The organism is Nitrospirota bacterium (assembly GCA_037386965.1).
GTDB lineage: Bacteria > Nitrospirota > Thermodesulfovibrionia > Thermodesulfovibrionales > JdFR-86 > JARRLN01.
This window is the reverse complement of sequence record JARRLN010000010.1, coordinates 1-42,385: the sequence shown is the minus strand read 5'-3', so window position 1 is coordinate 42,385 and position 42,385 is coordinate 1. Positions and strand designations below refer to the sequence as shown.

32 protein-coding genes and 1 pseudogene are annotated in these 42,385 nt (G+C 61.6%); 26 read left to right on the top strand and 7 right to left on the bottom strand.

Translation table 11 applies throughout. The features are described from left to right. Window positions 1-520 precede the first annotated feature (520 nt). Window positions 521-937, top strand: a complete 417-nt coding sequence (locus tag P8Y39_02740) for a hypothetical protein (protein ID MEJ2191252.1) — start codon at window positions 521-523, stop codon at window positions 935-937. A 42-nt stretch (window positions 938-979) separates the two neighbouring features. Continuing rightward, window positions 980-1,558 carry a hypothetical protein gene (locus tag P8Y39_02735; GenBank protein MEJ2191251.1) on the top strand — a complete coding sequence of 193 codons (579 nt, stop codon included), beginning with the start codon at window positions 980-982 and terminating at the stop codon, window positions 1,556-1,558. A 476-nt stretch (window positions 1,559-2,034) separates the two neighbouring features. Here the strand turns inward: P8Y39_02735 and P8Y39_02730 are convergent, their stop codons facing one another. Next, window positions 2,035-3,453, bottom strand: coding sequence for an asparagine synthase-related protein (locus tag P8Y39_02730; GenBank protein ID MEJ2191250.1), 1,419 nt, complete (start codon window positions 3,451-3,453; stop codon window positions 2,035-2,037). 2 nt (window positions 3,454-3,455) lie between these two features. On the opposite strand from P8Y39_02730, the pseudogene P8Y39_02725 reads away from it, so the two are divergent. Further along, window positions 3,456-3,638: pseudogene (locus P8Y39_02725) on the top strand (type II toxin-antitoxin system HicA family toxin). A 784-nt stretch (window positions 3,639-4,422) separates the two neighbouring features. On the opposite strand, the gene P8Y39_02720 reads toward P8Y39_02725, so the two are convergent. The 3 genes from P8Y39_02720 to P8Y39_02710 all read right to left on the bottom strand — a co-directional run bounded on the left by P8Y39_02720 (window position 4,423) and on the right by P8Y39_02710 (window position 6,483). Continuing rightward, window positions 4,423-5,430, bottom strand: a complete 1,008-nt coding sequence (locus P8Y39_02720; protein ID MEJ2191249.1) for an ATP-binding protein — start codon at window positions 5,428-5,430, stop codon at window positions 4,423-4,425. Window positions 5,431-5,610: 180 nt separating this feature from the next. After that, window positions 5,611-6,018: a YHS domain-containing protein gene (locus tag P8Y39_02715; protein MEJ2191248.1), complete on the bottom strand. Its 408-nt coding sequence runs from the start codon at window positions 6,016-6,018 to the stop codon at window positions 5,611-5,613. An 18-nt stretch (window positions 6,019-6,036) separates the two neighbouring features. Further along, a complete protein-coding gene (locus P8Y39_02710) occupies window positions 6,037-6,483 on the bottom strand; it encodes a hypothetical protein (GenBank protein MEJ2191247.1) in 447 nt (148 codons plus the stop codon). 232 nt (window positions 6,484-6,715) lie between these two features. On the opposite strand from P8Y39_02710, the gene P8Y39_02705 reads away from it, so the two are divergent. Beyond that, window positions 6,716-7,339 (top strand): phosphoribosyltransferase, encoded by a 624-nt coding sequence (locus P8Y39_02705; GenBank protein ID MEJ2191246.1) that lies wholly within the window; start codon window positions 6,716-6,718, stop codon window positions 7,337-7,339. Between the two features lie 15 nt (window positions 7,340-7,354). Here P8Y39_02705 and P8Y39_02700 read toward each other — a convergent pair whose 3' ends face one another. Further along, window positions 7,355-8,590: an ATP-binding protein gene (locus P8Y39_02700; protein ID MEJ2191245.1), complete on the bottom strand. Its 1,236-nt coding sequence runs from the start codon at window positions 8,588-8,590 to the stop codon at window positions 7,355-7,357. A gap of 234 nt (window positions 8,591-8,824) precedes the next feature. Between P8Y39_02700 and P8Y39_02695 the strand changes: the two genes are divergently transcribed. The 3 genes from P8Y39_02695 (at window position 8,825) to P8Y39_02685 (ending at window position 10,823) form a co-directional block, all read left to right on the top strand. After that, entirely contained in the window at window positions 8,825-9,100 is a 276-nt protein-coding gene (locus tag P8Y39_02695; protein MEJ2191244.1) for a helix-turn-helix domain-containing protein, read from the top strand. 260 nt (window positions 9,101-9,360) lie between these two features. Then, a complete protein-coding gene (locus P8Y39_02690) occupies window positions 9,361-10,053 on the top strand; it encodes a metal ABC transporter ATP-binding protein (GenBank protein MEJ2191243.1) in 693 nt (230 codons plus the stop codon). 5 nt (window positions 10,054-10,058) lie between these two features. Beyond that, window positions 10,059-10,823, top strand: coding sequence for an iron chelate uptake ABC transporter family permease subunit (locus P8Y39_02685; protein ID MEJ2191242.1), 765 nt, complete (start codon window positions 10,059-10,061; stop codon window positions 10,821-10,823). A 259-nt stretch (window positions 10,824-11,082) separates the two neighbouring features. On the opposite strand, the gene P8Y39_02680 is transcribed toward P8Y39_02685, so the two are convergent. Both P8Y39_02680 and P8Y39_02675 read right to left on the bottom strand, forming a co-directional pair. After that, window positions 11,083-11,682 (bottom strand): DUF6448 family protein, encoded by a 600-nt coding sequence (locus P8Y39_02680; protein ID MEJ2191241.1) that lies wholly within the window; start codon window positions 11,680-11,682, stop codon window positions 11,083-11,085. 330 nt (window positions 11,683-12,012) lie between these two features. Continuing rightward, the gene (locus P8Y39_02675) at window positions 12,013-12,210 is read right to left on the bottom strand and encodes a hypothetical protein (protein ID MEJ2191240.1); all 198 of its coding nucleotides are present in this window, start codon (window positions 12,208-12,210) and stop codon (window positions 12,013-12,015) included. A gap of 289 nt (window positions 12,211-12,499) precedes the next feature. Between P8Y39_02675 and P8Y39_02670 the strand changes: the two genes are divergently transcribed. The 19 genes from P8Y39_02670 to P8Y39_02580 all read left to right on the top strand — a co-directional run bounded on the left by P8Y39_02670 (window position 12,500) and on the right by P8Y39_02580 (window position 41,761). Further along, window positions 12,500-15,559, top strand: coding sequence for a ChaN family lipoprotein (locus P8Y39_02670; GenBank protein MEJ2191239.1), 3,060 nt, complete (start codon window positions 12,500-12,502; stop codon window positions 15,557-15,559). 108 nt (window positions 15,560-15,667) lie between these two features. After that, complete coding sequence (locus P8Y39_02665) at window positions 15,668-18,226, top strand: cytochrome c3 family protein (protein ID MEJ2191238.1); 2,559 nt, start codon at window positions 15,668-15,670, stop codon at window positions 18,224-18,226. Window positions 18,227-18,294: 68 nt separating this feature from the next. Beyond that, entirely contained in the window at window positions 18,295-19,314 is a 1,020-nt protein-coding gene (locus tag P8Y39_02660; GenBank protein MEJ2191237.1) for a cytochrome c3 family protein, read from the top strand. Next, entirely contained in the window at window positions 19,311-20,366 is a 1,056-nt protein-coding gene (locus P8Y39_02655) for a cytochrome c3 family protein (protein MEJ2191236.1), read from the top strand. The genes P8Y39_02660 and P8Y39_02655 overlap by 4 nt, the downstream gene beginning before the upstream one ends. An 11-nt stretch (window positions 20,367-20,377) precedes the next feature. Beyond that, on the top strand, window positions 20,378-21,535 hold the full coding sequence (locus tag P8Y39_02650; protein MEJ2191235.1) for a cytochrome c3 family protein: 1,158 nt from the start codon (window positions 20,378-20,380) through the stop codon (window positions 21,533-21,535). Window positions 21,536-21,836: 301 nt separating this feature from the next. Next, complete coding sequence (locus P8Y39_02645) at window positions 21,837-22,994, top strand: cytochrome c3 family protein (GenBank protein ID MEJ2191234.1); 1,158 nt, start codon at window positions 21,837-21,839, stop codon at window positions 22,992-22,994. A gap of 118 nt (window positions 22,995-23,112) precedes the next feature. After that, window positions 23,113-24,297, top strand: coding sequence for a cytochrome c3 family protein (locus P8Y39_02640; GenBank protein ID MEJ2191233.1), 1,185 nt, complete (start codon window positions 23,113-23,115; stop codon window positions 24,295-24,297). A gap of 168 nt (window positions 24,298-24,465) precedes the next feature. Next, the gene (locus P8Y39_02635; GenBank protein ID MEJ2191232.1) at window positions 24,466-25,401 is read left to right on the top strand and encodes an NHL repeat-containing protein; all 936 of its coding nucleotides are present in this window, start codon (window positions 24,466-24,468) and stop codon (window positions 25,399-25,401) included. Between the two features lie 8 nt (window positions 25,402-25,409). Beyond that, window positions 25,410-26,978, top strand: a complete 1,569-nt coding sequence (locus P8Y39_02630) for a YncE family protein (GenBank protein MEJ2191231.1) — start codon at window positions 25,410-25,412, stop codon at window positions 26,976-26,978. A 34-nt stretch (window positions 26,979-27,012) separates the two neighbouring features. Beyond that, window positions 27,013-29,325, top strand: a complete 2,313-nt coding sequence (locus P8Y39_02625; protein MEJ2191230.1) for a hypothetical protein — start codon at window positions 27,013-27,015, stop codon at window positions 29,323-29,325. Window positions 29,326-29,353: 28 nt separating this feature from the next. Then, complete coding sequence (locus P8Y39_02620; GenBank protein ID MEJ2191229.1) at window positions 29,354-29,962, top strand: hypothetical protein; 609 nt, start codon at window positions 29,354-29,356, stop codon at window positions 29,960-29,962. 33 nt (window positions 29,963-29,995) lie between these two features. After that, window positions 29,996-30,541, top strand: coding sequence for a hypothetical protein (locus tag P8Y39_02615; protein ID MEJ2191228.1), 546 nt, complete (start codon window positions 29,996-29,998; stop codon window positions 30,539-30,541). Between the two features lie 45 nt (window positions 30,542-30,586). After that, on the top strand, window positions 30,587-31,684 hold the full coding sequence (locus P8Y39_02610) for a hypothetical protein (protein ID MEJ2191227.1): 1,098 nt from the start codon (window positions 30,587-30,589) through the stop codon (window positions 31,682-31,684). 87 nt (window positions 31,685-31,771) lie between these two features. Further along, on the top strand, window positions 31,772-33,376 hold the full coding sequence (locus P8Y39_02605) for a peptidyl-prolyl cis-trans isomerase (protein MEJ2191226.1): 1,605 nt from the start codon (window positions 31,772-31,774) through the stop codon (window positions 33,374-33,376). 152 nt (window positions 33,377-33,528) lie between these two features. Beyond that, entirely contained in the window at window positions 33,529-35,262 is a 1,734-nt protein-coding gene (locus P8Y39_02600) for a cytochrome c3 family protein (GenBank protein ID MEJ2191225.1), read from the top strand. A 71-nt stretch (window positions 35,263-35,333) separates the two neighbouring features. Further along, on the top strand, window positions 35,334-36,560 hold the full coding sequence (locus P8Y39_02595) for a cytochrome c3 family protein (GenBank protein MEJ2191224.1): 1,227 nt from the start codon (window positions 35,334-35,336) through the stop codon (window positions 36,558-36,560). Window positions 36,561-36,741: 181 nt separating this feature from the next. Next, window positions 36,742-39,126 (top strand): cytochrome c3 family protein, encoded by a 2,385-nt coding sequence (locus P8Y39_02590; protein ID MEJ2191223.1) that lies wholly within the window; start codon window positions 36,742-36,744, stop codon window positions 39,124-39,126. 178 nt (window positions 39,127-39,304) lie between these two features. Beyond that, the gene (locus tag P8Y39_02585; GenBank protein ID MEJ2191222.1) at window positions 39,305-39,793 is read left to right on the top strand and encodes a cytochrome c3 family protein; all 489 of its coding nucleotides are present in this window, start codon (window positions 39,305-39,307) and stop codon (window positions 39,791-39,793) included. A gap of 135 nt (window positions 39,794-39,928) precedes the next feature. Continuing rightward, a complete protein-coding gene (locus tag P8Y39_02580; GenBank protein ID MEJ2191221.1) occupies window positions 39,929-41,761 on the top strand; it encodes a hypothetical protein in 1,833 nt (610 codons plus the stop codon). Window positions 41,762-42,385 lie beyond the last annotated feature (624 nt).

The following is a 42,385-nucleotide window of genomic DNA, read 5'->3' as shown; positions in this document are numbered from 1 at the left end:
ATAGAGTACAAGAAAAACGTTGATTTTCCAAGGCATGAGGAAGGCCCGGACAATGGCCGGGCAATGAGCGCACCTAAGGTATTGATTTTTAAATAGGCGTGGTGTTTTCGAATCCCACCTCTCCGCCACCTTTTTCTTTATTCAACGTGTTGCCTCCCTTTTTGTGCACGAAAAACCGTCACCAAATCGTCACCAACGGTTTTAAATAATTTCAACTCTGCTATTTGTCTTCCTTCCTGTAACAAACGGTTGACATTAGTCATCAGGAAATATAGATTACATCCAGGACCCTGCACCCGCGGAGATTATGAAAGTCCCGAGGATTCCTTCTCGTATCCTGCAACAATTCTTTCCTAGCCTTCTGTGAATATCTCGACTAATCAAAGCACGGCCGCAATAGATGGTAAAAAAGACTTGACTTTTACAACTATAGTTAGTAGAACACGCGGAACCAGGTAGCAGGCCGTCACGCCAGAGGAACTTTGCTTTTAGGAAGATAAGATAACAAGGATAGTTGATCATGACCGAATTAAATCCTTTTCAGGAAAAATGCGAGGGAGAACTGGCAAGACGACTTGCTCTCCACGGTGTTCACATTACGGACAGAAAAATTGTAGAAGGAGCGCCTACATCATTTTCGGAAGCCGAAACCTTCATTGAAGCAATTATTGGCGATATTTCCATATGGATCTATGATGACTCCGCTGACGTCAAATCTGATACTGGGACACAGTGCTTTGAAGCTCCGGATTATAGGACAGAAGATGAACTCATAAAGGCTTTTGTAGATAAAGTTGTGTCTCTTCTGAGGGAGGGCGAAAGAGGACAATTAGGTTATTGGGCAAAGGGACTTGGAAAGGCGGATCAGGGTGGCATTTTCATCTTGCTCCTGCAATTGTTCAAAAAATCGACCTATGACTCGAAGGCTAGAAATTAGAGGATTTTATTTCAAGAACATTGAGGTATGTGGTCTAGTGAAATGATGCTGCAGCCCGATGAGCGGATATATTTTCTGGAATGTACTTCATATTCAGAAAATAATCCTCAAGGATACGATGATCTGCCTGTTTTCCACCGAGATGTCTGGCCCTTGATTGAGAATAATATTGATTCCATAGAGACGATTTATATATTTCCACCACATGAGGAAGAACCAGAGGTCATCGAGAAGGAAATCATCAAGAATCTCTATCGCGAACAGTTGAGATGGCGAAATGTTAAGCACAGAAGCTATTACGGAGGTCATCTCGACGTTTACTTCAGGACCAGCGACTTATCCTTCATATCACGCTTGATCAGCCTTTGGCGACAGCCGTGTCCGTTGATGAATACAGTAGAAGACTTAAAGATCGAAGATTATAAAATTATCTTCCTTAGGAACATAACGAAAGAAATGGACGAGTCTTACGTTCTGTTCGGATTCGGGCACGATGGAGATCCTTTATATCTTTTTGGTCAAGTGAATACTCTGGCCACTATTGCAGACGAGAAGAGAAGAGGCTCTCAGGTAGATGGCCTGGACAATCCGACAGCGAAAGGCGGTGATTTTTTCGAGTGAAGAAGCAAAGCCCCGCGTTAATGTGGCTCGCCCTGTGTATTTCTTTTCGAATGGTACGATAGATAGTATGCTGAATAATTGCGAAGTAGCCTATGTACACCGCGCTCCATTGCATCATTTGATTTCGCACACTTGGAGGGGGGAAGTCGTAGTTATCAAAAATCGAAGCCGGCGCGGACTTCAGAAAGAAAGGTATGACCTTGCGCTCGCCGTGCTTCAGGGCCTCCGCCGCCTTGTGGGTGCCGGCGAGCTCGAAAGGGCCCACCTGCCTGAGGAAGTGGAGGCGCAGACGGCAGTCCCCGGAAGCCGCCGCCCAGCTTTCCCCTCCTTCTCCTCCCTGAGACCGAAGTGCTCCACGAGCTTCCCCTAGGCCTCCCTGAGCAGATCCTCGTCTGAGAGGAAGATGTAGAAAATATGGGAACATATTAGCAGCGTGCTGTTTCCTTTGTCTTCCCCTATATCCGGAAGAGCCCCCGCTATGCCGCCTGGGAGAAGCACCCCCAGTAGGGGGCCAGGTGCTTCTTGACCGTCTCTATGACCTTCCTGGTTTCCTCCAGGCTGCGCCCCCTGCCGAGCCCTGGCGGGGCGGGATAGGGCTCCTCAAGCTCCAGCTCTACGCCGGTGAGCCCGCAGATGGATGCCAGCCACCCCCGGGGCAGGAGCAGGCCCTCACGGTCGTAGCCCGAGCCCACAAAGCTCACCACCTTGCCCCCGCACACCCTGTGCGCGGTCTTCCGCACCCGGCCTGCGATGTCCCGGAGCCCTTTGAGGGTAAGCCCCATCTGCGTTATGCCATCGCTATAATGCGTGTCGCTCCCGTCCACCATGAGGATGACCTCGGGCCCGTACTCCTCGGCCACCGGGGTGAAGACCTCCTCCAGGGCCATGCCGTAGGCCTCGTCGCCCGTATGGGGCGGGAGGGGAACGTTGATGGAGTATCCCTCCCCTTCGGCCTCCCCGGTCTGCTCCACCCTGCCCCAGGCGGGTCCTGGGTATAGGGTGCCGGTGTCCTGGTGGAGGGAAAGCAGGAGGACCTGGGGGTCCCTCGAGAAAATCTGGTACAGGCCTTCGCTGGCGTGGGCATCGGTGTCGATGATCATCACCCGCTCCACCCCATGGTTTCGTATCAGGTTCCTGGCACAGATGCCGGTGTCACTGAAAACCCCGAACCCCCGCTCCTGCTCCCGGGAGGCGTGCTGCACGCCCCCGCCGATGGAGGCCGCCTTCTCGAACTCCCCGGTCTGCACCAGCTCCCCAGCCAGCTTTCCCGCACCGGCCATGAGCCTGGCCGCCCTTACCAGAGGAGGGGAAAGGGGGGTGTCCATGGGGTCCCGGCTTTCGCACCTCTTCGTCGGTGGCATAGGGCGGCTCCACCACCTGGAAAAGAGGGTTGTCACCCAGCTTCTCCTCGAACAGGCGCATGAAGTTCCGGTATCTTTCTGCGGTGAGGACGTGACCGAGGTCGTATTCCCGTATCTTCTCGCTGTAGAGGATTGCCGTGGCCATCGCTCACCCCAAATGAGAACGCTCTTCCCATTTTCCCGCGCTTTGCCCCGTTCGTTAACCCTTCTTTTTTGAAACAGCGGCTCCGGTCTTCTCTCAGAGGCAGCCCACTGCCCCTCGGTGCGCACCGCATGGTCGGAGCCGGAGTGCTCGGTGAAGACACGGAAATAGTACTGCTCCTCCTTGCTCCTGATTACCGGGTGCTCCGCCTTCCACTGCTCGAACTCCGCGTCGCTCATCTTCTCCTCGAAATACTGCGGGAGCACCTGGGCGGAGCCCGAGCTCTGGGAGAACTCCTGCTTCACCCTCCAGACCACGGAGCAGGGAAGCATGTCCTCGAAGGCCTTCCGGAACATCCACTTCTCCACCGTCTGGTCCCCCTCGCTCCTCATCAGGTAAGCTCCGAACGCTTTCGGGCGAGGAAGTTTGCCGAGTCCTTTCGAGACACGGCTTTCTAAAAGTCCGGCGCCGAGGCAGCCATATTGCCATATAGAAAAGACTTCAAGTCAGTACGATCACCGTTCCGGTCTCGGCACATGGCAACCTGCGCATTGGTACATTGCTGTCCATCATATGACAATCAGCCCTCCCGCGAAGCGAATTCGAAGCGTGAGTCGCGCTGCCGCTGCCCTCAACCGTAAACCCCAAGCAGAAGTTCTCCCTGTGACAGAGCCATTTGGCTTTTGACGAGTTGCGCTCTTCTTCCTGGAAGCCGCAAGGGTCTCAATTTCGAATAACTACGACTTCCCCCTCCAAGTGTGCAAGAAGCACGAGGTGATTAATGTTGCGGCATATACCACCCACAAAGCCGTGGCTTCAAGACGGGATAATTCGTTGATTAGTCTTGAACTCCTCAGTTAGTACGCCGCATCGAGCACCTGGCGCATCTTCTGCAGGAGTTCTACAGGCGCGGTTGCGAACAGATACCATCCTTTGCCACGTTCGTGTAAATGGACCTGTTGACGAGGCCAGAGAAATAGTGTCCAAGCAACCGAAAATGAGACATTGGCAAAAAAACTGTTAACGCGACCACAAGAAGAGAAATCGCCGCTTCCCGAAATTTCGAGAAGGATGGCCGGACAAAAAGCCAAATAACAAGGCCTAGCAGTGACACGCAGACAAACACAAGACCCAGTATAAACGGTATTAGGAATGTGACGTCGCGAATGTATAACCTGAAGGCGAGATATATAAGCAGAACCAGGCAGCCGGTATAAATCCCAACTTTAAACAATCGCGGCATTATCAGCATCCTTCTTCATGTTGCCAACAACTTGATTTACCTTTTTGGTCATCTTAACACAAACAGGAAGATCCCGAAACGGGGATAAATGTCTTTGATCTCTATCCGGGCCGGGTTTTCAGGGGCTCTCCTCCTTGCGGGGCAGCTCTACCGTCACTTCCGTTCCCTTCCCGGGCTCGCTCTGGATGCGGATGTTTCCTCCGTGCTCGTCGACGACCTTCTTGGCTATCGCCATGCCCAGGCCCGTCCCGGCGCTCTTTGTCGTATAGAAGGGCGTGAAGATTTTTTGGAGGGCTTCCCTGTCGATACCCGGCCCGCTGTCTTTTATTCTGGCCAGGACGTTGCCCTTTTCCATGCGTGCCGAGACCGACACGGTCTGGCCCTGCGCCGATGCGTCCACGGCGTTGTCGATGAGGTTTGTGAACACGCGCTCGAGGCGGTAGTGGTCCGCCATGGCGGTTAACGGCTCGGCGGGAAGGTCAAGCGAGAGGCCCACGGCGCGTTTCTCGGCCTTGGCCCTGCAGAAATCGCACGCCCGGCGCACCGCTTCCGAAACGTCGTTTTCCTCAAGCGAGAGCGTGGCAGGCCTGGCAAAGTCCAGTACGTCGCTCACTATCTTCTGCATCGTCCGGGCCGATTCCGATATCACCCGTGCGGATTCCCGGGCGTTCCCCTTGCCCTTTTCAATCCGTCCGGCAAAGCCGAGAATGGTAATCAGAGGGTTCTTGAGCTCGTGCACGATGGTCGTGGCCGCCTGCCCCAGGCCGGCGAGGTATTCGGCCCTCTCGGCCTGCCTGCTCGATTTCCTTTCCCGGTCCACCAGGAGGCCGGCGAGGACCGAGAATATCCCGAAGAGCACGAGATGCAGCAGCTGGTCGGTGAGGGTGAGGACCGTCTCGACCCGGGAGAAGAAAATATACGGAAGGTAAAGCGCGCAGACCAGCACGAACGTCAGTATCGCACCCCGCGACCCGAATGCGATAGCCGCGATAAGGACCGGTATGTAGTAAAGCTCGGTATATATCCTGTGGAGCTCGCGGATGCCGGGGGCCTCGGAGTAGTGCAGATAGGTAATAAACGCCGTAATGACGACAATGACGATTATGGGGAGTCTTTTTCTCTGCATCGGGCCTCGATGTGTTTTCGAGCCTCATGCGGACTCGTTTAAAGGTCCCTCCTCCAGGGCTTTACGCTTCGGCCTTCTCCGCCTTCAAAAACCGCGCATGTACGGCCGCGATGACGGTGCTCGGCGGCACGGGCACCGCTTCCGTTGCCCCGGAGGCATCGTGATTTTCGCCAAAGAGGGTTATTCTTTCACGTATTTTTCCGGTGCGAGGTCGAAGGCCTTCTTGCAGTCGGCGGAGCAGAAGGAATACGTCTTGCCCTTGTACGTTGAGACGTGTTCCGCCCTGGCCGCGTCCACCTTCATGCCGCACACGGGGTCCCGGGCCGTTCCGGCGCCTTCCCCCGCAGCCTCCGATACCGCGGGGCGCCCGCCGAGGTCCTCTTTCGCATGGAGGAGCTTCTCTTTGCGCGCCTCCAGGCCCCGGCGGTAGGCCGAGAGGTCCTCGGCTATTTCGGCAAACAGGGCCTTGGCCACCTCGTTGGAGGAGGCCTCGGCGGAGCGCCGGAAGAACTCCTCCTCCGCCTCCTGCCTGGCGATTGCCAGGTTGAGAATTTCAATCATGTCCTCGATGTCACGGAATTGCGCCACTGCGCCCTCCTCACGGGCTTAACGATGGTTCAGCCGGCCGCCGTAGTACCCCTCGGCCCCGGCCCCCAGAAGAAGAAGCAACATGCCGAACGAATAGAGCCATAACCACCCGGTATGAAGCGCGTCGGGGAAGACGGAGCGGATGAAGACCAGAAGAAAGCTCAAGGCAATCATGGCAAAGGCTATTCTCATCTTGTATATGAATACCTTGCCCTTCATTCCTCTGTACCGGCCTTTCCATGTAAGCCAGCCGCTCAGTGCCGTGGGCAGCATCGCAGCCGCGCCGGCGAGAAGGCTGACGTATGCCGACAGCTCGAAGCACGCCCGTGCGGTCGCATGGTGCAGGGCCATGAACCCGAACGAGAGCATGAAGAAGGATATCGGAAAATGGGTGAACACCACGTGCCAGTGTATCTTGTATTTAAGAAGTACCGCCCGCCGGCCCTGTGCAGGTGAGGTGCTCATTTCACTCCCCCCGGCCCCGCCCCGGATTTACACATAGATGGTATCACCGGGGAGACCGTTGTCAAGCGCGGTTCACAATCTTTTCATAATTATTTAAAGGGTTCTTTTCATGCACGGATGCCGCGCCCGCGCATCGAGGCTCTCTCGAAGGGGGAAGCGTGCTCCCCTCCGGGGATTGCCTGGCCGCCCGTGACGGGGTATATTTCTTCAGAGAAAGGAGAGCGTCACGGCAATGCCGCCCCCGCCGCCCAAGCCGGTCCGCTGCGAGGTCCTCACCTGGAGGAGGGTGGCCCGGGACTGCAAGGCCCTGGCCGGCAAGATAAGGGCCTCGGGCTTCAGCCCGGACATGGTCGTGGCCATAGGGAGGGGAGGCCTCGTACCGGCACGGGTCCTCTGCGACTACCTGCACATAAAGGACCTCACGACGGTGAAGGTGGAGCACTGGGGGATAACGGCCGCGCCCGGCGAGAAGGCGGTTTTGAGGTTCCCCCTCTGCGTGGACATAAAGGGCAGGAGGGTGCTCGTCGTGGACGACATTACCGACACCGGCGACACCCTGGACGTGACCCTTGATTACCTGGGCCGGTTCCGCCCCGCCCAGCTCAGGTCCGCGACCGTCCTGCACAAGGCGGTCTCTAGGACGGTGCCGGACTATTATGTCCGCAAGCTCGTGAAGTGGCGGTGGGTGATATTCCCCTGGCACTTCTGGGAGGATGCCACCGCCTTCATCCGGGGACTGAGAGAGGCCGGCTTTAGGGACCCCGGGACCATCCGGCTGCAACTGCGGAGCCGCTACCGCCTGGAAGTCCCGGAGGAGACGGTCAGGGAGATACTGAAGGAAATCGGCGGCGGCTAAGAGGCGGCAAGGCTTTCAGGATTCCGGCGCCAGGAGATAGAGACTGAAAGTGGAACCCGCCCCCGGCGCGCTCTGCACCTTGACGAACCCGCCGTGTTCCTCCGCTATCTTCTTTGTAATGGAGAGCCCCAGCCCGGCCCCTCTCGCCCCGGCCTTCCGGGTGAAGAAAGGCTCGAAAATATATTTCTGGTCCTCCGGCTCTATCCCCCGGCCCGTATCTCCCACTTTCACCGTCACATAGGACCTCTCCTTGGCGGCTTTCATGCCCGCTGCGACGGTGAGTGTGCCGCCGCCGGGCATCGCGTCTATCGCGTTGGATATGAGGTTTTCCACGGCCTCCAGGAGGAGTTCTCCGTCCGCATCTATCTGCGGGAGCTCCTGGTAGGACCTCTTTATGGTTATGGACTGTTCGCTGCAGATTTCCTCGAAAGTCCTGAGGGCCCTCTCGCTTATGTCACGGACGTCGCACTTTCTCACGCGAGGCTTGGCGACGCCCGAAAAAGTGAGGACGTTGCGCAGGATGTTCTCCAGCCTCGCAACCTCGAAAATGATGACCCCGGTGTACTCCTTCTCCGCGGTGCCTTCCTCGAATCTCTTGTCAAGCCTTCTGGCGAATCCCCCGATGGCGGTCAGGGGGTTTCGGATCTCGTGTGCGACACTGGCGGTCAGTCTCCCGAGCGCCGCGAGTTTTTCGGATTCGGCGCACTGCTCCAGAATCCTCCGTTTATCCGTTTCCGAGCGGTGCCGCCCGATGATGCCGGCCAGGGCGTCGGCAACCGCCGAAAGAAACTCCTCTTCCTCCTTGGTCCTCCGGTGCCCTTCCTCCACTACCAGGTTGATAAGGCCGAGCACCTCCTCGCCCGAAACCACCGGCTGACAGTAATGCCCGTGGGAGAATTCCTCCGGGCAGCGGATCTCGTGGCGGTTGTCGACATGGTCCGCAAATACCATCGTCCGGGCGGCTGCCGCCCGTCCGCACAGGCATTTCCCGAAGGGAACTTTCTCGCAGAAGACGTGCCGGGAACCCGGCAGCGTGCGGGAGGCCTTTAGAACGAGCACGTCGGGCTCCTCTCCCACCAGGTAGATGGCGCCCACGGGCTCCGGTGAGAGGCCCGGCACCCCGAGGACCAGGTCAAGAATGCGCTCAATCTGTTCCTCTATCGGGACCGGCTCGAGCGCGACCTTCAAGACGGAGCTGATGGTCTTTTGAATGACGTAGTTCTGCTCGACCCTGAACCGGTAATTCTTCATCGTTACACCACCTTTGCCTCGACCGGAACCTGGTCTCTTAAATAATAATGTAGCACAAATTACGTTTCCTCCATAGGGCCCGCTCCTCCTTGGATTTTAAAGATAATGTGCCCCTTGGGGAGGCCTCCGCCGCCACCGGGCGGCCACCGTGAAGCCCCCGAGCTGCAACCTGCGGGTGGTTGCTCTCTTTCCCGGTTGTACTATACTTGAATTTAGTCCGTGCAGCCTTTTCCGATGCACCGCGGTTTTCTGGCCATGCATGCTCAGACACTGAAGAAGTGGCGCGAGAGGAATCACTTCAGCCTGGAGGACCTGGCCTCCGTCCTCGGCGTCCGTCCCGAGGTTCTCCTGGAATGGGAGAACGGGAAAAGACGCCAGCCCTATTCCCTCGGCCTGGTGCTGGAGGAAATAGAGTCGAAAGGACGCCGGTGGGCTTCGGAGAAGCTGAAGGATAAAGTCGGCTTCCTTGACAACCTGATTGCGGAAGTGGAAGACGGCTCTCGCCCCTAGGGCGGGATTTCCGATTCCCCTTCATCGCGACGCACTTTTCCCGCTCGCCCCGGCCGACACGCACGTTTCCCTCCAGGGGGCCGCTCTCGCGGACGCCGTTGACATCCCTTTCCGCAGTGCTAGCATGTGGATAAATCTGTTATTATCAACGCGATACGCGCCCGGGTGAAGGGGAACAACGGCGCCCGGTCCTCCCGGGGGGCGCCCGCAGCCATGAGAGGGAGGATGAAAGAGGAGACATCCAGCGTCAGGGAAGACAGATGGAAAACGATTTGATCTTGAAAGTGCAGGACCTCAACGTGGAGCTGGACCACCGGCGCGTTATCGAGCACCTTTCCTTTACCGTGAAAAGAGGGGACATCGTTACCATTTTGGGCCCCAACGGGGCGGGAAAGACGGTCCTGCTGAAATGCCTGCTGGGGCTCTTGCCTTACGCCGGAGAGATAAGCTGGGAAAAGGGCATCAAGACCGGCTATGTCCCCCAGAGGCTGCCGTTCATAAGGGACATCCCGCTGAGCGTCATGGATTTCTTCGCCCTCAAAAAGGTTTCCGAAGAGGAGGTGCGGGATATCGTCAGCGCGGTGGGGTTCAGCGAGGAGTTTATCGGGCGCAAGATAGGCGACCTTTCCTCGGGACAGTTTCAGAGGATACTGATAGCCTGGGGCCTGGTCGGCAATCCCCAGGTGTTGCTCTTCGACGAGCCGACCACCGGCATCGACATCAGCGGCGAGGAGACCATCTACAACCTCCTGGCGAAACTCAGGGAAGAGCGGCATCTCACCGTTCTGCTGGTTACGCATGACCTGAGCGTGGTGTATCAGTTTTCAAACCAGGTCATCTGCCTGAGCAGGAAGGCGACGTGCCACGGCCCGCCCCGCAAGGTGCTCACCCCCGAGAGCCTCCAGGACCTTTACGGCGGCGAAGTGAAATACTATCAGCACGGGCACGAATGACGGCCATGCCGGGTCAACTGTGGTTAAGCCTGACGGCGGGCATTTTTATCGGCGGCGTGGCCGGATACCTGGGGTCTCTGATGCTGAGCAAGAGGATGGCCCTCGTCGCCGGCCCCCTGGGGCATTTGGCCCTGCCGGGGGTGGCCCTGGCCCTGATATACGGCTTCGACGTATCGCTGGGCGCTTTCCCCTTCGTCATTCTGGGTATCGTTTTCATCTGGCTGTTCGAACTGGGAACACACCTGCCCATGGAAGCGCTGACCGCCGTCGTCTTTGCCTCGGGCGTGGCCGTCGCTTTCCTGTTCTTGCCCATGGAACAGGCGGAGGCGGCCCTGGTGGGCGACATCTCCAGGATAGGCCTCTGGGAAACGGTCGTCTCCGTGCTTGTCGCCCTTGTCCTTTTCGTTGTCATAAGGAAAATCTACCCGGACATGGTCCTGGTCAACATTTCCGACGACCTGGCGCGGTCCAAGGGCATAAACGTCAAGAAACACAATCTCGTCTATTTGCTCCTGATTGCCGTCATCGTCGCCCTGGGAGTCAAGATGGTCGGCGGCCTCCTGACGGCGGCGCTGGTCGCCATTCCGGCCGCCGCCGCGCGGAACCTGAGCAGAAATCTGTCCCAGTATGCCTTCGGGGCGATGGTTATCGGCGCGGTGTCTTCATCCGCGGGGATAGTGCTTTTCAAGCTGACCGGGTTTCCCGCCGGCCCCCTGATCATCCTGGTAAGCACGGCAATCTTTTTCGCGTCGATATTTTTCAGGAGATGAAGGACTTTCAAAAGCACGCCGGAACCTTCCCCGGAACCGGGAGCTTCCGCATCCGCCGGCGGCGGACGCCCGGAACTCCGTCCGCCCCACCCGTACGGGGAACATAACCCTACCGGCCGAAGGGCCTCGCTTCGACCGCGCCGCGCCGCCTGAATGTATCCCGTTCTTTTGGCCCGGCCACGCCCGGGGGGCGGCAGCGTCCTGCACAACCACCCGGCCCTTCGGCCTGCCTTGCCTTGTATTTCCGGTCGCCCCTGCGTCACTGGTGATGCTCGTGCGTTTCCGCCCCGCCGTGCGCCGTCGCATCCATGTGGAGCCGCTCAACGTAGTGCGTGAACTCCACGTAGGCCCGGACAAAGGCGCGGCCTGCCGCAACGCTGTCCTGGGCGTGCTCACTGCGCGTGTACGCGCGCTGGAAACGCTCGCGGATTCCCTCCCGGACGGCCTCGGTGACCAGCCGGACGAGCCCGTCGACCTTCCCGCTAGCAAGCGCCCGGTCGGCCTGCTCTACCGCCGGCTCCACGGCTCCGGCAGGCTTGAGCCCGGTGTAGGGCGCCCCTTCGCCGGCCCTGTGGATGCGCACCAGCGTCTCGAAGAAGTACATGTCGGCAAGCTCCCGCGCCTCCGGCCCCTTCTTTCTGACGGCGAGGGCCTTCTCGAACATCTCCCTTATTTCTGCTTCGTCCTCCTTCCTCACCCACTTCAGCACGGGCGTGATGTCGCCCGTCTCCAGGGCCGTCTTGGCCGCGGCCACCACCGGCCCGCCCAGCGTGTCGCAGTGCGCGGCGGCCCCGCCGGGCAAAGCAAACAGAGAGGCAAGGAAAACCCCCGCCGTCAAAAGGACTGTTCTGGGTTTCATGGAACACCTCCCGATTCTCCGTGGGCTTTGATGCGTCCACAGGCGGCCCGAACCACGTGCTCGGGCCGCCTTCTTTATTTGAGCTTGGCGTGCGCTGCCCGGAAGACCTCCGGAAGGAGCGCCGTTTCAAGCCACCGAAAGCTCAAGGTGCCGAGGAACATCCCCCTCTGATTGTAGCAAGAAAGGAGCGGAAGTAAATGTGCGGGAGGCGCGTGCCCGAAAGGCCATGGGCCGCTCCGGGCGCCTCGGCCCACGGCAAGGGATGCTGAAAAGATAGGGGTGAAAAGCGGGGTCGCGAATACGGCCTCTTTCAGCTTCCCCTTCTAGGCCTTACGCCCTGGGTGCGTTTCTGCGGATGAGCTCCCGCTCGAGCTCTTTCACGGACGTTCCCCCGTCCTCAAAGAAAAGCTCATCGTCTATCTCCATGGCGGGGAATTTCGGAAGGGAAGGGCGGCCGAGCCTGCCGGCCTCGGGCTTTCTGATTATCTCGACATCGAAGGCGTAGGATTTTCCAAGCTCCGCGACCACGGAGCCGATGGTTTTTCACCGCCGTCCCTGCGGGTCATTCAGAAAAAGCCTTATCAGCATGACGGCACCTCCTTGCTCCGTGCGCATCCCCCTTGCCGGGGGCTTCGAATGCTACTGTAGGCGTGCCGGGGCGATTTGTCAAGGCGCTCCGTGCAGAGCGTGTCCCGGGGCACGGTCGTCCCGGCTCCCCTCCGGAGGCCGCCTCGCGCGGTCCTTTGAGCGCCCTTCGGGACGGCGCTACCACTGTTCGACCCTTCTTCTTTATAATAGGATGCTGAGGAGGAGCCTTATGCGTAACGTCGTGGTCCCGCTCGTCGTTTTTATCCTTGTGGCCGCCGCCGTGCCGGCCGCTGCGGTGCAGCTCATCGAAGGGCCGCTTCTGCCGGAGCATGAAATAAATGTGACCGTGGAGCCGTCCAAGCATCTGCTGACGGGCAGGGTGCGGGTGATTCTGCCCGTGGAGAAACAGTACACGGTGGACCTGGGAAAGCTCCGCTTGACGGGGGTCGCCCTGAACGGCGAGATGCTGGACGTTACGCCCACTGACGGGGTCTTCACGGTCGGCCCCACGGCCGGCGTCCTCGTCGTGGGCTTCGAGGGCGTTTTCCCCGGGAACGAGATCGTGAAGGACGAAGAGCTTCCCGTCGTCAGGGAGGGCATCATCGACAAGGAGGGGCTTTTCCTTACCGGCCACTGGTACCCCATTGTGCAGACCGAGGACCACCTGGCCTACTACCGGCTGACCGTTACCCTGCCCGACGGCTTCGTCCCCGTGTCGGAGAACGACGAGATACGGCCGGAGGGCCTCCCCGGGAACCAGACCCGGTATTCCTTCCGTTTCAAAAACCCCCTTCCCGCCCTGACCCTCACGGCGGGCCCGTACAGCAGGAACGCCGGCTACGTGGGCAACACGGTCATCTACACATATCTGTTCCCCCGGGACGCGAAACTGTCGGACATTTACATCGAGCAGGCCAAGAAGTACATCCGCTTCTATGAAGAGGTGCTCGGGGATTACCCTTACAGGCACTTGTTCATCGTCGAGAACGTCCTGCCCGAGAGCCATTCCATGCCCACCTACGCCCTTTTGGGATGGGACATCGCCCGCCGGCCGTTCCTGGCCGAGCCCATCGTGGCCAGGGACGTTTTGAGCCAGTGGGTGGGCAATTCCCTCTATGTGGACGTCCATCAGGGAGACTGGGGGGACGGGCTGACGGCCTTCCTTTCGGAGCACCTCTTTGCCGAGCGGAAGGAAAGGGACGCCGCCTTCCGCAAGAAGGCCCTCGTTACCTATAACAACTACGCCCAGGGCGGCGGCGGCACGAGCCTGGCCGACTACAAGGGCCCCGAGGACGCCGCGGGCCGGGCCATGATGCAGGGCAAGGGGGTGGTCTTTTTCCACATGCTCGACAGGAAAGTGGGAAGGGACGCGCTCTTTCAGGCCCTACAGCACCTGGTGAAGATACGCCGTTTCAAGATGGCCTCCTGGACGGACGTGAGGGAGTCCTTCGAGGTGGCCTCGGGGAAGGACCTCAAGGAGTTCTTCGCCCAGTGGGTCGAGCGGCCGGGGGTGCCCTCCTTTACGGTGAGCGAGCCCCGCGCCCTGCTTCTTGACGGGAGCTACAGGGTGACCTTTACCCTGAGGCAGCAGGGCAAGCCCTACCGCTTCAGTCTCCCCGTGGTCGTCGACACGGAGGCAGGCGCCCACGAGACGGACGTGGAGGTAACCGAGCCGGTCCAGTACGTGTCGCTCAAGACCCCGGGGCAGCCCACGGAGCTCGTCGTCGACCCCGGGTACGACGTTCTGCGGGTGCTTGACGAGGACGAGACCCCCCCGGTGTTGTCGGCTTTTCTGGGCAGTCCCGAGCGCATCGTTGCCTTGCCCGGGGACGACGCGGAACGGAAGAAGTACGCCGCACTTCTCGAAACATTGAGAGAACGGGGATTTACCCTGAAGGACGAAACGGAGGTGACTGACGAGGAGATCCGCAAGGCGTCGTTCATGGTGCTGGGGCACGGAAGCCCCGTGCTTGGGCGCCTTTACGCCGGAGACGCGCCGTTCCGCGAGGCCCTCGATAAAGCGGGCCAGCCCCGCGGGGGGGAAGCGGCCCTGGAGCTGGCCGTCCGGAAGAACCCCCTGAACGGGAGGCGGGTGGTTGCCTCGGTAGAGGCGGCGGAGGCCTTCCAGGTGCTGAGTTCCTCACACGCCTTTTTCAGGGACGACGCTTCCTCCGTGCTCGGATTCAGGGACGGCGAGAGGGTTCTTTCCTACACTCTGCCCAGCCAGGAGGGTATGCGCTTCGACCTTTCCATGCGCGCCTCGGCCATGGTGCCCGGAAGCGGCGTATCCCTGGACGAGGCGATACGAAAGGTCATCGACAAGCCCGTCATCTATGTGGGAGAGGGGCACGCGCGCTACCAGGACCATCGGGTGCAGCTGGCCCTGCTCAAGGCCCTCCAGGAGGAAGGGCGCCCCTTCGGCATCGGCATGGAGATGTTCGAGCGCCCCTTCCAGGATGCCCTTGACGAGTATGTCGCGGGAAACATCGACGAGCAGGAGCTCCTGAAGAAGACGCAGTACTACGAGCGCTGGCGGTACAACTATCACCTGTACCGGGAAATCCTCAGCTTCGCCCGCACGCATAAGATTCCGGTGGTGGCCCTCAACCAGAAGGCCGAGGTCGTCAAGAAGGTCGCCGAGGGCGGGCTGGACGCCCTCGGCAAGGAGGAGAGGAGCCAGGTCCCCGAAGACATGGACTTCTCCGATGCGGGGTACAAAGAAAGGCTCCGTGCCGCTTTCACGGTGCACGACAACGGCTCTTTTACGAACTTCTACCAGGCGCAAATCCTCTGGGACGAGACGATGGCCCACGCGGTGGCGGACTTTTTCCGGACCTATCCGGGCTACCAGATGGTCGTTCTGGCCGGCTCCTCCCACGTGGCCTTCGGCTCGGGGATTCCCCGGCGGGCGTACCGCCTCACGGGAAAGGACTACGCCATTCTCCTCGGCTCTCCGGAGGGCGAGCACCTGGTCCCGGGGATGGCCGACTATGTGGTTTTTGCCCAGCCCCTCGCGGCCCCTGAGCCGGAGAAGCTGGGCGTGGTCCTGGAGAAGGGCGAAGAGGGCGTTCGCATCAAGGAAATGGCCGCGGACAGCCCCGCGGCAAAGGCGGGCCTTCAGCCCGGCGACGTCCTGGTCAGCGCGGGCGGCCTGGACATAAAGGAAATCTCCGACCTCCGCATCGCCCTGTTCGACAAGCACCCGGGAGAGACCCTGTCCCTGAAGGTGCGCAGAGAGGGCTCCTGGGGGCGGGGCTCGGAGGCCGAGTTCACCGTTACTTTCCCCTAGATTTCCCCCCTGCGCGAGCCGGAAGTTCGCCCCTCTCGAAGAGGGCGGAGCCGATATGCTTTTTTCAGTTGTTTATCTCTTGACGGCTCTTCTTGTATAATGGACGCCATGAAAATCCCGGCCGTGAAGCTGTTTTTTCTGCTCTTTGTGCTCCTGCCCGCCCTGGGCGCGGCTCAGGACATGTCCAAGTGCCGGGACTGCCACGCCAAACTGACGGAAAAGAAAGTGGTCCATCCCGCCGTCTCCATGGGCTGCAAGAGCTGCCACGTCCAGGCGCACCAGCGCAACCCCGACCACCCCAAGGGGCTCTTCGCCGAGGGCGCCGACCTCTGCTTTGCCTGCCATGACAGGAAGTCCTTTTCCTCCAAGGTCGTGCACGGCCCGGTGGCGCAGGGGCAGTGCCTCTTCTGTCATGATGTGCACAGCTCGGACAACCCCAAGCTCCTGGCCGAGCCCCCGCCCGGCCTGTGCTACCGTTGCCACCAGAAGGAGATGTTCTCCCGGAGCGCGCAGCACGCGCCCGTGGCCGCCGGGATGTGCACCAGTTGCCACTCCCCCCATACAAGCGGCGAGAAGTCTCTCCTTTCCGCTCCCATGCCCGCACTCTGTTTCGGCTGCCACGACAAGGAGGCCTTCATGAAGAAGACGACGCACGCCCCGGTGCAGGCGGGGATGTGCGTTTCGTGCCACGACCCCCACAGCGCCGACAGCAAGAAGGCCATCCTCAAGAAGCAGCCGCCGGAGCTCTGCTACGGCTGCCACGACAAGAAGGCGTTCACGCAGCAGTACCAGCATATGCCGGTAGCCTCCGGGGCTTGCGACATGTGCCATCTGCCTCACGCCAGCGATGAGGACAGGTTGCTGAAGGAAGGGCAGTCCAAGCTCTGTTTCCAGTGCCACGACAAGAGCATGGCCAAGGGCAGGTCCGTCCATATGCCCGTAAAAGGCGGGATGTGCACGTCCTGCCACAACCCCCACAGCTCGGCAACGGAAAAAAAGCTTCTCGTGGCCCCGCCCCCGGAGCTCTGCTATAACTGCCACGACCCGAAGACCTTCTACGGCGAGACGGTCCATCAGCCCGTGGCGGGCGGCATGTGCACCACGTGCCATAACCCCCACAGCTCGCGGGTCGCCGGCGACCTGTTGGCCGAGAAAATACCGCAGTTGTGCTATCAGTGCCACGACAAGAAAGTTTTCATGAAGAAATTCCAGCACGTTCCCGTGGCCTCGGGAATGTGCACGAGCTGCCACAAGCCCCACGCGGGAAAGCGCGAGAAACTCCTGGTGGCCGAGAGCCCTGCGCTGTGCTTCCAGTGCCACGACGAGACGGCCTTCCAGGGCAAGAACATGCATCCCCCGGTGGCCGCGGGGCAGTGCGGGAGCTGCCACGAGCCGCACAGCACCGACACCAGCAAAAAGCTCCTGGTGAGCAGCCCCTCGACCCTGTGCTTCACCTGCCACGGGGACCTCGTCACGAAGGATGAGACGTCCGTGCACCTGCCGGTCAGGGCGGGCATGTGCACGTCCTGCCACAGTCCGCACGGCGGAGAGAAGAAGAAGCTTCTCCTGGAGATGCCCCCGGAGCTCTGTTACCGATGCCACGGGAAGAAGGCGTTCTCGCAGAAGGTCGTCCACGCCCCCGTGGCGATGGGCATGTGCACGACGTGCCACGACCCTCACGGCTCCACCGCGAAGGCGAACATGCTGGTCAAGCAGTCCCCCGAGCTCTGCTACATGTGCCACCAGAAAGAGAAGTTCACCCGTTCTTCCACGCATCCCCCGGTGGCCGCGGGCATGTGCCCGACGTGCCATAGCCCCCATTCGACATCCGAGGACAAGCTCCTCTACGTGAAGCCCCCGGAGCTCTGCTACAACTGCCACGGCAAGGAGCAGTTTACGAAGAAGGTGGCCCATACGCCCACCGCCCAGGGGATGTGCACCACGTGCCACGACCCCCACAGCTCCGACGCCGCCGGCAACATGCTCGTGGACAAGCTCCCCGGGCTGTGCTTCTCCTGTCACAACAAGACCCAGTTCACGTCTCAGAAGAGCGTTCATCCGGCCGTCCTGGCCGGGATGTGCGCGGATTGCCATACGCCGCACTCCGGGGACAGGGAGAGTCTCCTCGTCGCCGACCGTACGGAGCTGTGCTTCATCTGCCATAACCGCGCCCGCTTCACGGGGGCCTATACGCACAAGCCCGTGGGAGAGGGGCAGTGCCTGACCTGCCACCAACCCCACCAGGGGACACAGGAGAAGCTCCTCAGGGACAAGGTCCCGGACCTTTGCTTCATGTGCCACGACCGGGCGAAGTTCCAGAGGAAAAACAAGCACGTTCCCGCCGCCTCGGGCCTGTGCTTCGCCTGCCACGACGCCCATGCGTCGCCCAATCCGGCGGTCTCCCGGCTGCCCATAAACGAGGTCTGCCTTTCCTGCCATCCGTCCATCCCCGAGGGCGGCCATGCGGCGGGGACCTTCACGAGCGCGGGGCACCCCCTCACGGGGAAGAAGGACCCGAAATCGAAATACGGTATCCTCACCTGCGCCAGCTGCCACGACCCCCACAGCTCCGCCTACATCGACCTCTTCAAGTACAAGGCCGATAAACCCTTCGATATCTGTGTCCACTGCCATCCCAACGCCTTCCAGGGAGCGGCCCCCCGGTAGGAGGCCCCCGCCTTCGCCCCCCGAGCCCGGCCGTTTGACTCCCGGGCGCTTCGTGATAGTATCTGGCTATGAAGAGGTTCGGTCCCGTCCTTCGCGTGTTTCCGGCGATGGCCGTGGCGCTTGTGTTCTCTTTCCCGGGCCGGGCGGCCATAGTCTCCGATGACTGTGCGGCCTGCCACGCCCTGGTGCCCGGCCTCATGGGTGAAGCCCCCATCGAGGGCGCGAGCAACGCCCAGTGCGTCACCTGCCACAGCAGCGAGGGAGCAAACACCATAAAGATGATGGGCGGGGTTCGCGTGCCCGTCGTCTACAACGTGGACAACCCGCTGGAGCCCCTTGCCGGCGGAAATTTCCACGGCCTGACCGTCCGGTCCCTGGACGGCTCGGAAGAGCGCAGAGGGCACAACGTCAGGGACGTGGTTGGCCCGGACGGCACGTACACCGGCCTTCCGCCGGGCTACATGAGGGAGCACGACCTCTCGGCCGTCGGGTACCAGGGCAGCCGGCGCCTTGCCTGCGCGGGCTCCAACGGGTGCCACGGGGACAGAAACATAGAGGACCCCCTGGAGGCGGTGAGGGGGAGCCACCACGCGCCGGACAGCCCCGTGGACGGAAGCACCACGGCAAGGAGCTACCGGTACCTCAGGAACACGGCGCTGGTCCAGGGTGTGGAGGGCCTGGAGGACAAGGACTGGGAGCGGACCACCTCGACGTCCGACCACAACGAATACTCGACGGACATCAACGCCTTCTGCGCCAACTGCCACGGCGACATCCACTTCGGCCACCGCGCGCGCCGGAGCCCGTGGTTCCGTCATCCCACGGGGATTGCCCTTCCCCGGCGGGGCGAGTACGAAAGCTACAGCATCTATAACACGACGGCGCCGGTGGGCAGGCCCACCATCCCCAACTCTCCGTCGGCCACCGTCCAGCCCGGCACGGACGTCGTCATTTGTCTCTCCTGCCATCGGGCCCACGGGAGCCCTTATGCCGGCGCGCTCAGATGGAACTACGAGGACTTCTTCGTGGGCCGGGGTGAAAGCGGGTGCTTCGTATGCCATACGCGAAAGGCCTCACAGGCAAAATGAAGGCGTGGCGGGCACCGGCCGGGCTCGCGGCCCTTGTCCTCCTGCTCCTTCTGCCGCCCCCCCAGGCCTCCGGGGCGGTGAAGGGCAGATGCAAGGACTGCCATGACATGCACGGCTCCCAGGGCGGAGAGCTCTCAGGCGCGCTCACCGAGGGAGGATGCCTGGGATGCCACGCCATGGAGCCCGCGGGCGACGTCAATATCGTCGTCACGGGGGAGACGAGAACCCCCCAGGTCATCCACCACATGGAGGGCGGGGACCTGGCTGCGGGGAACTTCTATTACGTGTCGGAGGATTTTTCCCCGCACTATGAGAATGGCCACAACGTGCAGGGCATTTCCCTTCAGGAAGACCCGCCCATGGACATCCCGCCGGGCTTCATCAACGGGGTGCAAATCCCCGGCGGGACGGGGCCCACCTTCTGGCCCAAGGAGAAGCAGCTGACCTGCGCGGGCACCTGGGGCTGCCACGGAGACAGGAGGAAAGAGGACCCCTTCGAGGCCATGTACGGCGCGCACCACGAGGACGACAGCGCCATCGACGGCTCCACGGTGGGGAAGAGCTACCGTTTTCTCTTCGGCGTCACCGGGGCGGAGCACCCCGACTGGGAGTACCTCGCCACCCAGAGCAGCCATAACGGCTACAAGGGCGACGGCCAGCACCAGAGCATGGAGACCATAAGCTACTTCTGCGGCCAGTGCCACGGGCTCTTTCATCCCAACCCTTTTCTGGGCGGCACGGCGGCCCTGGGCGGCACCGTCTGGCACCGCCATCCCTCCGACGTATCCTTCGCAGACGTGCACATCGGGTTTGCGGATTCCGAGTACGAGGAGTTCGTCATCTACAGCCTGGAGACCCCCGTCGCCTTTGCCGAGCCCACCGGCGAAGAGACGCGGGTGGACCAGCAAAGCATCATCATGTGCCTGTCGTGCCACCGGGCCCATGCCAGCCCCTTCCCCGACATCATGAGGTGGGCGTACACCGAGAGCCTGGCCACCCCCGGGGGCTCCACCTCCAAGAAAGGCTGTTTCTCATGCCACAGGAGAAAGTGAGGCCGAAGATCATGAGAAAGGCCGAAGGCGGCAAGAAGGAAAGGCGGGCCCTTGCGGGCCCGCTGTCCTGTGCTCTTTTCGTCCTCCTTCTCCTGGGGCTTTCCCCTTCGGCCCCGGCGCGGGTTACGGGACTCTGCCTGGACTGCCATACCATGCATAACAGCCAGGGCGGGGAGCCCGTGGCGCTGACAAACGGCGCCGCCTGGAAGGGGGGCGCCCTCACGGGCGACCCGGAGCCCTCGCCCCAGAGCCACCTGCTGGTGACCGATTGCGTGGGCTGCCACAGCAGCACCGGCAGCGAGACCATCGTCACCCTGCCCGGCGGCGGGAAGGTGCCCATCGTGTATAACCAGTCCCTGCCCCTGGAGCCTCTGGCCGGGGGCAACTTCTTCTGGGTCGTCCGGGACGGCGACGCCTACGGGCACAACGTCTCCGGCGTCGGTGAGCCCGATGGCGTGCTGCACAGCGCTCCGGGGCGGGACAGGCGGACGGGCTTCTGCGCCGACAGTTGCCACGACACCCTGGCCGACCCCCCCAGCGGGAAGAACTACGAGCGCGGCGGCTGCCGGGGGTGCCACGTCTTCACGTACCACCACGAGGATAACGCCGTCTACCGGTTCCTGAAGGGCCACGGTGCGGAGGCCCCGGCGGACGATCTGGCGCCGGAGCGCAGGGACATCCAGAAGCACCCGGACTACGTCGCGGGCAGGGAGCACCCCGCATGGGAGCAGAACGCGACCCGCACGGAGCACAATTATTACAAGGGCACCGACCGGGCGTACAAGAGCACGGGGACGGCCCTGGGACAGTACCACAGCGTGAGCGCCTTCTGCGCCGGGTGCCACTACGCGTTTCACGGCCCCTACGACCCCCTGAACTCCTCCGGTGCGGGAAGCGCCGGCCCCTGGCTTCGGCACCCCACGGACGTCGCCATCGCCACCTCGGGCGAGTACGCAGGCTATGACCCCATCACGGACTACAGCGTGGAGACCCCCGTGGCCTGGCTCGACCCCGAGACGCCGGACCGCTCGGAGGCCGTGGTCATGTGCCTCACCTGCCACCGGGCGCACGGCTCCGACCAGCCGGAGCTTCTGCGGTTCGATTACGACGAGATGATAGCCGGCTCGGGGAGGTCCTCGGGCTGTCTCCGCTGCCACGCCTCCAAGTAGCACTCTTCTCTTTTCGCGAACTTTGATGTGAGTGCTTCCTCTTACTGTTTGGGGAAACCACCACTTCAAAACTGGTGAAATCACCAGACGGCTTCCCCTCCCTTCTGGCAACAGCCTGTAAAAGCGGAATACTTTTTGTGGCACGGGCATTGCTTGATGAACGGCATGCCTGATTTTTTCGGAAGGAGGTGAGTTCGGAAGAGGGAGACCCGAGAAGGGGGAACAACTTCTACAGGGTTGCAAGCTTGAAGCACAAGGGTTAAAGGAAAGACGTACAAACCCGAAATAAGGAGAAGTGAGGATGAAGAAGTCTTTAGTCGTTCTTATGGTGGTTCTTGCCGCCACGCTTCTTGTCAGCGGCCTGGCCATGGCCAAGGTCACCGGCCAGTGCGCCGAGTGCCACACCATGCACAACAGCCAGAACGGCATTGCCGTCGCGAGGACTGGCACGGACGTGGGCTGGACCGGCGGGTCCATCGGGGGCGGCACCATCACCAACACGCCCCATGGCAACCTGCTCGTGAGCACCTGCATCGGCTGCCACACCAGCGCCGACGCCAACACCATCATCGTCAACCCGACCACCGGCAATACGATTCCCATCGTGCGGAACCTTTCGGCCCCGACCGAGGCCGATCTGCTGGCCGGCGGCAACTTCTACTATGTTGAGGCCGATGGCGACGCGTACGGCCACAACATCATCACCAAGGACGTCACTCTGCTTGAGGCCCCCGGCCTTGACGGCACCAACGACGGCACCTGGAGCTCCCACAGCTACTGCAGCGACTCCTGCCACACCAACCTCGTGACCGGCCCGGCCAGGGAAGACGTGGAAACCGGCTGCCAGGGCTGCCACTTCATGACCTTCCACCACAAGGACCCCGGCACCGTGACCGACTGGACTGACCCCATCGCGGCCACCGCCGTTGACCCGACCTACCGGTTCCTCGCCGGCCACCACTACCTCTCCGGCGCCCACAGCAACGGCAACCGGTTCGTTGAGGGCATCGAGGACGCCAACTGGGAGTCCGGCAGCTACAAGACCACCGGCACGGCCGGCTCCTTCAACGTCTACAGGGGCTATAACGGCACCAAGGGCGTTGTCAACGAGGTGAACCACAGCATCAGCTCCTTCTGCGCCGCCTGCCACACCATCTTCCACGAGGAGCAGAGCGAGGGCAGCACCTGGGTGCGGCACCCCGCCGACCAGCTCCTGCCGACTTACGGCGAGTACTCAGCGTACGACTACATCAACAACTACAGCACCGAGGCCCCGGTGGCCTTCGTCGACAACACCGTGGGCGCCGGCAACGGCATGGTCATGTGCCTGAGCTGCCACAGGCCGCACGGCTCGCCGAACCCCGACATGCTGCGCTGGGACTACACCACCCAGATCGCATCGGGCGGCGGCTCCGACACCGGCTGCTTCACCTGCCACACCAGCAAGAACAACCCCTAATGCGGGTTAGCTTGCTCATAAGGGATAAGGGTGCCGCCTTACGGGGCGGCACCCCGTCCCTTTTCACGGGTAAAGACAGCGGCGAGGGGTTTCAGAAAGAGAGAAAGAAGGAGTGGGTATGACGAGCAGCAGGACAATTTCTATCCGAGGCATCGCACTCTGGTCAATCGCCCTGGCCGCGCTGGTGGCGTTTTTGCCCCTCCCCACCGAGGCCAAGGTGAAGGGCCAGTGCGCGGACTGCCACACCATGCACAACAGCCAGGACGGAGCGCCCATGGCCCTCACGGGCAACGTGGTCTGGGACGGCGGAGCCCTGACGGGAGACCCCAAGACGGCCCCCAACGGGAACCTTCTTATCGCCAGCTGCGTGGGGTGCCACTCCAACTCCACGGCCGAGCCCATTGTGTCCCTGAGCGACGGCAATGACGTTCCCATAGTTTATAACCACACGGTCCCCACGACCTATCTGGCCGGGGGGAACTTCTACTGGGTTGCCGACAGCGGCGGCAACGATGATACCAAGGGACATAATGTCTACGGCGTAAGCAGCCAGGACGCGAACATCTCGGCCAGCGAGGGAGCACCCGGGCACGACGGGAGCGGGTGCGCCGGAGCCACCGTGTGCCACCAGACCCTGGCCGCAGCGCCCGGGCCCTATAACTACCAAAGGGGTGGCTGCCAGGCCTGCCACATCTTCACGTACCACCACCAGGACCCGCCCGTCTACAGGTTCCTCAAGGGGCACGGCACAGGCCCACCGTTTGGTCCGCTGGGCGATGACCGGAAGAACTACACCACCTATCCGGACTACGTGAAGGGCATAGAGGACGCCGACTGGGAGTACACCACATCCCTCACGGACCACAACGTCTACCAGGGCACGACGGACGTCTATCTCAGTGACGGCACCAACGGGCTCCAGCTCCAGCACACGATGACGGCCTTCTGCTCCGGGTGCCACTACGGCTTCCATGGTTACCAGAACGGCATCTATGGCGAGTACGGCATGGGCAGCGGAAGCCCCTGGCTTCGGCACCCCACGGACGTTGCGCTTTCCACGTACGGGGAGTACGGCTCCGTGGACCCCAAGAACAACTACAGCACGGAGTCCCCGGTGGCCTGGACGAGCATCACCAACGCCACCGTCTACGACGGCCCGGTGGTCATGTGCCTGACCTGCCACCGGCCTCACGGCTCCCAGTACTCCGACATGCTCCGGTGGGACTACCAGACGCAGATAGCCTCGGGGGGCGGTTCGGACACGGGATGCTTCTACTGCCACACCAGCAAGAACAACCCCTAGCGGGTACGGGAAAGAGGGCATCGCGTAGCGATGCCCTCTTTCTTTTTTATGGCCGCGGTGAAAAGTCCGCAAGGCCTTCGCCCGTTTCGGATGGTCCGGATGTGCGGGGCAGCCGCACGGGGGAGAGCATTGACAGTTTCTCAAACAATGTAATACCATAAGACGCTTATGAAACGCGCACTTTTCGCCTTCGCCCTGGTCATCTGTCTCCTTTTTTCCGTGAAAGCCTTCAGCGGGCGGGAGTTCGTCATTCACATCCAGACGGTCGTCCAGGACGAGGAAGGCAGAAGGCTCTCGGCCCCGTCCTTTGTCTTTGCAGACCCGGTTACGGAAGAGGTCTACGTGACGAGCCGCTCCCGCGTCATTTTATACACCTCGGACTTCTTCCCCCTGCTGGCCCTGGACAAAAACAGGAACCTCCAGTCGCCTTACGGGGCCGCCCTGGACGGGGAGGGCAACCTCTTCGTCGTTCAGGGCCCTCTGGAGAAGGGGATGCCCTTCCGCATATCGGTCTTCAACGCCTCGCTGATGTGGGAGAGGGATATCGAGATAAAGGGCTTCGAAGGAGTGGAGGACTTCAAACCGAGCCGCATCGCGCTGGACGGAGAGGGGCGCATGTATCTGGTGGCTTCCTTCTTCCCCGGTGTTCCCGTCCTGGAGAAGGACGGAAAGGTCCTGGAGGTCATGGCCCCCACGGAAAAGGGGAACAAAGTGGGCATAAACGACGTTGCCGTGGGCGAGGACGGGAGGATATACATCCTGAGCGCCGACAGCGCGAAGGTCTATGTCTATGACGGCGACCATGAGCTCCTGTTCTCGTTCGGGAGAAAGGGCGGCAGCAGCGGGAAGATGAGCCGGCCCGTGGGCGTGGCGGTGGACGACCGGTTCGACCGGATATACGTGGTCGACTACATGCGGCATACCGTGCTGGTTTTCACCAAGGAGGGCAATTACCTCACCGAGTTCGGGGGAATGGGGTGGAGCGACGGATGGTTCCAGTTCCCCAACGACATCGAGGTCGACTCCCTGGGCAGGGTCATCGTGGCCGACACCTTCAACAACCGGGTGCAGGTTTTCGGGCCCGTCGGCTTCCACGAGCAGTGAGGGCGGGCGTGCGCGGCCCGACGGCATGGGGGGCCCTTGCCCTGCTGGCGCTTTGTCTGGGCGTCCTCGGATGCATGACGGCGCCGGAGCGCCGCCCCGAGTTTGGCCCGGACTTCGGACAGTTCACCTTTTACCTGAACGGCCCCGCGAAGACCTCCGTGGACCTCACGTTCATCGTGGAGGACGTCCTTGCGGTGGACAAGGACGGGACGAAGCACGCGGTTTCGTCCAAGACCCACACGGTCAATTCCGTGGCCGTCAAGGCCGGGCAGATGCGGCTCGGGGAAACCGCGCTCCCCAAGGGGGAATACGACGCCCTGGAGCTTCTTGTAACGGATGCATCCGTAACCAAGGGCTCGGAAAAGGAAGTGCATCTGGGCCTGCCGGAGAAGAAGGAGGTCCTCGTACCGATAAAGTTCGAGGTCCGTCCCGGCGAAAACACAACCGTGTTTCTGTCCTGGGACGCCGACGCCTCGCTCGTCAAGGGGTACCGCTTCGAACCCGCACTGATTGCCCGGGGGGAGACCCCGGAGCTCGTCAACCTCCTCGTCTTCGTCAGCAACGAGGAGTCCGCAAACGTTTCGGTTATCAACCGGCAGACCAACAGGGTCGCCGCTACCGTACTGACGGGCCTTCGGCCGCGGGGCGTGGCCGCCGGCCTTCTTCCGGACCGGCTGAGGGTCTACGTGGCCAACCGGGGCTCCAACAGCATTTCGGTCATAGACCCCAGTGACAACAGCGTGGAGAGCGAAGTCCCCATCCGGTTCGGCATGGAGCCCGAGGACGTCGCGGCGGCCAGGACCGGGGCGGACTCCGAGCTTCTCTTCGTGGCCAACTTCGCCTCCGACAACGTCTCGGTCATCGACGCCGTGAGCCTGAACGAGAGGGAGTCGGTGGACGTGGGCGACGGCCCCTTCGCCGTGGCGGCGGACCCGCCCGTGGAGGACTTCGAGGGGTCGCCTTTCCTCTCGACGGAGGATCTTTCGAGCATACGGGAGTTTCTGCGCCTTTTCTTCCACGTATACGTGGCCAACCAGAATTCCCGTGATATCACCGTCCTCAGGGTAGAGCGCGAGACGGGGAATGTGGAGAAGATAGCGACGATAGGGGTCGAGTGGAGTCCCAGCGACCTGACCGTGGACCCCCAGAGGGGAAAGATCTATGTGGCCGACTATGACGCCGATTTTCTGTCCGTCATAGACATCCCCAGCCTGATCCGGGGCAACTTCAACGCGGTGACGAACATCAGCGGGGTGGGCATGTTTTCCGTGGGTGTCCTGGCGGACCCGTCGCTGGACCGCATTTATGTTCTGAAGGACGCGCCGGGGGAAATCCTGATTCTGCGGCCGCCCTCCACCCTCCAGACCGTCCATCTCGACCTGCCTCCCATTGTGGGCACCATACGCGTGGGGCTCTCGCCCGCGTCCTTTATCCTGGACACCGAGGGGCGGCTCTTCTATGTTGTCAACCGGGGGTCCGACTCCGTTACGGTCGTAAACAAGACAAGCGGGTCCGTGGAAAAGGCGATTCCCGTGGGGCGGCGTCCTTACGGTATTGCCATGTTCCGTTCCTTCTGAGCGGCTTTTTTGTCAAAGGACGAGGTGTATCGGTTTGCGATGGTGGATTCTTCTGTGCCTGGGGTTGCTCTGCCTCTCTTCGCCCGCGTGGGCGGTTCTGAGCGGCAGGGGCACCGTTACGTACAGCACCGGGAAGTCCTTTGAGGACGGCCGGGAGACCTCGTCCTTCAGCCGCCTGAACCAGAACTATTTCCTTGACCTCACCAGGCCTGTCACCCCGTACGTTTCTTACAGAGCGGGGCTGCGCGTCAACGTCTCGGACCGGAGTTTGTCGGCCGAAGGGGTAACGAGGGACCGCTCGCTGCGTACCTTTACGCCCTCTCTGGACGTCATGGTGCGGAACCCTTTCTATGACCTGACGACGGGCTACCGCCGGCAGGAAGAATTCAACGGCAAGGAGCTGGAGAACGACACCCGCCTCACCACCCAGTTTTATTACGGGCGTCTCCAGCTTCACGTGGGGAATTTCCCTCCCGTCCTGCTGGAGTACAGCAGACGGGAAACGTTCGACCACCTTCCCGTGCGGCGGACGGACTCGACGGGCACCCGCTATGCGGCGAGCACGAACGACACTTTCCGGGCGGGAGACCTTCGGGCCTCCTATAACCTGAATTACGACCGCTCCGAGACGGAGACCCCGCTTACTCAGGTAAGCGAGACCATCCGGAACCAGTACGGCGGGGCGTACACCATCTCCTACAGGCGGGCCTTCTGGGAGGGTCGCGCGAACGTCCGGGCAAATTACCGCGGCACGTACTCGCGGAGCGTGACGCAGACCTTCATAAGCGGGACCGGCGACGTCCTCCTTGGGCGGGCCCCGCTCGTGGGCCTGTACGCTCTGGGCGTGGAGACGGAACTCTTCGGGAATGCGCCGGTGCTCAGCACAACGGCAGTGACCGGGTTAATCGATGCCGGATTGGATTCGACCAGCCCCCGTCTTGCCGAGCCGGTATCTCCGGAAATCAGCCTCCTGGGCGAACCCGAAAATCGCTTTCACAACATCGGAATCGAGATACAGGACGCCACGCAGACCGTGGACAGGATTTTCGTCTACGTACAGGTGGAAGGCACCATGCCCGATGATGGAGCTTCGCTTACGATTCCCTGGGAGGCGTTCGTCAGTCCCACAAATAACGACGACTGGCAGCACATTGCGTCGCACCTGGACTCCGTCAGCCCCGTATCGGTGCCGGGCTTTGAAAACATCTTCAGGTACGAGATAGTATTCGATTCCCCTCAGACGGGCCCGTTTTTCAAGGTCATCAACCAACAGGCCGTGGACGCCGTGACCGTGCCCCTCGTGACGGACGTCCGCGTGACGGAAATCGAGGCCTACGGCATAGAGGCGGTCCCCACCACCGGAAAGCTTTCCAGCGAGGAGGAGGTGATCATACAGGGGTTCCGGGTATCGGCGAGCGTGGCCCCCTTCCGGAAATGGAGCTTCGACGTCAACGCCTCGGTGGACAGGAGCGACGCGCAGCCCGAGAATATCGCCGGCTCCATGGGGGGCACGTTCGCGAACCTCTTCGTCAAGGACATCGGGGGCGGCGGCAAGCAGGTAAGCTCCGTCCGGCGCAGTTACGGAAGCGGTGTAAACTGGAGGGCGCTGGAGAAATACCTCACTGCTTCACTGCGCGCGCAGAGAAGCGAGTTTTTCGACAACCTCGGCCTTGTGGACAACAGCACCAACACTTACTCCCTGGCTTTGTCATCCGCCCCGCTTCCCACGGTGGACATTCATTTCAACGCCGCCAGGAGCGAGAGGTTCGATTTTTCGCAGAAAAAGAGCACATCCCATTCCTTTGTCCTGAGCGTGGGAACCAAACTGTATCGCGGCGTCAACATGCTGACGGATGCGGTTTACAGCATGTCCAAGGACGAGGAGACGGGCGACGAGTCGACGTCGACGACGCTTAACGGAAACATCGATGCCCGGTTCACCGAGCAGCTGTTCTCGACGTTGAGATACAGCGTGTCGCACAGCGAGAGCGAGACGGCATCCACCACCTCCGTGCAGTCCACGCTCGCCGCCAGCTATCGTCCGGCAAGATTCCTCAATTTTTCAGGCGCTTTCAACTTCCAGGACACGGAGAGCTCCACGCGGACGAGCGAGGCCGTCTCTGCCAACTGGCTGCCCGCGCCCGTCTTCAGGCTGAACGCGAGCTATGCGCACTCCGACACCAACCCCGGGGCCACGAGCGACACGGTGAGCAGCTCCGGCAGATGGGAAATCACGGACTTCCTGAGCCTGCGCCTCACCTACAGCTATTCCCGCAGCAAGAGGGAGAAGACAACGGAGAGCCATGTGTTCACGGGGACCCTGAGTGGAAGGGTCTGCGCGCGGTAGTTTCTAATTCTCGGAAGGGGTTGTTCGCGTGGAAGAGAAAAAGCCAAGGCAAGGGACAAGGGCGGGAACGCCCCGGGCGGGGGTTTTCCTCACCGTCTTTCTTCTGCTGGGGGGGCTTGTTCTTGCCGGGTGCGGTTACCGTCCCAGCGCCCATGTCGCCCCCGGCGTGGACATGAAAGGCATCCGGGAAGTCGGGGTCCTGCCCATGGACAACCTGACCGGGGAGAAGGGCGCCGACGAGAAGGTCAGACAGGCCGTCATGTCGGAGCTCCTTGCCCACGGCATCCGCATCGTGGAGCCGGGAGAGGTCAACAGCGTGCTCATAGACTTGCAGATCAGGTCCCTGAGGACCCTCACGGCCGAGGAGATGCGGCAGATAGGCGGGAGACTGCACGTCGATGCAATCGTAGCCGGAGCGGTCAGCGCTTACGAGATGCACAAGGGCTCCAGGGTCACGTACCCGGAGGTATCCATCCACCTGACCCTCTACGATGCGAATACCGGACACATCATAGCCTCGTCGTGGCACAACGCCGGCGGGGCGAGTTTTTCCGTCCGGCACTTCGGGGCGGAGCCCTTGACGGTCAGCGAGACCGCCCGGAAAGTTGTAAAGGAAGCCGTGGACGTGTTATTTTAGGCCATGCGTTCTGAAAAAATTCATCGGCTCCTCATGGGAATTCTCGCCGCGGCGGCCGTGCTTGCCGGGTGCAGCAGCGGCAATCCCACGTCGTATCACATCCGCGGAGACGTCGATTTCTCCTACATCAAGAAGGTCGCCGTCCTTCCCTTCAAGAACCTCGCACCGCAGAGAAACGCCGGAGAGATAGTCAGGCAAATGGTCATAAACGAGCTCCTGGCTTCGGGGACGGTGGACATCGTTGTCCCCGGAGACGTCGTGGCGGCCATGAACCGCGTCGGGGTGAAGGACGTTTCTTCCCTCAGTGCGGAGGAAATCCGCGGTGTGGGCAAGGCGTTGAAGGTGCAGGCCGTCATCTTCGGCACTGTCGAGAAATTCGGCGCCGTGGGGCTGGCCCCGGAGGTCACCGTAACGATGATGATGGCCGAGACGGATTCCGGCACGGTTATCTGGTCGGTGACCCAGACGTCCGGGGGTGCGGGCTTCGCCACGAAGCACCTGGGAGCCCGAGTACCCACGATGAGTGAGACGGCCATGAAGGTCGTGCGGCAAGCGGTTGGGACGCTCGCCCAGTACTAGAAGACCACAGTGGCTTTCCTTATGCGGAGACTCATGGAGAAAGGAATGAGGGGGTCTGACGTGCGCACAAAGGGGTTTCCCGTCTCCGGCGGCACCGGGGCGGCGCGGCGCTCGGGTTTGCACAAAGCGCTTCTTGTCGCGGCCGTCTTTGCCTCCCTTTCCCTGTCCGGCTGCGGGGGCGTCCTCTTTCGGGGGGAGTTGCCCAACAGGGTCGCCGTCCTGCCCTTCCAGAACCTCAGCGACGTTTACGAAGCGCGGGGCCTGGTGATGGCGTCCGTTAAGGAGCAAATGAGGAAAAAGGGCGTAGACCTCGTGGACGATGATGACCTGAAGAAAGTCCTCCTGGACATGAGGGTCAGGTCCTTCGGCTCCCTTCCCGAAGACGTGGCGGCGGTCCTGGGCGCGCGGCTGGGAGTGCGGTCGGTGCTCGTCGGCTGCATCTTCTATGCCGCCGAAAAGGATGACCCGCAGCTGGGGCTGACGGCCCGGCTCATCGACACGAAGACGGGGCGGGTCGTCTGGGCCGAGCAGAGTGCGGCCTCGGGGGAGGAATTCGCCAAGGCCCTCGGCCTGGGACGCATCGATACTCTGGAGGACCTTGCGCCGAAGGCTGCGGGACGCCTCCTGGAGACGTTCACCGTGCAACCCATGCCTCTGCTGCAACAGGAATCCACCTTCAAGATCGCGGTCATTCCCTTCGAGAACAACACCCAGACCCCCCACGTCGGCATCGTGGCGAGCTACATAGTTGTTGTGGAGCTCTTCAAGAGCCGCCGATTCGACGTCATCGAGTACGGTAACGTACGGGAGGCTCTGATCAAGTTGCGGATGGGGCCCGTGGGCGAGATGCGGCATGAGACTATCCAAGAGCTGTCGGACTCCCTGGGCGCCGACGGCATACTGCTGGGAAGCGTGGACGAATTCCTGGACAAGCGGAGTGCGGCTTTGCCGCCAAAGGTGGAGCTGACCGCACGCCTGCTGGACGCCCGGCGCAACAGGATACTCTGGTACGACAGCGTCCGCACCACGGGCGAGAAGGATATGGTGCTGCTGACCTGGGAGCAGACGAAGTCCCTGATTCAGACGGCCTACGAAGCCGCGGCCGCGGCGACAGTTAAACTCGAAAATGTGAGGTGGTATTAATCGATGCGTGAGACGTTGAAGGACACGATAAAGGGAGCCGTACGGTGTTCGCGTGCGAAAAGGGCAGCATGGGCGACGGTGGCGGTAATGCTCATGGCGGTCGTCGCGGGCTGCGCGTCCTTCCCGGGCAGGAGGAGCGACGACGTGCTGGCCGTGGTAAACGGCGAGCCCATCATGAAGGGGGACTTGGCCTACGCCCTGGAGGTCGCACACCGGAAGGAGGAGCTTTCCAAGGGCGGCGCCCTGGACCTGTCGGATTACGTGCAGAACCTCGTGGAAGACAAGTTGATCGTCCAGGAGGCCCGCCGCATGGGGCTTGAGCGGGACCCCGCCGTGCAGCAGAAGCTGCGGGCCTACGAGGTGCGGGAGGCGGTTGTCCGGCTGCATAAGGAGGAAGTGCTGGACAAGGTCGCGGTCACGGACGAGGAAATCATGGACTACTACAACGAGACCCTTGAAATCTACAACCTCCTCGTCGTCAAGACCGAGACGAGGGAGGCCGCAGAGGAGGCCCTGGAGAAGATCAACGGGGGCGCCGACTTTGTCAAGGTCGTGGAGGAGTACTCGACCCTTTATGATGACGAAGCAGGCGACGTCAAAAGCATGCCTCTGTCGGAGCGCTCGCTGCTTGGGACTCCCAAGGTGGCGCAGGCGGTCTTTCAGCTTGAGGAAGGGCAGGCGACCGGCATCATCGAGGAAGGGGACGGTTCCTTTTACATCGTGAAATACCTGAACAAGCAGGACCCCCCCGAAGCCGACCTCGAGCACATAAAGAAAAGGATGAAGAAGGCCGTCCTCGATGAAAAAACAAGAGAGAGGGAGAGCCAGTACCTGGAGGAGCTCAGGGCGAAGGCCGACATCGAGGTCAACGAGGAGCTCTTCAAAGAGATAAGCGCGGAGCCGGGCAAGTGGGAGAACGACGCCACGGTCCTGGCCCGCGTCTTCGACCAGACGTTTACCGCCGCCGACATGGCGGCGAGGATAAAAAACGCCAAGCCCGGACGGACGAAGAGGGACCTCCTTGAAAACTGGATAAACGTGAAAGTCGTCGACCACGAGGCGCTCAGCAGAAATTATCTCGACGAACCAGACGTAAAGACCGGCATAGAGCGTTACAAAGAGCAGCTCCTGAAGAACGCCTTCTACCAGAAGGCCGTATTTCCCAAAATATCCGTGACCGACGAGGCGGTCCACCGGTACTACGAGGAGCACCCGGAGGAGTTCCTCAAGCCCGCCCGCTACAAGCTCATGCAGATAACCGTCGAGGACGAGGCGAAGGCGGCACAGGTGCTGGAGGACCTTCGGGGAGGTGCGGCTTTCTCCTGGGTGGCGAAGACGCGTTCGGTGGATGCGGCCCGGGAGCGCGGCGGATACCTGGGCTGGCGGACGGAAGCCGAGCTCGCCGGCGAGTTGCGTGCGGTGGTCAGGGAACTGCAGCCGGGCCAGCTCAGCCCGGTGGTCAAGGTAGGCAAGGACTACCGGATAATCCGCCTGCAGGAGAAAGACGAGGGAGAGGTCTGGGAATTCGCCAAGGTGAAGGAAAGCGCCGGCAGGGCCTGTTTCCGCAGCCAGTTCGAGAGCATCCGGAGCGAGTACGTCTCCCAGTTGATGGAGGGGGCCGACATAAAGGTCAACGAAGACGTTGTCCGTTCGATCGAACAATCCCTGAGAGGGCTGAGAGCGCGCCCCTGACGGACTGCCGCTGCCTGCGCCCCGCGGCGCTCCTTGACAGGGTGGAAAGAGTACGAGTAGAATAGCTCTTGCCCTTGCACGTCGGGCTTGAGCCCAACCAGAGGAGCTGACGCCCAATGAATTCCGGCCACAGGAAGGCAAGACTGATTTTCGTGGTGCTCGCCGCTCTCGGGGTGGTCGGCCTTCTGGCTTCGTGTGCACCAAAGGAGCGGAGGCCCTCCGGGGGCTTCGGTTTCAAGCCGAAGCCGTGCCTGGAGTGCCACAGCGAACAGCTCTCGGAGTACAACAAGCAGTTCGTCCATGCGCCCATGGCCGAGAAGGACTGCGAGGCATGCCACGTGCGCCACGGCCGGCTTCCGGTCATGGCGTTTGTGGAAAGGGTTGAGAGCCGCCTCTGTTTCAGGTGCCATACCGAGATGCAGGCGCAGGTCAAGCAGATGCCCCACATACATTCGGCCATACAGAAGGGCAAATGCCTCGCCTGTCACGACCCTCACGCCGCGGAAAACAAGACGCTCCAGAAACAGCCGGGCAACGAGCAGTGCTTCACCTGCCACGACAGGGCTCCTTTCACGCGCAGCACCGTGCATGCGGCGGTCACCAGCGGCTGCCTCACCTGCCACGCGCCCCACGGGTCCGCCCAGAAGGACAACCTGGTACAGCCAGAGGTGGAGCTCTGCCGGAGCTGCCATGACTACGGGGCCGCGTCCTTCAAAGGAGCCCACAAGAACTATCCCGTGGAGCGGGGCACCTGCACGAGCTGCCACACGCCCCACAGCTCGTCCAACGACAAGCTCCTGAGGGAGTCCGTGCATCCGCCGCTTCTGGGGGAGTGCAGCGCCTGCCACAAGCCCTCCTCCGGGGAAGCACCGTTTCAGGTGGCCGCGGAGGGAGAGAACCTCTGCTACGGCTGCCACGCAAAGGAGAAGGAGCAGTTTGCGGTGGGCAAGCAGCACCAGCCCGTGCAGGAGGGGAAGTGCCTCGAATGCCACGACCCCCATGCCAGCGACTACGCCGACGTGACCAGGCGGGACCCGGTGAAGCTGTGCACGTCCTGCCATGAGGGCAAACCCGACATAGGGGTCGCCGCCCTTCACGCGCCCATCAAGACAAGCGGTTGCGTGGTCTGCCACGACCCCCATTCCTCCAAGTACCAGAAGTTCCTGGTCGCCGACGAGAAGGAAATATGCTTCACCTGCCACACGGATATCCGGAAGAGCCTGAAAGAGAAGTACACACACGCCCCTTTCGCCGAGGCCGAGTGCGTCGGCTGCCACGACGCCCACGGGAGCAACAACCCCCGCATGATGAAAACAAAGCTTACCGCGCTTTGCTACACCTGCCATGAGGACAAGAAGGACGAGTTTTTAAAGACCTACGTCCACCGTCCCGTGGAGGAAAAGCAGTGCGGCTCCTGTCAAGAGGCGCATGCGTCCTCGGAGGACAACCTCCTGAAAGCCGCCAAGGCGGACCTCTGCCTGCGGTGCCATGACAACCTCATTCCCAATGTGCAGAAGGACCTCGTGCATCAGCCCTTTGAGGCCCGTGATTGCGGGGCGTGCCACGTCTCCCACGCCAGCGAAAACGAGGCCCTGACGGTCAAGCCGGTCACGTCGCTCTGTTTCGATTGCCACGGCGACGTCAAGAAGAAGGTCATGGCCAGCAAGGACCCTCATACGCCCGTCGAGGAGGGGCAGTGCACGGCGTGCCACAGCCCCCACGGCTCGAGGCTGAAGCACCAGCTCCTGAGCCAGCCCCAGGAACTCTGCCTCTCCTGCCACCAGCAGATCGTCGCTCAGCGAGATAGGCCAGTGCCGGAGCTGCCATGCGCCCCACGTCACGGAAGAGGCGGGGATGCTGAGAGAGGTGCGGCACGCACCCTTTGAGAGGAGGGACTGCATTGCGTGCCATGAATAGAGCAGGATTTCCGTCACCGGCCCCGCGCAGGGCGGCTGCGGTGGTTTTCCTCTGCGTGCTTGCCGCCGCTTTAGCCTTCGCGGTCCCCCCTGCCTCTGCGTCGACGAAGCTGAGGCAGCAGCCCCCCGAGCTTTGCTTTGGGTGCCACCCCGACCTCAAGGAAAACCTGAAGGACCCCTCGGTACATTTCCCGTTCAAGCAGGGCATGTGCCTGTCCTGCCACGCGGTGCACGCCGGGGACAAGAAGGCGCTGGTCAAGGGAGAAATCACCGCCCTCTGCCTGAGCTGCCACAACGACATGAAGGCCCGGTTGGAAAAGGGCGGGGTGCATTCCGCTCTTTTGCAGGGCACCTGCACGGACTGCCATTTCCCCCACAGCGGCAAGCACAAGAAGCTCCTTGTATCCGAGGAGAAGGACCTCTGCTGGAACTGCCACGGCGGGGTGAAGGAGCAGCTCGCAAACCCGGTCGTCCATGCCCCCTTTGCCGCGGGCAGCTGCGCGTCATGCCACGACCCGCATGCCTCTTCGGAGGAGAACCAGCTGGTGGCAAAGCCCAACGCGCTCTGCCAGCGCTGCCATGAACCAGGCTGCAACGTGAACGGGGTCTCCATAACCCACATCACCAAGAAGCTCAACTGCACGCAGTGCCACACGGGGCACAACGGCAAGGTGGCCGGCCTCTTCGGACCCAAGGGGCACGCCCCCTTCATGGCCAAATCCTGTCAGAGTTGTCACAATCCCATCGAGCCCGGCAAGCCCGTCACGACGTGGGCCCAGGGGCAGAAGCTCTGTTTCAGTTGCCATGAGAAGGACCCCACGAATTTCAGGGACGACGACATCCATCTCATGGTCGCCCAGAACCCCTGCACCCTGTGCCATGACTACCACGCCTCCATGCGAGACACCCTGACCAAGAAGGAGTCGTCGGTCTGCTTTACCTGTCACGACACCATCGAGAAGAAGATAGGCATCATGAAAAAGTCGCTGAAAAAGGTGCACAAGGAAAGGGAATGCTTCGACTGCCACAAGCCCATGCACTCCAGCCAGCCCCATTACTTCAAGACGGATGTCATCACCTTGTGCTCGAAGTGCCATGCGGGCCAGCACAGAATCACCCATCCCCTGGGCCAGGGGGTCGTGGACCCGCGTAACGGCCAGGTCCTGACGTGCATATCCTGCCACAGCCTGCACGATGCCCGGGCCGACTACATGCTGCAGTACGACAGAAAGCGGCAGCTCTGCATTCAGTGCCATAAGGAGGATTAGTCCCGCCCTGGCCGAGGTCGGTCGCGGCCGGTCCGCCCTTTTCGGAAAATGCGTCGTCGCTTCCTCCGGGGGCGCGAAATAAGGTTCTCCCCTCTCCTTCCTGTCCCCCGCCGGGGGCCTCTCATGGTATCATAGAACGTTGCTCAGTAATCACGGTCGGTATGCGCTTTAGTGAGGTGCAGTGAAGAAAAGCAGGGTTCTCTCCGTCGCCCTGGGCGCCGCGTTCCTCGCGGCGGGGATGGTCCTGCTCTCCTCTCCAGCCAGGGGGAAGATAATGGGGGGTGTCTGCGGTGACTGCCATACCATGCACAACAGCCAGAATGGCGAGCCCGTGGCAACGGACCTGAGCGGAAATCCCCTGGCCACTCCCTTTTCCCGGCTACTGGTTTCCTCTTGCCTGGGATGCCACAGCAGCTTGTCCTCGGAGACCATCTATGGCCTTCCGGTGACCAACACGCCGGTGGTCAACAACCTGGCGGACCCGGCCCATCCTCTGGCGGGGGGCAATTTCTATTACGTCGGACTCGATGACTCAAACGGCCATAACGTCCTTCCGTCCAATCCCGACGACCTCCTGGGCACCGACCCCCCCGGGGGGGCCTTTCCTTCCGGGGGCTCCTATACGGAGCAGCTTCGATGCGCCGGTACGCGGGGGTGCCACGGTCTGAACGGCGGGCACGGAGAGGCCCCGGTGGACGACCAGCTCATGGCCATGGACGGGGCGCACCATGACAGGGGAGCGCCGCTGGACGGCTCCTCCGTGGGGCGGAGCTACCGCTACCTCAACGGCATCAGCGGCAAGGAGGCCCCCGACTGGGAGTACGACCAGAGCGTCTTCAGTCATAACGAATACGCCGGCGCAAACGGCTATGCCATCACCAACACCATCAGCTATTTCTGCGCCGAATGCCACGGGACTTACCACAGCAGTGCGGACGTGGGTCTGGCTTCGCCGTGGTTCCGGCATCCCACGGATACCGTTCTTCCGGCCGGCCCGACCGAATACAGCATTTATAATTCGTATAGTCTTCTGGCTCCGGTGGCGAGCGGCACCTATATGTCGACCAAGCACGGCATGTTTGCGGACCGGAGCGTCATCGGCGCAGCGCTTCCCTATGCGACCCCGGGGCATTGCGGGCAGTGCCATGAGCAGCACGCGAGCGTCCAGGGTGCAGAGCCCGAGCCGCCTGTGGGCCAGGGGGCCTCGCAGTACGCTCTGTTTGAGAACAACTTCGGCGCCTTCAAGAACCAGCTTTGCTACGAGTGCCATGAGCGGTTCACACTGGAAGGCATGCCCCTGGGGTACGGCCGGTACGGCATATACCAGGGGAAGACGAAGTACGACGATTCCATCCACGCGACCAGCCTGAACATGCTGTGGAGCCCCGACCCCAGCCCTCCCGGCCCCGCGCTCGACGACGCGGGCAACTGCCACAACTGCCATAACCCCCACGGCTTCTCCGACTCTCTGGGGCTTATCAACAGCATGGCCTTTGCCCGTGAGGAGAGTCTCTGCGAGGCGTGCCACGACGGCACTCAGGCGGGAGCCGCCGAAAACGTGAAGGCCCAGTTCGCCAAAACATACAGCCATCCCACGCACGCCTATACGGGGCGCCACGTGCTCCCCGAAAACGGCCAGCCCGGGGGAACCAGCTTCGGCCCGGATAACCGGCACGCCGAATGCTCGGACTGCCATAACGCCCACGCGCTCGGCCCCGCCGGAGACACCCACACGCCCCCGGGCAATGCCGTCTCCGAGGCCCTCCAGGGCACTTGGGGCGTGGAGCCGGCCTGGCCCTCCATCTGGACCCAGCCGACGAGCTTCACCGAGCAGAGGCCGCCCCTTTATCCGGACGGAAGCCAGTACGAGTATCAGATATGCTTCAAGTGCCACTCCTACTACGGGCTGGGCACGCAGCTTGACAGTGTCTCGGCCATCGTGGGGCCTTCGGGGCAGTACATCACCGACCAGGCCTGGGAGTTCAACCCCAACAACAAGTCGGCCCATCCGGTGGCCGTGGGGCTGGCCAACATGCCCGGCTCCTCCCTGCCGCAGGCGTTGCCGGCTTCGGGCATGAAGGCCCCCTGGACCCAGGTGGGTGCCCAGAGCATGTACTGCTCCGACTGCCACGGGCAGGAGGACACGCTGCTTGAGCCCGAAGGCCCCCACGGCTCAAACGTGAAGTTCATGCTGAAAGGCACGGGCAAGTACTGGCCGGCGGGGCCGGGCGGTCTTCCCTGGACCCTTGCCGACGCCGGCAATCCCGATCTTTTCTGCAACAACTGCCACGACATTTATAACGGAGGAGCCTGGAACAACTTGCCTCATTCGGTGGGCAACCATCAGGACAAGCAGTGCGTGCAATGCCACGTGGCCGTGCCCCACGGCTCCAAGCGCTCGCGGCTTATCGGCTATGCCACGGACCCCGCACCTTATAATTATCAGGGCATGTCCCTGGTCATATCGGGGTTCAAGAAGGCCGCCCCGTGGAGCTATACTGCCGCCAACTGCCAGGCCTCATGCCACATGATGCATGCCAACCCCGTGGTGGGTGCCGAGCCCTGATGCGCGGCGAGGCCGTTTCGGATGTGGGGCGCTGTTTACTTTCTTTTTTCAGTTGTCTTATCCTGTGAGAAAAGCATCACTGGAGGTTGAGATGCCGAAGGCAGCCGCTTTTGCCATATGTGCCGTTGTCCTGTTTCTTTTGCCGGGCCTGTCCCGAGGGGAAACCCCGGACTGCTCCATGTGCCATCCTGACAAAGCGGAGGGCAAGGTCGTACACCCGGCCGTCTCCATGGGATGCACGTCCTGCCACAGTGGGGTGGACGCCTCGCAGATTCCCCACGCCTTTACGGGAGAGAAGGGCCTCTCCTCGGGAGTGCCCGACCTTTGCTTCGGCTGCCACGGGACCGGCGCCTTCACGGGCAAGACGGTGCACATGCCGGTCACGGCGGGCATGTGCCTGCAGTGCCACAGCCCCCACACCAGCGAGAACGCCAAGCTCCTCCTGGCAAAGGGCAACGCCCTCTGCACGGGCTGTCACGGGGACATCAAGGAGGGCTCCCACGTGACGGCCGGACACCCCCTCAAGGGACCCAAGGACCCCAAGCGCCCCGGGGAGCCCTTCGGCTGCGTGAGCTGCCACAACCCCCACGCGTCGAGCTCGCCCACTCTTTTCCGTTATGAAGCGCAGGACGCTTTTGAAATCTGCGGGCACTGCCACGAGTTTTAGGGCCCTCCGCCTCCGCTGAGCTCGAGGAGCCGGAAGCAGGGCGCCGCCTCTTTTCGGAGGGGGAGAAGACGATACGGTTGCCCTCCGTCGGCAATTGATATATTTTCGGGGGGTTCGTTAAACTAACCTTTGTACATGCCATTTCCCCGGCCTTCCCATAAACTGGAGCGCACGGCGGGGTATCTGATACCTGTGCTGGTCCTTCTTTACTGTTTCGGCGTGGCGCTCAAGTACCCCTTGAACGACTCCGACCTCTGGTGGCACCTGAAGACGGGTGAGTACATTGTTGAAGCAAAGAGCCTTCCCTCGAGCGATCTTTTCTCCTACACGGTGCCCGAGCCCCTCACGGACAACCAGATACGAGGCCTGCGGGCGCAATGGCTGGGCCAGGTGTTCTCGTACATGGCCGAGCGTACCGGGGGTCTCGCCGGGGTGGTTTTCCTCAGAAACCTTCTCATCGTGCTTCCCTCGATTCTTTTGTGCCTGTGGCTGTGGAGGAGGAAGGCGGGGCTCCTGGCGACACTGGCGGTCGCCGCGTACCCGGCCATCGTTTTCTCGGCCAAGCTTTTCTATGCCTTCGAACGTCCCCAGGGGTTCTCCTTCGCCCTGGCTCTCGTCGTGGTCATGCTCCTTGAGAGGCTGAGGAGACGACGGGGTGCCGACTTTACCTGGGTTCTCCTGCCCCTTGCCATGGCTTTCTGGTCGAACGTCCACGGGGGCTACATCATGGGAAATTTCATTCTCCTTCTCTATCTTTCGGCCGAGGGTCTTCTCCTTCTGCTCAGAAAGCTCCGCGGGTCGGCCGCAGCCGGGCCGGGTGCGGCCTTTTTCGCCGTGGGCGCCCTCGCCATCGTCTTTTCCTTTGCGAATCCAAACACGTATTATTTTTTCTGGACCTACCTCAAGTCTTCGTTTGCAATGCTGGGAGCGGGGGCTCAGCCCTCCCATGGGGCCGGCGGGACAAACTGGGTGGCCACCACGCTGCTTGAGTATCTTCCCCTGCGGTACTTCTACAAGCAGATGGGATACGGCTGGCTTCTTACGTATTGGGCCCTGGCCGGGGTGACCGCCCTGTTGCTTGTGCTCAAGTACTGGATGAGGCGGCGCGTGGACCTGGCCGAGCTTCTCGCCGTGGCTTTCCTTGTCCTGTTTGCCGAGACGTACGCCCGGGGGCAGCTCTTCTCGCTGGCCGTTCTTCCTTTCTATGCCGGCAAGAGCATCGTCGAGCTCAAGGATATGGGCGTAACCGCCCGGGCTGTTTCCCGTGCCGCCGCGACCGTGGTGCTGATGCTCTCGGTGGCCTTTGGCGGATACATGTATGCGTACTACAAATCGGCCTTCCTGCTTGCTCCCGGCGTGGCCACCACGTGGGTTACGGCGTGGTATCCGAAAAGCGCCGCCGCCTTTCTCCGCGAGACCCCGGTGGCGCCCCCCATGTACAACTTCTATAACTGGGGCGGTTTTTTCATCTGGTCGCTCTACCCCAAGTACAAGGTGTTCGTGGACGGACGCGCCTTGAGCAGCGAGGTCAACGTCGAGGCCGATAGAATTCTCAACGCGGGTCCCGGGTGGCGCGAGAGCCTGGATGCCCGGGGGGTGAATTTCGTCGTCTCTCCCGTCGTCTTCCGCGATACGGGCGTGCGCGTGCCGCTGACCATGAGGCTCGTGGGCGATGCGGACTGGCGCCTCGTCTTTCTCGACCGGAACACGGCCATTTTCCTCCGCGCCAGGGAAAGCAACATGCCCGTCATCCGGAGCTACGCAATGCCCAAGAAGAACGTCTACGCCGAGGTCGTCCGGATGGAGGACGTCTTCTTGTCCACCGCTCCCTACCATCCCGTTTTCAATCTCGAGAAGGCCGACGCCCTTTTCGCCCTGGGCCGGTACGCCCAGGCCAAGGCCATCTACGAGCATTTCCCCTCTCGGAGCCGGCATCAGCTCCAGAGGCTGGCCGAGCTGGGATACTGAGCCGCGCGGTATCCCGCTGCTCCCTCTCATATCCCCCTACGCAATAAGCCATTGATAATGTAATCTTTGGACGAGCGTCAAGCCAGGAAATGACCAGGGGGTTTCGCCTCTCTCGCCTCTGTTTGCCCTGAATAAAATGCCCGATGAAAAAGCCGGTTATGATACGCCTCTGTTTGCCCTGAATAAAATGCCCGATGAAAAAGCCGGTTATGATATAATCGATGCGTTTTCCGGGAATAAATGCTTTTTTCTCTTTTTTTCGCAGTCCGAAAGGGGACCCGCTCTTGCTCTGCGCGGCGGCCGCCGCGCAGAGGAGGAAAGTAACTTGCGGTTGCAGCCCCTTGCTGCTACAATCCGGGAAAGCCGGAGCAGGGTGGACATATATGGACGTGGTTCGCGGTGGAGAAGGTGGCGTAAAGAATGGGTTTTTTCCGATGAAGTGGTGAAATACCCATGCCGTTGATTGGTTATTTCACCGTTTCAAACACCTTGGTTCATGGTGGAGGCTGAAATTTCGGCATCGCCGCGGCGGGCATGTTTGTTGCACTGATATCTATGTCTAAGAATGTCCAGAACGGAGGCGCGGATGAGCAAGAGAGTTCTGGTGGTCGATGACGAGCCGTC

What these genes read in the sequence shown, in the direction of transcription:
- P8Y39_02720 (MEJ2191249.1), bottom strand. Translation starts at nt 5,430, where the DNA reads ATGCAGAGAAAAAGACTCCCCATAATCGTCATTGTCGTCATTACGGCG.
- P8Y39_02610 (MEJ2191227.1), top strand. Translation starts at nt 30,587, where the DNA reads ATGAGGGGGTCTGACGTGCGCACAAAGGGGTTTCCCGTCTCCGGCGGC.
- P8Y39_02635 (MEJ2191232.1), top strand. Translation starts at nt 24,466, where the DNA reads ATGAAACGCGCACTTTTCGCCTTCGCCCTGGTCATCTGTCTCCTTTTT.
- P8Y39_02695 (MEJ2191244.1), top strand. Translation starts at nt 8,825, where the DNA reads ATGCACCGCGGTTTTCTGGCCATGCATGCTCAGACACTGAAGAAGTGG.
- P8Y39_02710 (MEJ2191247.1), bottom strand. Translation starts at nt 6,483, where the DNA reads ATGAGCACCTCACCTGCACAGGGCCGGCGGGCGGTACTTCTTAAATAC.
- P8Y39_02615 (MEJ2191228.1), top strand. Translation starts at nt 29,996, where the DNA reads ATGGGAATTCTCGCCGCGGCGGCCGTGCTTGCCGGGTGCAGCAGCGGC.
- P8Y39_02655 (MEJ2191236.1), top strand. Translation starts at nt 19,311, where the DNA reads ATGAAGGCGTGGCGGGCACCGGCCGGGCTCGCGGCCCTTGTCCTCCTG.
- P8Y39_02665 (MEJ2191238.1), top strand. Translation starts at nt 15,668, where the DNA reads ATGAAAATCCCGGCCGTGAAGCTGTTTTTTCTGCTCTTTGTGCTCCTG.
- P8Y39_02605 (MEJ2191226.1), top strand. Translation starts at nt 31,772, where the DNA reads ATGCTCATGGCGGTCGTCGCGGGCTGCGCGTCCTTCCCGGGCAGGAGG.
- P8Y39_02735 (MEJ2191251.1), top strand. Translation starts at nt 980, where the DNA reads ATGATGCTGCAGCCCGATGAGCGGATATATTTTCTGGAATGTACTTCA.
- P8Y39_02670 (MEJ2191239.1), top strand. Translation starts at nt 12,500, where the DNA reads ATGCGTAACGTCGTGGTCCCGCTCGTCGTTTTTATCCTTGTGGCCGCC.
- P8Y39_02740 (MEJ2191252.1), top strand. Translation starts at nt 521, where the DNA reads ATGACCGAATTAAATCCTTTTCAGGAAAAATGCGAGGGAGAACTGGCA.
- P8Y39_02705 (MEJ2191246.1), top strand. Translation starts at nt 6,716, where the DNA reads ATGCCGCCCCCGCCGCCCAAGCCGGTCCGCTGCGAGGTCCTCACCTGG.
- P8Y39_02680 (MEJ2191241.1), bottom strand. Translation starts at nt 11,682, where the DNA reads ATGAAACCCAGAACAGTCCTTTTGACGGCGGGGGTTTTCCTTGCCTCT.
- P8Y39_02650 (MEJ2191235.1), top strand. Translation starts at nt 20,378, where the DNA reads ATGAGAAAGGCCGAAGGCGGCAAGAAGGAAAGGCGGGCCCTTGCGGGC.
- P8Y39_02730 (MEJ2191250.1), bottom strand. Translation starts at nt 3,453, where the DNA reads ATGAGGAGCGAGGGGGACCAGACGGTGGAGAAGTGGATGTTCCGGAAG.
- P8Y39_02645 (MEJ2191234.1), top strand. Translation starts at nt 21,837, where the DNA reads ATGAAGAAGTCTTTAGTCGTTCTTATGGTGGTTCTTGCCGCCACGCTT.
- P8Y39_02685 (MEJ2191242.1), top strand. Translation starts at nt 10,059, where the DNA reads ATGCCGGGTCAACTGTGGTTAAGCCTGACGGCGGGCATTTTTATCGGC.
- P8Y39_02700 (MEJ2191245.1), bottom strand. Translation starts at nt 8,590, where the DNA reads ATGAAGAATTACCGGTTCAGGGTCGAGCAGAACTACGTCATTCAAAAG.
- P8Y39_02690 (MEJ2191243.1), top strand. Translation starts at nt 9,361, where the DNA reads ATGGAAAACGATTTGATCTTGAAAGTGCAGGACCTCAACGTGGAGCTG.
- P8Y39_02660 (MEJ2191237.1), top strand. Translation starts at nt 18,295, where the DNA reads ATGAAGAGGTTCGGTCCCGTCCTTCGCGTGTTTCCGGCGATGGCCGTG.
- P8Y39_02585 (MEJ2191222.1), top strand. Translation starts at nt 39,305, where the DNA reads ATGTGCCATCCTGACAAAGCGGAGGGCAAGGTCGTACACCCGGCCGTC.
- P8Y39_02580 (MEJ2191221.1), top strand. Translation starts at nt 39,929, where the DNA reads ATGCCATTTCCCCGGCCTTCCCATAAACTGGAGCGCACGGCGGGGTAT.
- P8Y39_02640 (MEJ2191233.1), top strand. Translation starts at nt 23,113, where the DNA reads ATGACGAGCAGCAGGACAATTTCTATCCGAGGCATCGCACTCTGGTCA.